Here is a 57,218-nt window from a genome sequence, read left to right as displayed (position 1 = left end):
CGAGATGCTGCACCTGTTCCGCCAGATCATGTCGGGCGAAATGTCGCCGACCATGATCGCCGCGCTCACGCTCGGCCTGCGCGTGAAGAAGGAAACCATCGGCGAAATCGCCGCCGCCGCGCAAGTGATGCGCGAATTTTCGACCAAGGTGCCGATGGCCGACACCACTCACCTGCTCGACATCGTCGGCACCGGTGGCGACGGCGCCCACACCTTCAATATTTCGACCACGGCGATGTTCGTGGCCGCCGCCGCCGGTGCGCGCGTGGCCAAGCACGGCGGGCGCAGCGTATCGTCGTCGTCCGGCAGCGCTGACGTGATCGAGTCGCTGGGCGCCAACATCAACCTCTCGCCCGAGCAGATCGCGCAGTCGATCGCGCAGACCGGCATCGGCTTCATGTTCGCTCCCAACCACCACGCCGCCATGAAGCATGCGGCGCCGGTGCGGCGCGAGCTGGGCGTGCGCACCATCTTCAACATCCTGGGTCCCCTGACCAATCCGGCCGGCGCGCCGAATATCCTGATGGGCGTGTTCCACCAGGATCTGGTGGGCATCCAGGTGCGCGTGCTGCAGCGCCTGGGCGCGCAGCACGCGGTGGTGGTGTATGGGCGCGACAATATGGATGAAGTCTCGCTCGGCGCGGCCACCATGGTCGGTGAACTGGTCAACGGCGAAATTCGCGAATACGAAATTCATCCGGAAGACTTCGGCCTGCCGATGATCGCCAGCCGCAATCTCAAGGTGGCGAATGCGGACGAGTCGAAGATCAAGATGATGGAAGCGCTCAACGGCGAGCCGGGAGCGGCCTACGACATCGTGGCGCTCAATGCCGGCACGGCGCTGTACGCGGCCGGCGTAGCCAGCTCGATTGAAGACGGCCTGAAAAAAGCACGCGCCGCAATCGAATCGGGCGCCGCGCGCGCCAAGGTCGACCAGTTCGTCCAGGTGACCCAGCGACTCGGTGTCTGATCGTCGAAGTATCGACTTGAAGGCGCCATATGCCTTAGAACTTAATGCCGTCATTGCCGCGCCAACGCGCGGCAATGACGGCTAGGACTTCTCCACCATGTTTGGCATCCACGACCTCCCCCTGTTCATCGTCTCCGGCCTGCTGCTCAACATCATGCCCGGACCCGACTCGCTCCTGATCATGACGCGCAGTGCCACGCAAGGCTGGCGCGCCGGCGTGGCCGCCACGCTCGGCATTGGCATCGGCACCATGATCCACGTGCTGGCCGCGGCGCTCGGCCTGTCGGCCATTCTGGCCACCTCGGCAACCGCCTTCATGGCCGTCAAATACGTCGGCGCGGCGTATATCATCTACATGGCGATCGGCCTGTTGCGCAGCAAGCGGACCGACCCCGCCGCAGTGGTAACCGTGCCCCCGCTGCCGTACGCAAAAATCTTCGCACAGGGTTTCCTGACGAATGTCCTGAACCCCAAGGTGGCGGTGTTCTTCCTGGCCTTCGTGCCGCAGTTTATCGCGCACGATGCGCCCAGCAAGGCACTCGCCTTTGTCGTCCTTGGCTGCATTTTCAACCTGAACGGCATGCTGTGGTGTACCTCGCTCGCGCTGTTCACCGCCCAGGCCAGTGCCCGCATCAAGGTCAGCCCGGGCGTGTCGCTGTGGCTAAACCGCGTGACCGGCGGCCTGTTCATGTGGCTCGGCGTCAAGCTCGCGCTTTCCAAACCCAACTGAAACTTCATCATGTCCGATATCCTCAATAAAATCCTGGCGGTCAAGGCTGACGAAGTCGCCGCCGCAAAAAAACACCGCGACCTCGCCAGCCTGCGCCGCGAAGTCGAAGCCGATGCCGAAGCGCGCCGCAGCCTGCGCGGCTTCGAAGCGAGCCTGCGCAAGCACATCGCCGCCGGCCACGCGGGCGTGATCGCCGAAATCAAAAAAGCGTCGCCGTCGAAAGGCGTGCTGCGCGCGGACTTCCGTCCGGCGAACATCGCCGAGAGCTACGCGCGCCACGGCGCGGCATGCCTGTCGGTGCTGACCGATGTGGAATTCTTCCAGGGCCAGGTCGAGTACCTGAAACAGGCGCGCGCGGCCTGCGAGATTCCGGTGATCCGCAAGGACTTCATGATCGACATGTACCAGGTATATGAAGCGCGCGCGATGGGCGCCGATGCGATTCTGCTGATTGTGTCGGCACTCGATCACGGCCTGATGGCCGAGCTGGAAGCCTGCGCGCACGAACTGGGCATGGACGTGCTGGTCGAAGTGCACGACGGCGACGAACTGACGGCGGCGCTCAAGCTCGATACGAAACTGGTTGGCATCAACAACCGCAACCTGCGCACCTTCGAGACATCGCTGCAGACCACCATCGACCTGCTGCCGCGCATCCCGGCCGAGAAGCTGGTGGTGACCGAATCGGGCATCATGGGACCGGCCGACGTCAAGCGCATGCGCGACGCGAACGTGCATGCCTTCCTGGTCGGCGAAGCCTTCATGCGCGCGCCGGAACCGGGTGTGGAGTTGCAGCGCATGTTCAGCTGAAAGCCCGCCTCTTAACACACCCGCACACCGTGCCTTTAATCCAATGAAAAAAACACTGATCATGGTCGCCGCCATCCTGGCGTTGAGCGCCTGCGCGTCGTCCGGCCCACCGCCACCGCCGACGTTCATCGACGCGACCACAACGACCCTGTCGGCGCCACCTGCCGACAAGGCGCAAATCATCTTCCTGCAGCCGAAAAACCTGATGTTGCCGCTCGCGGCCGTCGGCATATACGACGTCACCGACAACGACATGACCCTGCTGTCCATGCTCCCCACGCACAGCAAGTCGGTCCATCTGGTGACGCCCGGCGCACACCGCTTCATGGCCGGTTATGGCGCGCACAATTATCTGATGGATGCGAACGTGGAAGCGGGCAAACGCTACTACGTCGTCGCGCGCTTCATTTACGGCATGGGATTCCAGCTGCGTCCTATCCGCACCACCGGAAAGGCGGGCTTCTCGGTGGAGAATCCGGATTTCGCGACGTGGGTGTCGAAAACCCGCTTCGTCGAGAAGTCGCCTGAAGCAGACCTGCTCCATGCGAAGTACAAGGTGGGGAACGAGACCGCCAAGGCCGCCGCCATCGCGGACCTGCTCAAGAAAACACCCGAGCAGCGCGCCGAACTGACCCTGAACAAGGAAGACGCCATCGCGCAATAAGCCGTGACGGGCATCGACTGTTCATCACGATTCAAGCGCCCGGGCGACGGCTCTGTACACCGCCGGCACCGGGCACCACCTTCCTTACGCGGCTATCGCAGCCGCATCAACGCACCGCGCTTGGCCGCGCCGGCCCCGCGCCTTTCTTGCGCTCGTCAACCAGCGACAGTTTCACATCCGGCACCCGGTCGCCCTGCAGCTGCACGCTGAAGGTCATCAGCTCGTCGCGCCGGAACGCGTGCACGCCGACCGTGTCGCCCACCTTGTAGCGCGACAGCAGCGCATCCAGATTGGAGGGGTTGCCCGACACGCGCAAGCCCTCCACCGCCACCAGGATATCGCCCGCCGACAGACCGGCGCGATGCGCCGCGCCGCCTTCGTGCACCTGGGTCAGTTTGCAGTCGCCGCCATCGCGGCCGGTGCCCGCATCGAACGCCGGTTTGGCGTTCTTGCGCACGTCTTCCAGCTTGACGCCGAACGGCGCATACAGCTTGGCCAGCGGCAGGTCGGCCGTGCCACGCACGTATTTATCGAACAGGGGCTTGAGTTTCAGGCCGCTGATCTCGTCGAACAGCGCTTCGACGTCAGCCTCGGTCACACCGCGCCTCGCGGTCGGATAAAAATCGCGGCCGTAGCGCTGCCACAGCGCCAGCATCACATCGTCGAGCGACTTCTTGCCCTCGGTTTTGGTGCGGATGGTCAGGTCAAAGGCCAGTGCGATCAGCGAGCCCTTGCCGTAGTAGCTGACGATGGCGTTGGGCGCATTCTCGTCCTGGCGGTAGTATTTTCCCCAGGCGTCGAAGCTGGAATCGGCCACGCTTTGCTTGGTGCGCCCGCTGCCGCGCAGCACGCCGCTGACGGCTTTGCCGAGCAGCTTGAGGTAAGCCGCTTCGCCGATGATGCCGCTGCGCACCAGCATCAGGTCATCGTAGTAGCTGGTGAAGCCCTCGAACAGCCAAAGCAGCGGCGTGTAGGTTTCGTTCTGCAGGTCGTAGGGCGCAAATGCGGCCGGCTTGATGCGCTTGACGTTCCAGGTATGAAAATATTCGTGGCTGCACAGGCCCAGGAATTTGAGGTAGCCTTCGCCGATGTCGGCCGCGCGCGGCGCCGCGGTGCTCGGCAAATCGGCGCGCGCGCAAATGAGCGCGGTCGATGCGCGGTGTTCCAGGCCGCCGTAGCCGTCGCCCACGGCCAGCGTGAGAAAGACGTAGCGGTCCATCGGCGCGCGCCGGGTGCGCGGCTCGAAAAATGCAATCTGGGTTTCGCAGATGGCCTTCAGGTCGGCCTGCAGGCGCGCCATGTCGAGGTTGGGCACGCGGCCGGAGACGACGATGTCGTGGGCGATGCCGTGGGCCTTGAAGGTGGCCAGCGCGAAGTCGCCCATTTCGACCGGATGGTCGATCAGTTCATCGTAGTCGCCGGCGACATAGGTGCCGAAGCCGTAGCGCTTCGCGCCCAGTTCGGGCAGCGAGGTGGCCACGCGCCACGCTTTTGCGGCGGCGTCGGGAGGACGCTGGATGTCGACTTCGTGCGCCGTGTGTTCCTGCCCCAGCACGCGCAGGTACACGCTCGTGCCGTTGAAAAAGCCGTGGGTCTGGTCCAGGTGCGCGGCGCGTACCGACAGGTCCCAGGCGTAGACTTCGTACTGCACGGTCAGTGCGCCGGCCACCGGGTCGGCCTGCCAGCAATGCTTGTCGAGTTTTGTCAGCGCGACCGGCTTGCCGTTCGATTCGGCGCGGATCTGGACGATATTGCGCGAAAATTCACGGATCATATAACTGCCCGGGATCCACGCAGGAAGGGCGAATACCTGGCCATCCGGCGACGGTGCAGCCACGGTGACGGTCACGTCGAACAGGTGCGCACCCAGGTCTTTGGGAACAATGGCGTACTTGATAGCAGCCGGCTTCTTGGGTGTCGGTTTTTTCATGATCAATGGGTAGTTCGTGGAGATGGACCAGCGCAGGCTGTCAACCTTTACGCGAGTGTACTTGTTTTTAACAGGTCCGCGACGGTATCGATGTCCGAAAAAATGCCTGGATCGTCGACTGAAACAACACTCGCCGGATGCGCCTTGAGGATGGCGCGCGCGCCCTGGTCGCCCTGCAGCGCCAGCAGCGCGTCGAGGTGGACGCGGCCAAAGCCGACCGGGTTGCCGCGCTGGCCGGCATGCACCGGCACCGCGATCGGCGCGCCCTGCTCCAGCGCGGCGCGCAGCGCCAGCATGGTGGAGGGGCGTACATGGGGCATGTCGCCCAGCGCGATCAGCCACGATGGAGCCTCGGGCAGCGAATGGCGGAGCGCGTGCACCAGCGACGCGGCCATGCCGCTGTCGGCGTCCCGGCAAACAGTGACGATGCAGCCCAGCGCGCGCAGGCAGTCGCCCACGCCGCCGTCGTCAGGCCGCACGACGGCAATCACTTTGTCTACGGAGGAGAGCAGAACGCGGGCGCTGGCGGCGACAACCAGCTCGCCGCCAGGCAAAGGCTGGAGCAGCTTGCTCGCTGCGCCAGTCGGATCGAAACGACGCCCCCTGCCGGCGGCCAGCAGAATGCCGACAGGGGTCATGGCCGCATGCGCGCTCAAGCCGCCTTCAGGTCGAACGGCAGCTTGCGCAGCCGCTTGCCCGTGAGCGCGAAGAGCGCATTGGCAAACGCCGGCGCCAGTGGCGGCAGGCCGGGTTCCCCCATGCCGGTCGGCGCATCGCTTGACGCCACCGTATAGACGTCCACCTGCGGCATGTCGGTCATGCGCGCCACGGTGTAGTCGCCGAAGTTCTGCTGTTCGACCACGCCATCCTTGAGCGTGATCGCCGCGCCGGCTAAGGTGGTACCGAGCGCCATCAGCACCGCGCCCTGCACCTGCGCTTCGATCGTCAATGGATTGACGACCTGGTTGCAGTGGATGCCGGCTGTGACTTTATGCAGCTTGGGTACACCCTTCACGATGGACGCTTCGACCACATACGCGACCACGGAACCGAACGATTTGTGCAGCGCCACGCCCCATGCGCGGCCCTTGGGCAGCTTGCGCTTGCCGTAGCCGGACTTCTCGACCGCCAGGTCCAGCGCGGCCAGGTGACGCGTGTGCTTCTCGCCGATGAGCTTCTTGCGGTAGGCCACCGGGTCCATCTTCGCCACGTGCGCCGCTTCGTCGACCAGCGTCTCCATCACAAAAGCGGTGTGGGTCGAGCCCACGGAGCGCCACCACAGCACCGGCACGTTGGCCTTGGCATTGTGGACGGTCAGCTTCATGGCCACCTCGTACGGTGCGCCCATGCCTTCGACCATGGTGGCGTCCACGCCATCCTTGATCATGAACGGCTCGAACGGCGTGCCGCTGATGATCGACTGGCCGACGATGGCGTGATCCCAGGCGAGGATATTGCCCTTGGCGTCCAGGCCGATATCGGCGCGGTGCACGTGCGACGGACGGTAGTAGCCGCCCTTGATGTCGTCTTCGCGGCTCCAGATCACTTTCAGCGGGCCGCTTTTGCCGGCGGCCTTGTAAGCCTTGGCGACGTTGACCGCTTCGACCAGGTAGTCCGACGTCGGCACCGCACGGCGGCCAAAACCGCCGCCCGCCATCATGGTGTTGAGCGTTACCTGCTCAGCCTTCAGCCCCGCGGTGGCGGCAATCGCCGCATGGTCGACGGTCTGCATCTGGGTACCGGCCCACACGGTGCAGCTGTCGGCCCTGAGGTCGACGACGCAGTTGAGCGGCTCCATCGGTGCGTGCGCCAGGTATGGGAACTCGTAGATGGCCGAGATTTTCTTCGGCGCGCCCGCGAGCTTGCTCACGTCAGCCTGTCTGGCGACGGTGCCGGCCTTTTTGGCCAGCGCCTTGAACTCGGCCATCTGCTTGCTGGTCGTGACCTTCTCGACCGCGCTGGTATCCCAGTCGATCACCAGCGCTTCGCGGCCCTGCCTGGCCGGCCAGTAGCCGTCGGCGATCACCGCCACGCCGCGCCCGCCGCGGTCAAGCGCGATTTCGAGCACCTCGATCACGCCCTTGATCGCGCGCGCCTTGGCGGCATCAAGCTTGGCGACCCTGGCGCCGAACACGGGCGGGCGCGCCACCACGGCCACCTTGGCATCGGGCAGGGTGAAGTCGATGCCGAACTGCTGCTTGCCGCTCGACTTGGCCAGCGCATCGAGGCGCTTGACCGGCTTGCCGATAAAGCGGAAATCCTTGGCGTCCTTGAGCACCACCGTGGCCGGCATCGGCTGCTTCATCGCCGCATCGGCGAGCGAGCCATAGCTGGCCTTGCGGCCGTCCGGGTGGAGGACAAAACCGCTGGCGGTGGTGAGCTGGCCGGGTTCGGCCTTCCACTGCTGCGCGGCGGCGGCGATCAGCATGGCGCGCGCCTTGGCGCCGATTTCGCGGTACTGCATGAACGAGTGCGCGATGGTGCCGGAGCCGCCCGTGATCTGCATCCCGAACGCCGGGTCCTTGTAGGCGTCGCCGGCGGGCGCGAGTTCGCCGCGCATCTGCGACCAGTCGGCGTCGAGTTCCTCGGCGATCAGCATCGGCAGCGCGGTGTGCACGCCCTGGCCGAATTCGAGCCGGTTGACCATCACCGTGACGCTGTTGTCCGGCGCGATGCGCAGGAACGCGTTGGGCGCGTAGACCGGCTTGGCGGCGGCATCGGCCGCGCGCGCGAACTTGTTCGCACCCGGCATGAAAAAGCCCAGCACCAGGCCACTGGTGGCCACCGCGCCGGCTTTCATGAAGCTGCGGCGCGACATGCCGCCTTCCGGCGGGCGTGTCAACGCCGCCTGGTTAATCCATTCTGTACGCATGCGGCTCTCCTCAGGCTAACGTGGTCGCCGCGTCCTTGATGGCCGCGCGGATGCGTTGATAGGTACCGCAGCGGCAGATATTGCCGCTCATGGCGCCATCGATATCGGCATCGGTCGGCTTCTTGTTGGTGCGCAGCAGGGCCGTGGCGCTCATCACCTGGCCGCTCTGGCAGTAGCCGCATTGCGGCACGTCGTGGCGGACCCACGCATCCTGCACGGCCTTGCCGACCGGGTCAGCCTCCATCGCTTCGATGGTGGTGATCTTCTGGCCGGCGGCGGCCGAAATCGGCGTGATGCACGAACGGATCGCGTCGCCGTTCAGGTGCACGGTGCAGGCACCGCACAGGGCTGCGCCGCAGCCGAATTTGGTGCCCGTCATGTTCAGGTTATCGCGCAACGCCCACAAGATGGGCGTGGCCGGATCGGCGTCGACCTGCATCTCGCGGCCGTTGATATTCAAAGTGACCATCTGTGACTCCCTCTTGGTGGACTGCGCTTCAAACTGCTTTTTTTGTGTTTTATTTTTTCACGACGGCGGCGGGCGCCGCTGCCGCAACCGCGGGCGCCGGCTTGGCGGCCGGCTTGGCTGGCATGCCCAGGCTGGTGAATTTGGCTTCCAGGCCCTTGGTATCGATCGCGCCCGGAATGCGGCTGCCGTCGACGAAGAAGATCGCCGGCGTACCCTCGATGCGCAGCTTGCGGCCGAGTTCAAACACCTTCTCGTTCGGATTGACGCAGTTGGCGGCGGCGGCCGGAGCGGCCTTGTTATCGAGCATCCAGTCATCCCATGCCTTGTTACGGTCCGGCGAACACCAGATGTTCTTGGACTTGGCCGAGGAATCCTCGGACAGGATGTTGTACATGAAGGTGTACACCGTCACGTTGTCGATTTCCTTGAGCGTGGTCTGGCGGAAGCGCTTGCAGTAGCCGCAGTTCGGGTCTTCGAAGATGGCCATCATGCGCTTGCCGTCGCCCTTGACCAGCTTGAGCGCGTGTTCGAACGGCAGTTCGTTAAACTTGATCATGTTGATCTGCTCGACGCGTTCCTTGGTCAGGTTGCGCTGCGTTTTGGTATTGATCACCTGCCCGAAAAACAGGTACTTGCCTTGCTTGTCGGTGTAGAGGATGTCGCCGTGCGCGCGGATTTCATACAGGCCGCTGTAGGGCGTCTTCTTGATCGACTCGATTTTCACGTCCTTGCCCAGCTTGGGCTCGACGCGCTTGCGGATGGTTTCTTCCACGGTCGGCTTGGCGCTCGCGGCGCCGGCGAACAAGCCCGTCATGACGAGCAGCGCGAATTTTTTGTTTAACATGATGATCTCCGATTCATTAACAGCGCTACTTGCCCATGGCGTGCGACATCAGTCGACGCTTGAGAACAGGCAACTTATCCAGCAAGTTTAATCCCAAGTTGCGCGCGATGCGCACCGGTTCGAGGTTGGTGCCGAACAGGCGCGCCAGGCCGTCCGTGGCGACCTGCATCAGCAGGATGTCTTCCTTGCGCGCGCGGGCATAGCGCGCCAGCACGCGCTCGTCGCCGATGGCGCGCTGCGGCTCGCGCGCGGCGATGGTCTTGAGCAGGCCGGCGACGTCGGCAAAGCCGAGGTTCATGCCGTGGCCGGCCAGCGGATGGACCACGTGGGCGGCGTCGCCCACCAGCGCCACACGCGGCGCGACGATGGCGTGCGGGCGGATCAACGCCAGCGGCAGGTCCTTGACCGCCTCCGGCCGCAGCGGTTTGAGTTCGCCCAGCTTGTCGCCGGCCAGCACGGCCAGGCGCACGGCCAGTTCGCCCAGGCTTTCGTTCATCAGGGTGTCGGCCAGCGCATCGGGCGCGGACCAGACCAGCGAGACGCGCTTGCCGGGCAGCGGCAGCAGCGCCACGATGCCCTCTTCGCCGGTGAACCACTGGTGCGCCACGCCGTGGTGCGGCTTTTCGCAGGAAAAATTGGCCACCACCGCGCGCTGGTGGTAGGCGCGGTAGTCGACGCCGATATCGCACTGGCCGCGCACCCACGACTGGCCGCCGTCGGCGCCCACCACCAGGGCGCTGGCGATGGCGCTGCCGTCGTCGAGGCGCACGGTGGCGCCATCGGCCTCCAGGGCCAGGCTCACGGCGCGGCCTTTGACGATGGTGACGTTGGCGGCAAACCTGAGCGCGGCGTCGAGCGCCTGGTTCAGGTTGCGGTCCTCGACGATCCAGGCCAGCGCGCCGACATGGGCGCCGAAGGCGTCGAACGCCAGGTCGCCCGGCCGGGCACCGTCGCCATTGACGGCCATGGTGTCGACCGCGGCCACCCGGTCCATGTCGAGGGCGCCCCAGACCTTGAGCGAGGACAGCAGTCCGTGAGCGGTGTGGTTGAGCGCGTAGACGCGCACATCCCAGGGCTGCTCGCCGGCCGTTGCTGCGGGGGTCGATGAGACGGATGGCGGGACCAGCACGGTGACGCTGTGACCGGCCTGGGCAAACCCGAGGGCGGCGGTCTTGGCGATGGCGCCGTTGCCAACGATGCACACCGCGCTCTGATGACGCGCGGAAGAGGAATTTGGACTAGTCATATAGCGCATTATAGCGGCTGGCAACGAGACAGTTTTCGCCCCGATCAGAGCATTTGTCGAGAAAGTTGTCGGTCGGACTTGCAAAGCATGGATCGCTTGTCTATAATCATGCCTCTTGGCCTGGTAGCTCAGTCGGTAGAGCAGAGGATTGAAAATCCTTGTGTCGGTGGTTCGATTCCGCCCCGGGCCACCAAGAATTCAATTTCGCCACCTTCGGGTGGCGTTTTGCATTTCTGCTCGCCATTCTTTTCCTATCCCCTGAGCCTGAAAATCGCCGGTACGGCGAACAGCGCGCACTCCCCCACTCCTCTTCTCGTCCGCAGGTTGCATGGCCGTTCATGCGCTGAAGCACTGCCATCCGGCCGCATCCAACATACACGCGAACCCTGCCAAATGAACCGCTATTGAACCGTTTATTGGCAGATCTCCGGGCGCACACGATAGACTTGAGTAGATATCAGCGATAAATTACGCACATACCGGTTCAGTAACGGTGCAACACAGACACCGTGGCGCTTCAGCATATGTCAGCGCCATGCATATATCTTCCCGCCGGACGCCTTCGCATCCTGCAGTGGTTAATTTATCTAAAGGAAATCGCCATGAAAAAAGTACTGATCTCAACCGCATTTACCTTGGCATTCGGCGCTGCGAACGCAGCCGATATTGTCGATACCGCCAAATCGGCAGGCACCTTCAACACGCTGGTGACGGCGGTGCAGGCGGCAGGCCTGGTCGACACCTTGAAAGGCCCGGGCCCGTTCACGGTGTTCGCGCCGACCGACGAAGCCTTCGCAAAAATTCCGAAAGCGAAGCTTGATGCGCTGCTCAAGGACAAGGCCGCCCTGACCAAGGTGCTGACCTATCACGTGGTGCCAGGCAAGGTCATGGCGGCGGATGTAAAGCCGGGTGCCGTTAAATCGGTTCAAGGCAGCAACCTGACCGTGACTGCGGCAGGCGGCAAGGTCATGCTCGACAAGGCGCACGTGATCAAAACCGATATTGCCGCCGACAATGGCGTGATTCACGTGATCGATACGGTCGTGATGCCGAAATAAGCGGCAGGATCGGAAGCGCGGTGCGGGCCTGAAAACGCTCCCGAACGCGCCGCACTAGCCAGACCGGCCGAGGGCTGCTATGATAGCGACCCTTGGCCTGGTAGCTCAGTCGGTAGAGCAGAGGATTGAAAATCCTTGTGTCGGTGGTTCGATTCCGCCCCGGGCCACCAAGAATATATAAAACGCCACCTTCGGGTGGCGTTTTTGTTTCCGGGGATCCCTGGCCCCCTGGCGGCGCTTCCGGCTGCCGGTGACGTCCAGGACGGCCGGCGATATCGGCGCGCCGTCAATCGAGTGCTGTGCGCTGTGCTTCGGTCTCGTCGTCCCTGCACATCTTCTCGGCTTCGTTTTTAGATTGCTGCACCTGGCCGGTATGTCCCCTCCTGGCGCGCAACTGTTGCAGCGATTCTTGCCGTTTGGATCGCTCGTTCCAGTCATGCTTGCGCACTTCCTCCCGCGCATTCTGACGTTGCTGCTGCATATCCTGATGCTAGCCTTTGTGGCGCGACGCATATGGCTTTACGCCCGCGGGGATCACGTACCGCTGTCGTATGCCGGCCTGCCTCAATTCCTTGTCTACGTGGGTACCGTGTCCTTCATTATCGCGGCCATTGTGCTGGTGCCTGCCATCCTTTCGACAGCCGGCTCGGGCGTTCCCGCGGGCCTGGCGCTGTTGCCCGCATTGTTCTGCATACCGTGGGCATTTTTTCTTACGGAGCTATTCAGCTTTCGGAAGCGGACTACGTGAGAAACAGAAAAGAAGCAGCACGCCGGCGTCGGATGGCATTTTTACTTATCACGGGCTCGAAACTCTGGGCACCGTACGGTACGGGCGAGACGGCGAGGATGAAAATCCCCGTCCAAACCGACGATCCCGAGCCGGGCCGCGATTAGCGGCCCACCACTTTGAGCAGCGGACCGATTGCGCCGGCGGCGCCTGCACGCAGCATGGCCTCGAACTGCGCCGCGGGAAGCGGCTTGCTGCGCAGGTAACCCTGGTACTGGTCGCATCCGAGTTCACGCAGGTAGTCCAGCTGCTCGTCGGTTTCAACGCCTTCGGCGATGACCTGCAGGCGCAGGCTGTGGGCCAGCGCAATGACCGAACGCACGATCGCGGCATCGTCGGCGTCGGAACTGATGTCGCGCACAAAGGAACGGTCGATCTTGAGCGTATCGAGCCGGAACTGCTTCAGGTAGCTCAGGCTCGAATAGCCGGTCCCGAAATCGTCCACAGAAATATGAATCCCTTGCGCATGCAGGCGGTCGAGGATCTGCGCGGCCTCGGCGGGGTTGTGCATCACCACGCTTTCGGTCACCTCCAGCTCCAGGCAGGAGGCATCCATGCCGGTTTCAGCGAGCACGCCGGCGACGAACTCCGGCAGGTCTTTCTGGCGAAACTGGCAGGCCGACAAGTTGACGGCCATCCGCAGGTGCGCCATGCCGGCCAGTTGCCAGGCGCGGTTCTGGCGGCAGGCTTCGCGCAGTACCCAGGCGCCGAGCGGGATGATCAGGCCGATTTCCTCGGTCACGCTGATGAAATCGTTGGGCGGCACCAGGCCGCGCTGCGGGCAGCACCAGCGCAGCAGCGCCTCCATCGCCACCACGTCGCCGCTGGCGACATCGACCTTGGGCTGGTAGTGCAGCTCAAATTCCTGGTTTTCCAGCGCCTGGCGCAGCGCGTGCTCCAGCGCCAGCCGGGCACCGGCCGCGGCATTCATCTCGGGCGCGAAAAACTGGTGGTTGGCGCGCCCGACCTTCTTGGCGTGGTACATAGCGCTGTCGGCGTTGCTCATCAATTCGCGCAGGCTGGTGCCGTCGTCGGGATACATGCTGATACCGATGCTGGCCGACACGCTCTGGATCTGCCCGTCCACGTCGAGCGGCATGGCGATGGTGTCGAGCATTTTCTGCGCGACGCCGGCCACCACGGTCGGCGAGCCGGCCTCGCTCAGCAGCACCACGAATTCATCGCCGCCAAGGCGCGCCACCGTATCGTTGACGCGCAGGCATTGGGTCAGCCGCGCCGCCACCGCCTGCAGCAGCTTGTCGCCGTAATGATGACCGAGCGAATCGTTGATGGTCTTGAAGCGGTCGAGATCGAGGAACATCAGCGCGAAGCGCTTGCCCGAGCGTTCGGCGCCATGGATGGCCTGGCGAATGCGGTCTTCCAGCAGGCTGCGGTTGGGCAGGCGGGTCAGGCCGTCGTGCAGTGCCAGATGGTGCAGCTGCCGGTTGGCGTGGCGCAGGGAGTTGACCAGGGTCGCCGTGCGCGCCGCCAGCCGCGAATCGACCACCGACAGCAGCAAGGCGATCGTCATGAGCGACAGCGCGGCCACGGCGACCAGCACCGCCAGCCAGTTGCCGTTGACCCCGCCCGTGGACGTGCAGACGCTGCCGGCGTCGAAGCGCGCCGCCTCCATGCCGGTGTAATGCATGAGGACGATGGCAAGCCCCATGATCGCTGCCGCGCCCACTTTCTTGATGTGGGCGAGCAAGCTGTTGCCAGCGCGAAGGGTGAACGCCAGCCACAGCGCCACGGTGGCGGCCACGATGGCAATGAGCACCGACGCAGCCACTCCCACGGGGTCGTAAGCGATGGCCGGGGACACGTACATGGCATGCATGCCGATGTAGTGCATGCCGCAAATACCCAGGCCCATCAGCACGCCACCGATCAGGTAATGCACCCTGCCGACGGTGGCACGGGTGACGATGCACAGGGCAAATGCGGAAACGCCGATCGCCACCAGAAGGGACTGGAGCGTGACGCCAATGTCATAGTTCATGCGGATCGGCAGAGTGAAGGCCAGCATGCCGATGAAGTGCATGGACCAGATGCCGCAGCCCATGGCCAGCGCGCCGCCGGCAAGCCAGAGCACGCTGGCGCGGCCACGCGTTTCAGCCACGCGGCCGGTCAGGGTAATCGCCGTGTAGGACGCCATCATGGCGACGAAAACGGAGAGCAGAACCAAGCCCGAATGATAGGTGCCGTTAAAATTCTGCAAGGGATATCCTCTGGAAGTAGGGAGTGCCAGAGAGGATTGGCGGCATCTTTTCTATAAACCTGAGCCAGGTTTCCCGGATAAAGCCTGGATATTGATGAGTATCAATAAATTGACGGGCAAATTTCTCATGCCAAATGTTTCTACGCTAAGGCCAAGCGTGCGGCCATGGTTTCAGAGGGGCCAGCAAATGCCTGATAATCCGGCGCCTGGCCTGGTAGCTCAGTCGGTAGCGCAGCGGGTTGAACATCCTTGTGTCGGTGGCTCGGTTCCGCCCCGGGCCACCAAGAACATGCCTCGCCCCGACGCCCACGCATGCCAGTGGGGGTTGTTATCTCACGAACAGAAAACCCTTTCTGCGCGCCCTGTCCCCAGGCATTCACAACCTCGTCCTGGCTATACCGATAGCGCGCCGCATACTCTTTCCGCTGTACAATAATCATTTGCAGCCCCTATCAACAGGCCACGCCATGACGTTTGTATTTCAGCAGCCCGGCACGACAAAATTACTGGAAGCGATCGATGCAGCGGCAGCCAAGGCAAGCGCTGGCGGCGGCGTTTTCGCGTTTGCGTCACGAGGCGGGATTGAGGCATTCTTCGCCCAGCCTAATATCGCGCGCATGCTAGACCGGCGCCAGCAATTCCAGCTTATTGTCGGCGTTGACGCAATTACCAATGCTGAAGCGTTGCTGTTCCTCGGCGAAAAAGTAGTGCAGTACGATGGCATATTGTCGGCAAAGGTCTTTTTCCACGAACATCCCCGCAGTACGTTTCATCCTAAATTTTCGTGGTTCCGGCAAGGCGGGAATTTGCGCCTGGTAACAGGCTCGGGCAACCTGACAATGCGTGGCCTGGGGCAGTCGGCGATCGCATCAGGCGCTCAGCCCGGAAATTGGGAAGCGTTCAGCATTCAATCCATGCACGGCGATGAGGCGACTGCCGCGATGGCCGGCATCGACGAGTGGCTTACTGGCCAGCTAGCCGCCGGAACCCTTTGTGCGCTCGATGACGCGCGTGTCCGCGAACGCGCAATGGCAAACGGAAGGATGAGATTTGCCGCCGTAACGCCGCGTGCGCGCACGCCTGCGCGCACGGCCGGCGCCGCAGCCGACATCGAGGTAGCTCCGGTTGATGGCATCAGATTCAGTACGCCCGAGATCCTGGTGCGGGAGATTCCCCGCAACAGGACCGGGCAGGCCGACCTTGGAAGAAAAGCGCTGACCGACTTCTTCGGCTACGAGGGATCTGAGAAAAAAGTATTTGTCCAATATGTATCGCTGGACAACATCCCAAAACCAGTAGAGCCAATTTTACTTTTCGTTAACCAAAGCAAAAATTACCGGCTGGAGCTTCGTGAAATCGCAGGGTTGAATTATGACCTCGGCGACGACGACAGCAGGATGCTTGTTATCGCGACCAAACTCGATCTGCGGTCGTTTCGCTACACCATTGTTCCGGTAACCGCCCCCGAATATACCGCTGTAGCGCAACTCCTGGGCGCAGTTCCGCCAATGCGCGGACGCAGCCGGCCGATGCGCGAGGCGTTTGTCTCCTCAACCGACTTGCAAAGAGTCTGGCCCGGCGTACCGGACAATCTTTTACCGTTGGAGACGTTGACGCCGGAACCCTAGTCGACGCACCGGGCGCTCAACAAAAACATTTCAGCAAAATCTCCGCGTGCTCGCGCTTGGCGAGATTGAGGTTGTTATGATTGAGTTTGTTGTGCGACATCCCTTCAACCACGCTTATTTCCACCCGTTTGTAGTGCGCATTGGCCAGATCAATGACCTGCGCCATGGAGACGACGCGCGGGTGGGTGCCGTCGCCCGCCTCATGCGGCGAGTAGGAAAGTACTAGCGGCAAATCGTGCGCCCGGGCGGCGCCGAAGAGCAAATCGAACGCGCGCGGCGCTTCGGACCTGATGCAGAAGGGGGACTGGTGCCGCTCTTCGCGGTATATTCCCCGACTGAACGTCGTTTCCCCCTTCTTTTTGACGCGCGATATCTGCGGATTGTCACGAAGGCACATCGTTTCCAGCACGTGGTAAAAGCGGCTGTAATGATCGCGCGTATAGGGCGGGTCCGCATACACCACCGAGAAATCCTTGCCGTGCGCAGTCAACGCGTCGAGATAATCGCCGCGCAGCATGGTCGCAGCTCCGGCGGCAGGAATCAGATCCGCGTACTTCTGCAGCCAGGACCTATAACTGGCGGACATATCGATCGATCTGTCACGCTGAACGGTTTTGACCAGACCCGCTTTAATGTCGCCCGACTTCGATCGTGGCTGAATCGGTTGGGCAAATTGCTTTCCCACCGTATTTACCAAGGTACTGGCGGTACTGATTGCAACGGCAGTCAACCCGTCCTTCACGTCGTCGCCCGAACGCGCGGCAACATGGAGTGCAGCATCCAACAGCGCAGCCTGCTGATATGAAAAATACACGCCGCCGAAATTTCTGGCAACAGTCGTCTCCGGTGCATTCCACAATCCCTCGGCGCGCATCCGCCGGATCACTTCCGACGTAGCGTCGTTCAAGGGCGAGTCCGCGTCCAGGAACCCGAATTCTTCAGTCAGAACAAGCGATGGCGCCTCGAGTAGCTCGATCAGCCCGTCAACGTCTCCCTGCACGGCGCGAATCAAACTCTTGTGCTCGTGCTCCATGAGCGGAGCAAGACACCAGAGAAGGCGCGTCGTAAACTGCCCCTCGGCAACGTCAGTGGAGAGCCTGCGGGTGTCCGTCGCGGACAAGCGCGGCGGCCGCAGAACGGCGGAACAAATGACGCGCGAATACTCCTGCACATCGACCGTGGTAACGTCGCGGCTTGCCCCCATGGCGCTGGCGACAACGCCCGTACCGGCGAAGAGATCGACCATCCGCCCGCCGCTCGGATCAACCTCGTCGATAGCGGCGCGGATTGCGGATGTGAGACTTACCTTGCAACCGAGGTAGTAAATAGGACGAAATGCGTTCAGTTGCCCATTTGCCTGAACCTTAGATGCGGTAGAAATCAAAACCACCACCGCCTTTCCAGTCCATCAACCCGGAAATTCCGCCCGATTCGCCCGCAATGACCTGCTGCAACCGGTGAGTACAATGCGTCTTAATATGCTCTCCGATCTCGATTCCCAAATACGATCTGTTCATCTTGTGCGCGACTGCCGCGGTGGTTCCCGATCCGAGATAGGGATCGAGAATAAGGTCGCCCGGGTCGGTACTGATTTGCAGGATGCGCTGAATCAAATGCTCCGGCTTGGGCGTATCGAACAGCGAAATTTCTTTAAACAACGCCAGCAAGTGCTTCTTTGCCTGACTCGTCGTCCCCACATCGTCAGCTCGCCACAGCGTTTCAGGCGTGAGGCCGGCGGTACGATTTGCAATGAACTGTTTCAGACGCGGAACCGCATTGCCATCCCGGCCGAACCACACATTGTTTTTAGCGATCTCCTCGATCATCCGCTGTTCGGAAAATCCCCAGCAGCGTCCCTTTGGCGGCGAGTGCAATCTCCCGTTGGGCGCCTTCAGCGAATAATACTGCTGCGGCGTCGCGTGCCCCTCCTGGACATTAGCCGACACCGATTGCCACGGACCACGTGGATCTTCATCCAGGTTTTTGTAACGGCTCTTGACCTCGTCCGTCAAGGGCAGTGAATTCCGCGACTTGGACCAGGTAGCAATGTTCTTGGCGTATACCAGCAGATATTCATGGTTTCGCGACAAAACTTTCCGGTTTTCTCTCGTCGTTCTGCGTTCCCAAATGATCGTGCCGACGAAATTTCCCCTGCCAAACACGGCATCGGCAGCAACCTTGAGGTAGTGCAGCTCGGAGTCGTCGATCGATATCCAGACGCTTCCGTCCGTGCGTAAAAGCAGTTTGATTTGCTCAAGCCTGGCCGACACCGATTGCAACCATTCCGCATGGCCCATGCTGTCAAAATAGTGCTGATAACTTTCGCCGTTGTTATACGGCGGGTCGAGGTAGACGCACCGCACTTGCTCGGCATGCGTTTTGGCCAACATTTTGAGCACGGCCAGGTTGTCGCCATGAATCAGGGCATTACCGGTATCCGCCTGGCCGGAAGACCACTTGGCGACGCGCTGCATAGATTTGTTGAGTACGCTGCTCGAAGATTTCATGTCCGAAATTGCTTCCTTGCCAGCGGCGTCCCCATGCCCGTCGAGGGGGGCGCTGCCTAGGTCATCCATGACTATCTCCCTGAGTGAACAAATCCAACCCTTCCTGTTTATCGCCGCCAAACTTGCCTATGCCGGCACCACGCGGCTTCTTCGGTGCGATATCAATATTGGACAATACGCTGCGAAAATCCGTCTGCCCGTCGGCCATTGCCCCCAACAGAGACGCAATGACCGCCAGATGCGACGGCACGTCCCCCTGTTTGTAGTTCGAGAGGGAGATGCGGTTCATCTTCACTAAATCAGCGAACGCGTGCACGGTCAGCCCGGCTTTACCGATATGTCGGCGAAATTCATCGTAAGTCATGGCCGCGATCATATACTAATGAAAATAACTCATACAACAATTAATATTGATCATTAATCTATGAATGTTCGACATTAACCAGTGCAAGCGGGATGGCATTATACCTGATTCGTGCTAATAATTAAGATTGGGGAGCGGGCATCGCCGGCGCTTGAGCGCACGCTCGATCGCGTTAATGCTGTGCGTTTATACAGTATATTTCATCTCGGCGTCTCTCGCCCACATGGTCCTTGGTGCGGCGCAGGAGAAAGGGCTTGATGCGGCGCGTCAGGAAGGCGTTGGCCGGGTGCCGCCGTCGCGCCGACGCTCTTGCGGAAGGCGCTGTTGCATTGCTTTTCATCGCCCAGCAGGCCGGGCAGCAGGAAATGAAATTGCGGCCACCGTTCGCCCAGGTGGTTTTGCAGCGGCGTGCCCGTCAGGCACAGGCGATGCCGCGCGCACAGCAGGGGCGGCCATCGCGGCCGCCCTGGAGCGGCGGTTCTTGATGTATTGCGACTCATCGGGGATCAATCAATGAAAGTCCTGCCGCAGCAGTGCCGCCGCGTCGCGCGCCGGCAGCGCACAGGTGGTCAGGACCAGGTCGTGGCTGCCCATCGCGCCGAAGCGCCCGGCGCGCTCTGGCTCATGCAACAACAGCACGCGCAAGGTCGGCGCGAAACGGCGATCATTTTCGCACCGCGCAATTGAACCATCTTGCAGATACATAAAAAACGCCACCCGAAGGTGGCGCTTTCATTTGCGGCGACCGGGCCTCGTCGCGCCCGGTCCGACTTCCAGCCCGGATGCCGCCCCTTCAGTTGAAGATGAAATACAGAACCACCAGCACGACGGTCGGAATGCCCAGCATCCATCCAATGACATATTTACCCATGATCTCGCTCCTGTTGATGTTGTGTGATGTTGATGCATTCAGAATGCCATGAAAAGCCAGCCTCGTCCGTACGGTACGTCACGCAACGGCGGCATCGGCACGCGCGCGCCGTCGTGCCCCGATGATGAGCCCCTGCGCCGAAGCGTTCATTTCCGCGCCGCGCAGCCGGTCACCCTGGCTACAATAACGCCACTGAAAAATCCTCAGGATCGCACCATCCCGATGAAAATTCTTGAGTACAGCAATTTTTTCCCGCCCCGCAACAAAGCCCACTACGACAAGGTCCGGCGGGCCATCGAGCGCGACGACTTCCGTGCGGTCGATGTCAAGAAATTGACCAATCTGACCCACGCCAAGATCTACCGCGCCAAGCTCGACCACGCCGACCGCCTGCTGTTCTCCACCATCCGCTACCGCGGTGTCGTTCGACGATGCGCAGCAGGCGGTCTACGTGCAGAACGCGCCCCTGATCATCGTCGGCAGCGCCGGCAGCGGCAAGACCGCGCTCACGCTCGAGAAAATGAAGCAGGCCCAGGGCGACGTCCTGTACGTGACCCACTCGGCCTATCTGGCGCAGTCCGCGCGCGATCTGTATTACGCCGACGGTTTCGAGCAGGCCGGCCAGGAAGCCGCCTTCCTGTCCTACCGCGAGTTTCTCGAATCGGTCCGGGTCCCGCACGGCCGCGAGGCCACCTGGCGCGATTTTTCCGCCTGGTTCGCGCGCATGCGCCAGCAATTCAAGGGCATCGACGCCCACCAGGCATTCGAGGAAATCCGTGGCGTGCTCGCCGCCGACGCCGCCGGCGTGCTCGACCTGAACCTGGTGGCGCATGACTGGCGGCCCGAGGTGCAGCCGCGCTACGACTTCGTGGTGGTCGACGAGGTGCAGGACCTGACCGTGGCGCAACTGGCGCTGGTGCTCCAGGCGCTCAGGAAGCCGGGCCAGTTCCTGCTGTGCGGCGACTCGAACCAGATCGTGCACCCGAATTTTTTCTCCTGGAGCAAAGTCAAATCCCTCTTCTGGCGCGACCCCGAACTGGCCGAGCGGCAGCAGTTGCAGGTGTTGCGCGCCAATTTCAGGAACGGCACGCCGGTCACGCGTCCTGATGTGCGTGCCCGGCGGTCCCTTGCCCGGGCCGGGGGCACTGGAGCGCTCCACTCGTGTCATGCCAGTGCTGGCAACGTAGACGCCCTGTACTGGCGCGTCAATCAGCGCGCAGCAGACTTCAAACAGGTTTGCTCCGGACGATCAGCGGCGGCCCTGGCCGCTGCGTTGGCGTCGGCAGATGCAGCATCGACGACATTCACGACACACGCCGTGTCCTTGCCGATGTGTGCCACCACAAGGACCTGACGCCGCTTCGGGCGCTCCGGGTCGCTTTGATCCATCACATTCAGGCGCACGATCAGCGCGACCGGAACCGTTTTTCCACCGACATTGGCAACCCGCCATTCGGCCTTTTTCCCGAGCGAGGAAAAGCCGTGGGTGACGACCTCCCAGTAATTGAGCGCGAAGACCTGTGCATCCGGGGTCACGATGTCAATCGAACTTCGCTCATCGTCGTCATGAATATGCAGGCGGTACTTGCCCACGCCAGGGCATCTCAATGTATAAGCGCCGGTAACTTTATCAGCAACCGTTTTCTTGCAGGACTTGCCCGCGATATCGGTGTACATGCTGGTCGGATTCGTGTGCGCGGAAGCCCCGGCACTTAACCCGGTTGCCAGCGCGGCGATGAGCCCCATCAAGCGAATGTTCATGAAGTTCCTTTCGTTGAAGACTCAAATAGTAGGAGTCTACCTTCTCGCCACCTTGATCCCGGACAGCCCCGGTGGCAGCACAATCGCTTGCCACGATCTGTCCGGCGCCAGCTTGCCGAGTTGTAAGCAAATAGCGCGAGTTGTAAGCGCGTGTAAAGGCGGTCAACTCATCGATTGGGCGCGGCGTTTTCAGCTCAGTAACACGGCAAATGCGCACCGAACCTCAACCCAGAAAAAGGACTGACCATGAAAAAAGTAATCGCTACCCTGACCGCCGGATTGTTCGCCAGCGCCGCATTCGCGCAGTCCCCGACACCGGCTCCGGCACCAGCAGCACCGGTAGCGAAGGCTGAAGTAAAGGTTGAAACCAAAGCCGAAATCAAAGCACCATCCCAGGACATCAAGACCGCCGGGGAAGCCGCCAAGCCGGCTCCGCAGGCAAGCAAGTAAGCAAGACGCTTCACACAAATAAAATAAACCGTTTATACCAATCCAAGGAAACCACATCATGAAAAAAACTATCGCTACCCTGATCACCGGCCTGTTCGCTACCGCTGCTTTCGCTCAAACCCCTGCTCCTGCCGCCGCACCTGCGCCAGCGGCGAAGACCGAAGCGCACGTCGTCAAAACCGAATCGAAGGAAACCACGGTCGTGAAGACCGATGCCAAGGATGCGCACGTGGTCAAGACAGAAACCAAGGAAACCACGGTCACTCCCGGTGCCAAGGAAGAAGTCACCACCACCAAGACCGAAGTAAAAACCCACAAGAAGTCCGCCAAGGCCCGCGCCAAGGCAGCGAAAGAAGCCAAGGCAGCGGAAAAAAGCGCCAGCGCGCCAGCGCCGGCACCGGTCGTCACGGCAGCTGCGACCCCAGCCGCGACCCCAGCCGCCAAGTAATCACCCACCAGTCCCCGCTACGGCGGGGATGGTCTTGACCGCCTTTGCGGCAGCAAAACGCCAACCCATGCAGGTTGGCGTTTTCGTTTCCGGAGCAAATTTGGGACTAACCGCATCCGCGCATCCATGTCGATTTGGCGTGAATTGACTGTATTTTGTCATTTACGCCAAAACCACCTCCTCGTAAGATGGCCTGATACCCGGTGACGTTGACGTCCCCGCGACTTTACTTATGGCCTGACAGGAGTTTCAATCATGACTGGATTCACACGCCTCGTGCTTATCGCACTTGCCTCCCTTGCCTTTACAGGTACCTCGTCCGCCCAGGAGGTCGCGCCCGTCATGGCACCGGCCGCGGCCGCGGCCAGCATCCAGCCCACCGAAAAAATCGACACCTACGCGCCGCGCTTCGGGCGCACCCGCCCTGTCATCGCGGTTATTGGCGAAAATAGCGGCACGGTGATGTCGGACTTCGTGCTCCCCTACGGCGTGCTGGCCCAATCGGGCCTGGCCGATGTCGTCAGCGTGGCCACGCAGCCAGGTCTGCTGCAACTGCCGCCACTGCAAATCCAGCCGGACAATACCGTCGCCGAATTCGACCAGCGCTATCCCGACGGCGCCGATTACGTCGTCGTCCCGGCCTTGAAAAAGAACGATGACCCGACCCTGCTGGCTTGGGTCAGCGCCCAGGCAGCCAAAGGCGCGACCATGGTCAGCATTTGCAACGGCTCGATCGTGCTGGCCAAGGCCGGCCTGACGCGCGGCCACCGCGCGACCGGCCACTGGAGCACGCACCAGTCGCGCATGGCGGCCTATCCGGATACGGTCTGGCTGAAGAACACGCGCTATGTCGCCGATGGAAAAATCGTCTCGAGCGCCGGCATCAGCGCGGCGATACCGACGGCCCTGGCACTGGTCGAAGCCATTGGCGGCACCGAACGCGCGCGTGTCCTGGCCACGCAGCTCGGCGTCGGCGACTGGGGCAGCGCGCACAATAGCGACGCGTTTCGCATCACCTTCGGCGACCGCGTAACGGCCGTCACCTCGTATTTTCTGCGTCCAAGCCAGGATATCGGCATACCCGTGGCAGCCGGCGTGGACGAAATGGCGCTCTCGCTCGCCGCCGACGCCTACAGCGCCACCCTGCGCACGCGCGTCCACGCGCTCGCGCAGTCCGACGCGCCGGTCAGGACGCGCAACGGCTTGATGCTGGTTCCCGACATGGTCGCCGGCCAAGGCAAGCCGCTCGACTGGGTACTGCCCGAGTTCGACGCCACGCCCTCTGCCCGGGTGCTCGACAAAGCGCTCGACGACATCGCTACCCGCTACGGCACGGCTGCCGCCCGTTTCGTCGTGCTGGAAGCCGAGTATCCGTGGCAGGGGCGATAATGCGCTTTCGGTATTGGCTTACATAAGGAACACGCATGCCTGCTTCGACACCGCGGCGCATTGTCTTTCTCGCGTACGAGGACATGAACCTGCTCGACCTGGCCGGTCCGCTGCAGGCGTTCGCCACCGCCAACCGGCTTGGCCAGGGCGAGGGTGCGCAGCTGCTGTATGAAACGGTCGTGGCCTCCGTCAGCGGCGGCAGCGTCATGTCCAGCGCCGGCCTGGCGGTCGACACGCGGGCCCTGGCCACGCTTGACGGAGCAGATATCGATACGCTGATCGTCGCGGGCGGCTGCAAGGGCGAGGAATTTACCGTTTGTCCGGAACTGGTGGACTGGATCGGCCAGCACGCGGCCGGCGCGCGGCGACTGTGCTCGGTGTGCACCGGGGCGTTCGTGCTGGCCGCCGCCGGCCAATTGAACGCTCGCCGCGTGGCCACGCACTGGGCCTGGGTCGATCGCCTCCGGCAGCGCCACCCGGAAGTGCGGGTCGATGCGGATGCCCTGTTCATCCAGGATGGTGCCCTCTGGACCTCGGCCGGCGTCACCGCCGGCATCGACATGAGCCTGGCGCTGATCGAAGCGGACCATGGCCACCAGATCGCCATCCAGACCGCGCGCCAGCTGGTGATGTTCATCAAGCGCGCCGGCGGACAATCCCAGTTCAGCGTTCCCCTGGCCACGCAGGCGCGCGATGACGGCAATTTCGCCAGCCTGCATTCGTGGATCGCCAGCCACATCGACGAAGACCTCGGCGTGTCCCGCCTCGCCACCATGGCGAACATGTCGCTGCGCACCTTCGTGCGCGTCTACACCGCCACGGTGGGCCGCACGCCGGCCAAGACCGTCGAGGCGATGCGCATGGAAGCGGCCTGCCGGGCGCTGGAATCGAGCACCCTGCCCCTGAAAGCCATTTGCACGAAGATTGGCTACGCCGAAGAACAGACGCTGCGCCGGGTTTTTCTCCGCAATTTCGGCGTCAACCCGCTGCAGTACCGCGCCCGTTTTTCGGAACGCCCGGGACCTGCGCGCGCGACCTGACTGACGGACCGACCTGCGTTACCACATCAGGTCATCGGGAATCTGGAACGCTGCGTACGGATCGTCCGCATCGACTTCGGTACTGGCTTTATTCACGCGCACCACGATCGAGGCATTGCGCTCGGCGATTTTATCGGCAATCACGCGCGGCACCAGCTCGGTGGAATCGCCCTGGCGAATGATCACCAGACGTCCCGCCACCAAATGCGCCTGGACCGCGGCCGACACGTAAAAACGCTCGATCTTGTTATTGTGCGTGAAGTTGTACGCGATGTCGCCATTGCCCTTGCTCTGGCGATTTTTCTGCACCATCTGCGTGATCTGCGCGCCGATGGCTTTTTCGTTCGCGGCCGCATCGCGCTGGGCATTGAGTTCGCGCGCCCGCTCGGCGTTCTTGCGCTGCGTTTCGAGGGCGGCCAGGCGCGCTTCGTCGACGGTCTCGGTGCCGGTGCGGCGTTCGACCTTCTTCTGCTTGCTCTTGTCCTGATTGGCCTGTTTGACCTTGTTTTTGTCGACCAGGCCGGCTTTCAAAAACTGCTCTTGCAACGAGGCCATATGCACTACTCCGTAAATGAGGTTCGCCAGTCCGGACACACGCGCCGGCTGGTGGAAAAACGATAGCATAGCAAAAATGTCGCCCCCACTGCCCGGGACTTGCCTGAATCGACCTGTCCTGCGGCCGCTGTTAGAATCGCCGCCATGACGACCCTCTCTCCACACACCACCCCGACACACCGGTCCACCCGCACCCGGCTGCGATGGCTGGCCGCCAGCCTGCTCCTGGCCGCCCTGCCGGCGAGCGCCCAGCAGCGCACCACGCTTATCGAACTGATCAACGCCTATCGCGCCGCGCCGCACACCTGCCAGGGCCGTGCCATCGGGCCGGTCGCGCCGCTGGCGCCGCATCCGGCACTGTCCAGGGTTCAGACTCCTCCCGGCACCTTGCTGGACCAGGCGATTGCGCGAACCGGCTATGCGGTGGCGCAAGCCGATGCAATTTTCGTGGAAGGTGTATCCGATCCCGTGCGCGTCATGGCCAGCCTCGAACGCAGCTATTGCAAGACACTGCTGAGCACGCAATTTTCCGACGTGGGCGCAAGGCGCACCGGCGACAGCTGGATGATCGTGTTTGCCCAGCCGGCCCCGCCCTCGGCCGCCTCGCGCCTGCCGCCGCCGCGGGACGCCGGGCAGCGCATCCTGGAAGCGGTCAACCGCGCCCGCGCCAGCGCCCGCGACTGCGGCGCGCACGCGTTCGAGGCCGCCCCACCCCTGGCCTGGAACGAGGAACTCGCAAGCACGGCCCTGGGCCACAGCAGCGACATGGCCAAACAACGCTATTTCAGCCACGCCGGCAAGGATGGGCGCATGGTGGACGAACGCGCGCTCGAGACCGGTTATCGCTGGCGCCGCATCGGCGAAAACATCGCGGTCGGGCAAGACTCGGTCGACGAGGTGGTGGCCGGATGGCTCGACAGCCCGGGCCACTGCGCCAATGTGATGGATGCGCAATTTACCGACATGGGCGCGGGCTACGCCATCAACCAGGCGGGCGAGAGCGCACGCGTCTACTGGACCCAGGTGCTGGCCGCGCCGGGCGACACGGTCCCGCAAGCGCAGCCCGGTTCGCCCGAGGCAAGGTAGCGTATGTTTCATGGTTGCTCATACATACATCAGTTGGCGCACCCCAGAGCCGAGGCGGACCCACCCGTCGTTGACAGGAGCCAGCGTTGCGCCGTGTCCGCGCCTCATGCTACTCGCAAAAGGTCCCGTAACCTGCGAACCTCATTCACCAGGGCTGGTATGTCTTGACGCGCACCAGCAATAAAGTCTTGGTCGGCCACACTAGCCCCGGCCAACTCGATATCCTGGCCGCGCATTTCTTCAGGCCCTGTCATGATGAAACCTGAACCGCTGGTATGGTCGCGGCCTTCAACATATGAGCGCCATGGTCCCCTGGACGCTCGGTTAGCTCTACTTTCAATTTCAGTCAACTCTGCATCCGACAGAATGTCTTTCACGATTCCCCCTACTTTGCTCGATTCGGTATTGTTGGAGAAAATAGATTATTCTAAAGTAAGGTAGGTACTGTGGGGTGACCATAAATGGCCGCGAAAAACCGTGGCCAGCGTCGCAGGTTTCGTTCGAGAAGCGCAGCTATATGAAGGTACGATGAGCACACAGGACGAAAGTTGCGCGGCTCAGCAGGTTTTTCGGGGTCCCAAAAAAGGCCGGAGATCAGTTGGGTGGGGGAATAAGGGTGCTCGCAGTGTTCACGGTTCGGGTGCGGTGCCGCACGGTGGATTTTCTTCCGCTAATGCCGCAAAGTCGACGAGCTGCTCACTCACTCCCTGCGCAGCACCGAGCTGATGAGCTTGACATCGCGTTCCTTGTCATCAAACACGCTTGTTTTAACGACAATGGCACCACCATCTACGTGGCGACCGATATTGAAGGCCCGCTCGGTACCAGCGACAGCGGCGCGCCCACCAACAAGCTGGAAAATCCGGGAGCGATCCTGGCGTTCAAATTCAGCGGCGCCAAATAGGCCGCCGCTGCACTCCCACCGGCCGCTGTCACCAGCGCGCAGGCCGGCCCTGGTCGGCGAAGCGATAGTCGCATACGCCTTGCGGAAAAATCCGCTCCAGCCAGTCCTTGTCGCGCGCGCTGAAGCGGGCGGCCTGCGGATAGGTGCCGTCCGCGAGCGCCGCCGCCACCGGTTTCAGCTTGCACTTGAAGACATCGCCCTTGACCGACTCGCCGGCCACCATGCGCGAACTTGCATGCACCGCAAAGGCTGCGCTGCAGGCGCCTTTCGGCTGTTGATTCAATATGCCGTCCCAGACCGATGCGCCGGCCGCGATCGCGGCGCCGCTGGCGTCAAAACAGCTGTCGGTAAATTGCGCGGGCACGGTTCGCGTGCTCAGGTAGCTGTCCAGCACCCCCAGCGCATCGATGACATGCGCCGGCTGGTCCGCTGCCGCCGTCGTCAGCCAGATCACCTGGTTCTTTGCCGCCGCGCGATTGGCGTCGAACAGGCGCGCACGCACCGAAAAAGCCTGGCGCATATTGTGCATGTTGAGCACCGGTTCCAGGTACGGCCGCACATCGATCATCGGAATGTCCAGCCGCTGCCCGGTGAACACGTGGCCGGACGTATAGGCCGCGCGCACGGCCGACAGGTCTGCCGCGCGGCGCGGCGCTGGCTGGCCGGCCGGGTCGCGGCAGGTGGCGCTGCGCTGCATGTTGCGCGCGTCGAACGGGTCGGCGGCCGAATCCCACATGACGAACTGCGACGCCTCTTTCCAGCTGCCGACGCAGGCATTGATGCGCAAGAATTCATCCTTGCCGATCTGCCCCGCCGCCAGCGCGCCCAGCCCGTACTGCACGCCGACGTTGTCGATCGGGGATGGCGCAAAACCGGCGCTGTCGGTGCCGTAGATATTGGCCAGGTCGTTCCAGTGCGTCCATTTGACCTTGGCGAAGACGTCCGCCGGATAGCCGTAATTCTGCGCCACCAGGTCATAGCGCGGGTCTTTGTAGACGGGATTGACCACGGTCGGCACCGCGCCCTGCCAGCCGTTGATGCACTCGGTCGATCCCGGCTTGTCGGTGAGCGGATTGACCACCGTATCGCTGGCATTGCTGCCCTCGATCAGGGCGCGCCGGGTCCAGGACTTCCATGGCGAGGCCGGATCGAGCGCCACCTCGTCGCTGAAGTACTGCTCCAGCAGCGGACAGTCGGCCACGGGAATCGTTTGCGTGACCATGTCCGGATACGATTGCACCGGAATGCCCGCGTCCAGCAAACCCGGCCGGTTCTGCGCGAACAGATACTGCTGCACCGCCCCGCCCGAGCCGCCGATGCCGATCGTGAAAGCCGGCTGGCCGACCGCCTTGATGAAGCGTTCCTTGGTCATCGTGGCCGTTTCTTCCGCCAGGCGCATGTTGTAATGCACCCCCGCTTCATTGCCGGACGAATTGACCACCGCATACCCCTGCGCCAGCACCCGGGAAATGATCTGGCGCTCGATGCCGCGCATGCCGCTGCTGAACCAGATCGCGGTGCCCTGCTGATGGCCGATGCCCACGCCGCCGCGCAGCCAGTACACCAGCTTGCGGTTCCAGGCCGTGGTATCGAAGCGCGGCGTCGCATCCGCAGCTCCGGGAAACGGCGCCAGCATGGCGATGGTGTACGCAAAGCGGTTGATGGTGCCGGCTTCGACCCGCACCACGAACGGCACGCTGGCGCCATTGAGGGTGATCGTTTTCAGGTCGGCCGGCGGCGTGGCGTAGCCCTTGACGGCGTCGAACGGCTTGAACCCCTCGCCGGTATGGTAAAAGTAGTGAATCTGCGTTTTGATGGCGCAGTACCGGCTGTGCCCAAGCAGGCGCCCGCGCGGCGTAGCGACGTCCGACGTAGCGACGCCCGACGCCTCGAACACCGGATGGCCGATGCCGTCCGGGTTATCCACCAGCGGCTGGCCCAGGCCCGACTCCTGGGTGCGGCACACAAAAGGCTGCTGCTGCGGACCGCTGAACATGGGACCGGTCACCGGGTGATTGGTCAGCGCCAGCGCGGCCGACACCTCCCTGCCGCCATGATCGGTATAACTCACTTCCAGCGTATTGCGGCCGTCGGCCAGGCCCGATACCACGCCTTCCATGCGCGGGCCGGCGGCGGCCATCGGCGGATCGATGCGCTGGCCATTGAGCCTGAATCTCATCTGGCCGGGCATGTCGGCGGCCGCGCTGACGGCAATGCGGGCATCGCCGCCGGACACTTCGTCCGGCTTGCTCGACAACACGGTGAGCGAGATCTTCCTGTCCGGCAGGTGCACCGCGCCGCCGCATCCGGCCAGTACGATTGCCGCGAGCGCGCAAGCGGCTGTTGGGTTCCAAGCTGTCATGGCGATTGCCTCCGAGTGATTGAACGGGACCGACCAGTCTTCAATCTTGCTCTGCGATGCCTGAACAGTCTTGACCATAGTCAATTTCCGGGAGCATCAACCGACGCATTCGGAACGCTGAGCCAACACCATTGAAATTAGATGACGGATGGGCCCGTGTCAACACCTCGCGCGGCGCGAGCGGGCCCGCCGTGATGGTCACACGTTGGCTGGCCGGCCATGATCGGGTAGGCGGTAGTCGCATACGCCTTGCGGGAAGATCCGCTGCAGCCACGCCTTTTCCTCGGCAGTAAACACCATATGGGGCGGATACGTGCCATCCCTGAACGCCGCCGCCAGCGGCTTGGTCGTGCACTTGAAGATCAAGCCCTTGATCGATTCCCCGGCCTCCATGCGCGGGCTTGAGTAAATCGGAAACGCCCGGGTGCACGCGCCGGGCGGCCTGCGGTTCACTATGCCGTCCCACACATGCGCACCGGCGGCGATGACGGCGCCGCTGGCATCGATGCAGCGGTCGGTAAACTCCGCCGGCGCCACGCCGGTACCCAGATAGCGCTCCAGCACCGTCAGGGCGTCGCCCACCAGGGTGGTCATCGGCACTTGCGGCGCGTTGAACCAGATCACCTGGTTGCGCGCCGCCGCCGGATTGGCGTCGAGCAGGCGCGCCCGGATCGAGAACGACTGGCGCGCGTTGTGCATGTCGAGCACCGGCTCCAGGTAGGGACGCAGGTCGATCGCCGGAAAGGCCAGACGGCGCCCGGTAAACACGTGTCCCGAGACATAGGCGGCGCGCATGGCCTGTATATCTCCTTCGTGCCGCGGCGCCGGCGTGCCGTGCGGATCGCGGCAGGTCGCGCTGCGCCGCATGTTGCGCGCATCGAAAGGATCGGCGGCCCTGTCCCACGCAACGAATTGCGCTTGGCTTTTCCATCCGCCCACGCATGCGTTGATGCGCAAGAACTCATCCTTGCCGATCTGGCCGCGCGCCAGCGCGCCCAGGCCATATTGCACGCCGACGTTATCGATCGTGGTCGGCGCGAAACTGCGTTCGTCGGTGCCGTAGATATTGGCCAGGTCGTTCCAGTGCGTCCATTTGACATCGGCAAAGACATCGGCCGGGTAGCCATAGCGCCGGGCCGCTTCGTCGTATTCGGGATCCTTGAAGGCGGGATTGATCACGGTCGGCACGGTCTCCCACCAGCCCGTGATGCATTCGGTCGATCCCGGCGTCTTCGTGATGGGATTGATAACGGTATCGCTCGCGTTCATGCCTTCGACGAGGGCGCGCCGGCTCCACACCGTCCACGGCGAGGCCGGATTGAGGGCCACCTCGTCGGCGAAATACTGCTCCAGCAAGGGGCAATCGGAAATCGGAATCGACTGGGTGATCATGTCCGGATAGGACTGGATCGGAATGCCGGCGTCCAGCAATCCGGGCCGGTTTTGCGCCGGCAGGTACTGCTGCAGCGCGCCGCCGGACGCGCCAATTCCGATCGTATGGCGCGGCACGCCGTACGCCTCGATGAAATGCTCCTTCGTCATCATGGCCGTTTCTTCCGACAGCCGCATATTGAGCTGGACCCCGCTTTCATTGCCGGACGTGGTGATGACGGCATATCCCCGGCCCAGCAGCATCGGCATCAGCTGGCGCTCGGCGCTCCACAGGCCATCGTTGAACCACATGGCGGTGCCCTGCTGATGCCCGATGCCGGCGCCGCCGCGCATCCAGTACACCAGAGCGCGGTTCCACAACAAGCCGTCGGGCGCCTGCGCAGCGCCTGGCGCCTGCGCAAAGGGCGCCAGCATCGCGATCGTGTACAGGAAGCGGTTGATGCTGCCGCCCTCGACCCGCACCACGAACGGCACGCTGGCGCCATCGACCGTGATGGTTTTGAGGTCCGGCGGCGGCGTGGCGTAAGCGCTGGCCGGATCGAATGGCTTGAACGCGTCGCCGGTATAGTAAAAGTACTGAACCTGCGGCTTGATGCCGCAGTACCGGCTGTAGCCGAGCAAGCGCTTGCTGCCGGCTTCGAATACCGGATGACCGATGCCTTCCTGGTTGTCGACCAGCGGCTGGCCAAGGCCGGACTCCTCGGAACGGCAAACGAAGGGCATCTGCTGCCGGCCGCTGAACATCGGCCCGGTCAGGGGATGGTTGGTCAGCACCAGCGCATCCGACAGGGCCCTGCCGTGCGCATCGACATACGTCACTTCCAGCCGGTTGTCACCCTCGGCCAAACCGCTGACGATGCCTTCGGCGCGGTTTCCCGACCCCGCCATGGGCGGCTCGATGCGGCGCCCATTGAGCCGGAATGCCAGCTTGCCCTGCAGAGCGGCCGGACCGCTGACCTCGACGCGGGCATCGCCGCCGGACACCCAGGCCGGCTCGCTGGAGAGTACCCGCAGCGCAATACCCGGCTTCTGGATCGGGATGGCGCTGCCGCATCCGGCTATCGCGATGGCGGCAAGCGCGCCCACGCTCCAACGTTTACTATGATTCATGGCAATGGTCCTCCGGTCGATTGTCCAACACCCAGGCGTTGTCAATCTTGCTCTGCCATTCGCCCCCGGCATTGAGGACAGTCAGTCCGCGCGGCCGCCGCCCGCCCCCTGTGCGCACGCTAAAAACAACACCCTTGGCCCACCTCGCGCGCGCCGCATTTTTACGCATTCCGCATGGCGCGCCAGTCGCCCGTAGAGGAAACGCGAAAGCGTCCGCGCGCGCGGCCGGGCCGGCGCCAACGCGGGCCCGGCGCGCTGTCCTGGACGCTGCGGATTTTGTTTGCATGGGGCATTACTCATAGTAGACTGGATCATCAACGCAAGCCGGGGAAAACCGAAGCATGCCTGCCCAATGCCGCAATGCCATTGACCCATCGACGCGCCCGGCCCCCCCCCGGCGGCGGCGCCCTTGTCCTGTCCAAGCTATTCCGTTTGCCTCCCCGTTCACCACGCCGCGACTGACCTTCAAAGGAAGCACTATGTCCGAACTCTCCGCATTTTTTCAGAACGTCAAACTCCCGGTGATCTCCGAAGTGGCCCACTCCCTCATCAAGACGCTCGATGATGAAGATGCCTCGGCCAAGTTGATCAGTTCCATCATCGCGCGCGATCCGGCGCTCACCGCCAAGCTGATGCGCCTGGCCAACAGCGCCCGCTTCGGCGTCTCGCGCGGCGTCAATTCGCTCGACGACGCCATCGCCATGACCGGCATGTCGCACGTGCGCACCCTGGCGCTGGCAGCCTGCTTCGCAGAAACCTTTCCCGACCTGCCCGGCCTCGACAGCGATGAATTCTGGAAAAGTAGCATGGCGTGCGCCGGCTATGCCAAGTGGCTCTCGTCGAGCCTGGGCAGCGACGGCCAGGATGCCTGGCTGGCCGGGATGATGGTGCGCCTGGGCGAACTGCTGATTTACCAGGCCGAACCGACCGCCTTCGCGGAAATCGAACAGCAGCCGCACCTGCCGGGCGGGCGCTGGGAGCGCGAACAGCGTCTGCTGGGTTTTTGTGAAGGCGAAATCACGGCCGAGCTGGGCCGGCGCTGGAACTTCCCGGAGACGATCGTGCGCGCACTGGAATGCTCGTCGGACCCGATGGCGGCCCATCCGTTCAGTAAGCTCGGCGCCATCATCCACCTGGCCAGCCTGCTGGCCGATACCCCGAGCGACGACCCGGAAATCCTCGATTCGCTGCCGCAGGACATCGTCACAGCCTTGCAACTGAACCACGAGTGGATGAAAGCCAAGTTCCCTTCGCACAGTTCGTTCTCGGCAGCCCCGTAAGCGGCGCGCGGAACCATTGCGCGCTCCGGTACTCCAACATCTTTTATCGTGGGTTGAAAGGAGATGTCATGGAGGCGACCTGGATCGTGGTGGCCAATGCCGCACGGGCGCGCTTTTTTGCCGGGTCCGGCGACATTGACGACAATGGCGAGCTGGAAGAAATCAACGATATGGTCAATACGGCGGTGCGCCTGCGCACCACGGAGACCGAGCCGGACAGAATCGGCCCGACTTCCGCGACCAAGAGCATTCATAACACCGGCGGCGCCGCACCCAACAAACGCTACGAGCCGCCGCAAACGCCGACCGAGCACGAGACCGAACTGTTCGCCCGCAGCATTAACAGCTTCCTGCTGCAGGGCTTGCACGAAAACCGCTTCGGCCAGCTGGTGCTGGTTGCCTCGCCGCAGTTCCTGGGCGTGCTGCGCAAGCTGCTCGATCCGCAACTGACGCCGCTGCTCAAGTTTGACATCAACAAGGACTATACCCATATGAACTCGCGGCAACTGCGCGAGCAATTGCAGACGCGCGAGCAGGCGCCGTAGCGCCCACGCGGGCAGCTGCGGCATGTGCCGGCCAATCGACACTTACTTGCCGGCTAGTTGCCGATTCGTCGATTAATCGCCGGCCAGCGCCAGCCCGCCCATGGCCGGGTCGCTGATCGAATCCTTGCCCGTTTCCACGCGGCCCGCAAAGCGCCGCACGTAACCGGGCAGTTCCGTCACGCGCACGCTGAAGTCGTACCAGTTTCCGCAGTCGCACAGTGGCCAGGCCTGCTCCGACAGCGCGCCGGGCGCCACCGTCACGTTCCACGCCGGCGCATCGAGGTAGGCGTTGGCCTTGAGCACGAAGGTGGCTGCCACATTGCCGGTGTTGCGCAATTTGGCCGACACGCTGCCGTTGGCAATGTCGTAGCAGACCTGGATTTCCGGCTGCGGCCCCTGGCGCGACGCGGTGCCGCTGAAGTGGCGGTGAAAGCCGTTCGGCCCCAGCACCCACAGGTCGTACATGCCGTGCTGGTCGCCCAGCGCCCACACCCCGTTCAAGTCCTTGTTCGCTTCGACCGTGTACCGCCGCGGCGGCTGGGCCAGGCGATTCTGGTCGTACACATGGAACACCGCCGCCGCCGCGCCCGTATTGGAAAACAGCAGCTCGACCTCGACCTTCTCGGGATGGACCCGCGCACTCACATGCAGCTCGTACGGCAAGGCGCGCGATGGCCGCGTGCCCGTTGCCTGGGTCGGCAGTTCCGGCAACACCGGCAAGTCCGGAGTCTTGGTGCCCGGCAGCGCGCGGGCGCGGGCGGCCAGTGCCTTGGTGTCCGGCAAGGCACTGGCGAAGGCCGCCCCATCCGGGTCCTTGAAGTTGAATGCACTCGTCAGATCGCCGCAGACGGCCCGGCGCCACGGGGTGATGCTCGGTTCCATCACCCCGAAACGCGCTTCGATGAACCGGATGACCGAGGTGTGGTCAAACACTTGCGAGTTGACCCAGCCGCCCTTGCTCCACGGCGAAATCACATACATCGGCACGCGCGGGCCCAGGCCGTACGGGCGGTGCATGAGCGCAGGCGCCTCCATCGTTTCGGTGGTGGCGAACTCGTGATATTCACCCACGGTGCTGACGGTGGATGCGCCGGCCAGCACGGCTTGCTTCGCATCGCTGTTCCATTGCACGTACGATGGCGCGGCAGGCGGCGGCACGTGGTCGAAAAAGCCATCGTTTTCGTCGAACATCAGGAACAGCACGGTTTTGCTCCAGACCTCGGTGTTCGAGGTCAGCGCGTCCAGCACGGCCGCCGTGTACTCGGCGCCCTGCGCCGGGCTCGATGGCCCGGGATGCTCCGAGCCTTCGGCGGTGGCGACGATGAACGACACTTGCGGCAGACGGTTACTCTGCACGTCCAGTTTGAGCTGGTCGAGGTCGCGCGTGCTCATGCCCCGTTCGCGCAGCTGCGGATCGGACCCGGGCACATTGGCGAACGCATCGCGAAAGCGCTTGAAGCCGGCCAGCGGGTTGTCGGTGAAGTTGTCGGCCATGTTCTGGTACACCTGCCAGCGGATGCCGGCCGCCTGCAGCCGTTCCGGGTAGGTGAGCCAGGCATAGCCGCCGGTCGGATCGTGCTCGACGCTGTCGTAGCTGTTGCCGATCACGGGGCCGTTGCCCTGCTTGAGCGGGTCGTTGGCGCCGCTCCAGGCGAACACCCGGTTCGGATTGGTGCCGCCCTGGAACGCGCTGTGATAGGCGTCGCACACCGTAAACGCGTTGGCCAACGCGAACTGGAAAGGAATATCGGCTTCCTTGTAATAGCCCATCGAATGGTTTTGCTTGTGCGTCGGCCAGTTGGCGAGGATGCCGTGGTTCCACGCGTACTGCGCGTTCGGCCAGCTGTGCGGCGTGCCGGCCACCCGCATCGTATCGAAGCTTTGCTGGGTATTCAGATGGAAGGGCGCGATCACGCGCGGCGCCGCCGGCACGCTGTCGTTGAGCTGATACCAGACCCGGTGCTTGCCCATCGCGTTCGAGGCCGGCAGCGGGATCGGGAAGCGGTCGCCGAAACCGCGCACCCCTTTCAGGGTGCCGAAGTAATGGTCGAAGGAACGGTTTTCCTGCATCAGGATGACGATATGCTCGACATCCCTGATGGTGCCGGTGCGGTTATTGGCCGCCACCGCGAGGGCCCTGCTGATCGCCGGTGGAAACATGGAGAGCGCCGCGGCGCTGCCGCCGATACTGGCGGCCTTGCGCAAGAACGCGCGTCTGCTGTTGGGTGTCATCGTCATGGTCGGTCAAGCCTGTCGGGTGGTGCGGGGGGACGCCGCGCTCATGGGGCGCAGCGCATGCTGGCGGACTTGGCGCTGCAGGCGCGCGCGGGGTCGGCGGCGCCAGGCGCGGGTGCCGGTTGCTGCGCCACCGGCGCGGACGGGGGCGGGGCCGGGTCGTCGTTGCCGCAGGCGCCCAGGCTGGCGCCCATCAGCGCGGCAAACAGGACGCGCGCAGCCAGCGGCATCGAACGGGGTCTTGGCGTGTAGTACAACATGAGCATGTCTTTCCTGGAAAATCATCTGGGTCACAATCTGTCGGGCGAGCAAGAAAGATAATATTGCCGTAATGTTACGCCAGAGTGACCTCCGGATGACCTTGCAATTACACATTATTTCCAGATATCCATTCTGCCAGCATGCGGCTTGTTGCTTTTCGGGCAGTCCAGGCCAGTTTTGTCCGGCCTTCGGCAGTCAGTGTTTGACTCTCAAGTTTCCATAACGCAATCTTTCCTTTAAGAATTCACAATCCTGTCGGCGGCCCCATGGCGCTTCCAGGTCGAGCCCCTCATCCGGTGCCGCGCTTCCCGGCGCAGGCCTGGTCGGCGGCCCTGTAGCGATAGCGGGCAAGCAAGCGCAGTCTGTCGCCAACCAGCCTCGCTGGCGTTCCAAAAAGCACTGATCAACATCAACAAAGCGCGGCGCGTGTGCTATCTTTCAATAGACAGACGGGCTCGCAGACTGCACGCAAAGGAAGTCGCCATGAGTATTCCCTTTCTTGAATCGATGAGCATCGCCAAAAAGCTCGCCACCCTGATCCTCAGCAGCGTGGTCGGCATCGTGGTGCTGACCGCCCTGTTCCTGGTGTCCGAAAAGCGCCTCATCCTGGAGGAGCGCGAAAACAATGTGCGCCAGGCCGTCGAAACCGCGCACGGCATCATCGCCTACTATCACGGCCTGTCCGACAAGGGCGGCATGCCCAAGGCCGAGGCGCAGAAGCATGCGCTGGCCGCCATCAAGGTGCTGCGCTACAGCAAGACCGAATACTTCTGGGTGCAAGACCAGACGCCGGTGGTATTGATGCATCCGATCAAGCCCGCGCTCGACAATACCAATGTCAGCGCCACCAAGGACCCGACCGGCAAGCATCTCTTCGTCGAGTTCGTCGACACGGTCAAGGCCAGCGGCGCCGGCTTCGTGTTCTACATGTGGCCCAAGCCCGGCAGCGAACATCCGGTGCAGAAAGTGTCGTACGTGCAGGGCTTCGCGCCGTGGGGCTGGATCGTCGGCTCGGGCGTCTACATCGATACCGTCGACGCCACCATCCGCTCGCGCCTGATTTCCTTCTCGCTGGGCGCGCTGGTGCTGGCCGGGGTGCTGCTCGCTCTCGGACTGGTGATCGGGCGCGGCCTGCTGCGCCAGCTCGGCGGCGAGCCTGACTATGCGGCCGGGATCGCGCGCAGCATCGCCGAAGGCGACCTGAGCATCAACATCGACCTCAAGCACAATGACACCACCAGCCTGCTGCATGGCATCCGCACCATGCGCGACGACCTGGCCAAGATCGTGATGCAGGTGCGCATGGGCACCGATACCATCGCCACCGCATCGAGCCAGATCGCATCCGGCAACCTCGACCTGTCCTCGCGCACCGAGCAGCAAGCCAGTTCGCTGGAAGAAACAGCGGCGTCGATGGAAGAGCTGACCGGCACCGTCAAGCAAAACTCCGACAACGCGCGCCAGGCCAACCAGCTCGCCGCCACCGCGTCCGACGTGGCCATGCAGGGCGGCGCGGTCGTGGCCCAGGTGGTCGACACCATGGCCTCGATCAACGACTCGTCCAGGAAAATCGTCGACATCATCAGCGTCATCGACGGCATCGCCTTCCAGACCAATATCCTGGCGCTGAACGCGGCGGTGGAAGCGGCGCGCGCCGGCGAACAGGGACGCGGTTTCGCCGTGGTCGCCTCGGAAGTACGCAACCTGGCCCAGCGCAGCGCCGCGGCCGCCAAGGAAATCAAGGCCCTGATCGGCGACTCGGTCGAGAAGGTATCGGTCGGCAACAAGCTGGTGGCCGACGCCGGCGGCACCATGGACAATGTGGTGGCCAGCGTGCGCCGCGTGACCGACATCATGGCCGAGATTTCGGCCGCCAGCCACGAGCAGAGCGCCGGCATCGCCCAGGTCAACCAGGCCATCGCCCAGATGGATGCGGCGACCCAGCAGAACGCCGCGCTGGTCGAGGAAGCGGCTGCCGCGGCCGAGAGCATGCAGGACCAGGCCGCGCGCCTGTCGCAGGTGGTGGGCGTGTTCCGCCTCGACGGCATGGGGGGCCAGCGCGGCGCCCTGGCGGGACGCGCGCCGAGGCAGGAACGGCTGACGCAAGCGGCCGCGCACACGTTGTAAACACAGCGCGCCCGCGCTGTGGATTGCCTGACGACATGGGGACAAAACGCCTTTTAAACGGCGCACCCGTCCCCATGTGGGTAAGACTGCGCTGCACAATCAGAGGCCGCGCCAGCCCCCTTACCGTCCCAAGGCACTGATGATGATTCCCTTTTCCGTACTCGACCTGTCCCCCATCACCCAAGGCAGCACCGCGCGCGTGTCGTTCCAGAACACGCTCGACCTGGCGCAGCATGCCGAACGCTGGGGCTTCAACCGCTACTGGCTGGCCGAGCACCACGGCATGCCGGGCATCGCCAGCGCCGCCACCGCCGTGCTGCTGGGCTATGTGGCCGGCGGCACCTCGACCATCCGGGTCGGCGCCGGCGGCGTGATGCTGCCGAACCACTCGCCGCTGGTCATCGCCGAGCAGTTCGGCACGCTCGAGTCGCTCTATCCCGGCCGCATCGACCTGGGCCTGGGGCGCGCTCCCGGCTCGGACCAGGCCACCGCGCGCGCCATGCGCCGCAACCTGCAATCGGACGCCGACCAATTTCCGCAAGACGTGGTCGAGCTGATGGATTATTTTTCCGATGCCTCGCGCCGCCCGGTCATGGCCGTGCCCGGCGCCGGCCTGAACGTGCCGCTCTGGATCCTCGGTTCCAGCCTGTTCGGGGCCCAGCTGGCCGCCCAGCTGGGCTTGCCGTATGCCTTCGCCTCGCACTTCGCGCCGGCGCAGATGATGCAGGCTGTGGACTTGTACCGCGCCCGCTTCCGTCCGTCGGCCCAGCTCGACAAACCGTATGTGATGCTCGGCTTTAACGTGTTCGCCGCCGATACCGACGACCAGGCCGCGCTGCTGGCCACCTCGATGCAGCAAGCGTTCGTGAACCTGCGCAGCGGCCGTCCGGGACGCCTCCAGCCGCCCGTGTCCGCCTACCTCGACGCCCTCGGCCCGCAGGAACGCGCCATGCTCGACCAGGTGCTGTCGTGCTCGGCCATCGGATCGCCGCAAACGGTCGCGCGCCAGTTGCAGCAGTTCATCGAGCGCACCGGCGCCGACGAGCTGATGATCACCTCGCAAGTGTTCGATCACCAGGCGCGCCTGCACTCCTACGACATCGTCGGCCAGGTGCATGCCGCTGCCGGCTCGCACGCGTTTGCCTGAAATCGCCTATATTCTCAACCGCTTTCCAATCAACGCCTCATACAGGAGCATGTACCCATGAACAGCAACACCTCGCCCGCCCCCATGGTCGACCTCGGCATTGCCGACGACGGCCGCAAACAGATCGTCGAAGGCCTGTCACGCCTGCTCGCCGACAGCTACACGCTGTACCTGAAGACCCACCAGTACCACTGGAACGTCACCGGTCCCATGTTCCAGACCCTGCACACCATGTTCATGACCCTGTACAACGAGCAGTGGCTGGCGGTCGACCTGATCGCCGAGCGCATCCGCGCGCTGGGTGAGCTGGCGCCCGGTTCCTACCAGCAGTTCGCTTCGCTGACCTCGATCACGCCGACCAGCGGCACGCCCAACGCCAAGGAAATGATCCGCGACCTGATGGAAGGCCAGGCCACCGTGGTGCGCACCGCGCGCGCCCTGTTCACCGTGGCCGAGAAAGCCAACGACCAGCCTACCTGCGACCTGCTGACCCAGCGCATGCAGACGCACGAAAAGTACGCCTGGATGCTGCGCAGCCTGCTCGAAGACTGATCCCCCGGCGCCGGCCGCCTGTTGTGCCCGGCCGGCGCCTGCCTGCGACCAAACGTCGCATCAAGCTCACACTTCACCTCCCGCTTGCCCGATGCTGCATCGCAGCATGCTAGTATTGTAAATTAATCACTTTTCCCGGGCCGGCAGATGAAACGTGTGATTTTCAACCAGAAGGGTGGCGTCGGAAAGTCGACGATTGCGGTCAACCTGGCGGCCATCGCGGCCCATCAGGGCAAGAAAACCCTGCTGATCGACATCGATCCGCAGTGCAACGCCAGCCGCTACCTGCTCGGCGCGGCCATGAGCGAAGTGGCGCCGACCATGGGCGCCTACTTCGAGCAGATGCTCAACTTCATCGTCTTTCCCAAGCCGGCCAGCGAGTTCGTGCACCCGACGCCGTTCGAGAATCTGTCGATCATGGTGTCGCACCCGGAACTGGGCGACCTGCAAGCCAAGCTCGAATCGCGCCACAAGATCTACAAGCTGCGCGACACCCTGGCCGAACTGGCGAAAGACTTCGACGAAATTTTCGTCGACACGCCGCCCGCGTACAACTTCTTCACCCAGTCGGCCCTGATTGCCGCCGACCGCTGCCTGATTCCTTTCGACTGCGACGATTTTTCGCGCCAGGCGCTGTACACCCTGGTGGCCAACGTGGCCGAGATCAAGGCCGACCACAACCCCGCGCTGGAGATCGAAGGCATCGTCGTCAACCAGTTCCAGGCGCGCGCCCGGCTGCCGCAGCGCCTGGTGGACGAACTGGGCGCGGAAGGCTTGCCGGTGCTCGGCAACAAGCTGTCGAGTTCGATCCGCATCCGCGAATCGCACGACCGCAACCTGCCCATGATCCACCTCGACCCGCGCCACAAGCTGAGCCAGGAAATGCTGGCGCTGTACCACGAACTGCAAGCCGCATAAGGCCTGCTGGACGACGCCGCAACGGCATCTGTGCCAAACTGCCAGGATTGTTTCTTTCCCAACCCTGGAGTCCGCATGAATGTATTGATGGTATTGACCTCGCACGATCAACTGGGCGACACCGGTCACAAAACCGGCTTCTGGCTCGAGGAATTCGCTGCACCGTACTACGTGCTCAAAGACAAAGGCGTCAACGTGGTGCTGGCCTCGCCGGCGGGCGGCCAGCCGCCGCTCGACCCCAAGAGCGACGCCCCCGATGCGCAGACCGACGCCACACGCCGCTTCAAGCAAGACCCGGCCGCGCAGGCGCTCCTGGCCGCCACGCACAAGCTGGCGGATATGAAGGCCACCGAGTTCGACGCCGTGTTCTACCCGGGCGGCCACGGCCCCCTGTGGGACCTAGCCGAAGACAAGCATTCGATCAGCCTGATCGAAACCATGATCGCCGCCGGCAAGCCGGTAGCCGCTGTCTGCCACGCGCCGGGCGTGCTGCGCCATGTCAAGGGTGCGGACGGCAAGCCGCTGGTTGCCGGCAAGCGCGTCACCGGCTTCACCAACACCGAAGAAGAAGCGGTCGGCCTGACCAAGGTGGTCCCGTTCCTGGTGGAAGACATGCTCAAGGAACACGGCGGCATCTATTCCAAAGGGCCGGACTGGGCCTCGTACGTGCTCACCGACGGCTTGCTGATCACGGGCCAGAATCCGGCGTCGTCGGAAGCGGGCGCCGAAGCGCTGCTCAAACTGCTATAAAGTCATCGACCCTCCGCGTGGCGCGAACCGGTTTCACGCCACGCGGTCCGGCATGACCGACAACACAGGAGAGCACCATGGACGAACAGGACCCGAAACGCCGCGACATGCAACCCCCTATTCCCACCCATCCGCCCGACCCGGCTGCCGCCGGCGACGCCGATAAAGTCGCCGGCCCGGCTGGCGCTGTGCGCTCGGGGCCGGCGGCACCCGGCGGCACTGGCCTGGGCTCCGGTCCGGCGATCGACAATGCCGGTGGCGCCGGCCTGGGCACAGCCCCTGGCGAGACGTCCGGCGCGCACACGCCGGCCGGCCAGCGCGACCAGGATACCCGCGCCGACGACCTGCAGGACCGTCGCGGCAAAGGCTGAGGTAGCGAGCCGGCATCCCCGGGCGGCTATCGGCCGCCCTTCACCGCAACTGACCGCAACTGACCGCAACTACAGCGTCGGGCCACGCACAGGCGAGGCCTGCCGTTCCAGCTGGTCCTGGCAAGCGATGCAGGTCTGCGCGGCCGGGTTGGCCAGCAGCCGTGCCGGCGCGATCTCGTCGCCGCACACGCCGCACACATTCGCCACACCTTCTTCCACGCGGACCATCGCGGCATCGATGTCGCGCAGCTGAGCCTGTTCGTGCTCCAGCAGTGCCAGTTCAGTATCGCCAATCTCGCTGGCCTGCGCCATATCGTCGGGCTGGCCCAGATGCGCAACATGCGATGCCATCCCTGGCTCCTCCCCGCCGGACATGCGCACGCATACCTGCGCGGTCAACGCGGCGCGCGCCTGGTCGAGGCGCTGGCGCAGTTCCTTCTTTTGTTCCTTGGCAAGCGGCCTCATTCCCTGATCCCCTTCTCCGATAGCGCGCAATGCAGGCAGTGAGGCCGACGCTTCGCACGCATGTTTGATCGAGCGCAAACGCGCGCAGCGGGACCGCGCGCCGACGCCATGCGCGCGAACCTCGCCCGTGGCGCAAGGTCAAACTCGCATTACTTCAATGGGAGAGCACCATGATGATGTATCGATCCATGTTTCCTGGCGATGTATTCGCCGAGATGGACCGCCTTCAGCGGGAAATCCAGCAAGCCTTCGACCTGGGACCCAGCATCCGCGGCCTGGGCCGTGGCGGCTTCCCTGCGCTGAACGTCGGCAGCACGCCGCACAGCGTCGAAATGTACGCCTTCGTGCCGGGGCTCGACCCGTCATCGATCGAGGTGCAGCTCGAACACGGCGTGCTGACCATCGCCGGCGAGCGCGCCGACGATTTGTCGAGTGCGCAGCAACAAGCCACGATACAGATTAACGAGCGCTTCGCGGGCCGCTTCAAGCGTGTTGTCAGCCTGCCTGACGACATCGACCCCGAATCGGTATCGGCGCACTATCGCGACGGCGTCCTGCACGTCACCGTGGCCCGGCGCCAGGCAGCCCAGCCACGCCGCATTTCAGTTCATTGACCAGGAGAGCGCACCATGACGACCAACGAGAAAGAACAAAGCGGCGCGGCAGGTACTGCCGGTCAGGCAGGCAATCCACCAGCCACGGGTGATCCGGCCGACGCGGCGATCGCCGGCAGTGCGGGCAACATCGGCAATGTCGGAACTGGCGGCGCTGGCGGTAGCGGGAGCACGGGCCAAGCTGCTGAAGGCGGCGCCAGCGGGGCAGGAAGCGAGGCAGGCGGCGACATGACCGCATCCAGCGCAAGCAGCAGCGCCGATGCCGTCAGCGGGACCGGGGGTTCCGCCGGCGCTGGCATCGACCAGGACAGTGCTGGCATGGGCGGCGTTGCCGATGGCGGCCTCGGCACTGCTGGCCTGGACGTCGGAGCGGACGGCGGCCCGGACAGTGCTGGCATGGGCTCCAGCGCTGGCAGCGGCCACGGCAGTGCGGAGACGGGCGATAGCGCCGGCGCCGGCCAAGGCAGTGCGGCAGCGGACGGTGGCGCCGGCGCGATGACCCAAACCTCCTCCAGCGACCAGGCCGCCGGCACCTCCGTCGCCCGCACCGGTATTCTGATACCGCCAGTGGACGTGATCGAAGACGCCAACGGCATCACGCTGCTGGCTGACATGCCCGGCGTCTCCAGGGACAAGCTCGATCTGCGCCTCGAAACGAACAGCCTCACCATCAACGGCGCGGTATCGCTCGATGTTCCGCAAGGGATGGAATCGCGCTACGCCGAGGTCAAGCACCAGCAATACCAGCGCACCTTCGCCCTGTCCAGGGAACTCGATGGCGAGCAGGCGAGCGCGGAACTGACGCACGGGGTACTCAAAATCCGCATTCCCAAAACGGCGCACGCCCAGCCGCGCAGGGTGCAGATCAACGTCGCGTAGCGCACGCAGGCACAGCACCGGCGCTACGAAGCCTGCGATGCGCGCTGGCTCTTCGTAGCGCCATTGCCGCGGGCGCGGGCCGTTTGCTGTGCGGTTCACCTCATTGAGCGCCGTCAAAATGGCCGCCAATGAATCGACGCCGCATTCATGTATTTTCCGACCACAAACCGGCCCGCCGGTGCATGGCCGCAGCATCGGTGTAATCAAAAAATAACGAACAATCTCGTTTGTTGCGCGCTTGCATCGCCATGCAAAAGGAATTTCACATGCCGCAATTTGATACTCTTGAGCATGATAAATTTCAATTCAGATCGACACCCGGCACAGGCCAGCCCCCATCTGTCGGTGGCGCCCGCACAGTGGCGGGACGATCGGTCAAACCGAATTTATCGAAAGAGAAACTCATGAAAATCAAGATGCTCGTAATCGCAACTGCGTTCCTTGGCAATGCAGCTTTCGCCGGTGATGCCGACTTCACGCTGGTCAACAAGACCGGCTATCCGATCCGCTCGGTCCATATCGCGCCGGCCAAAAGCAAAACCTGGGGTAACGACCGCCTGGGCGAGGGTATTTTGTCCCCCAACAAAGCGCGCCTGATCAAGTTTTCGAACAAAGCCCAGTGCCTGCAAAGCCTGAACGTCACCTTCGACGACGATGGTTCGGAAGTCGAGTGGGACGACTTCAATCTGTGCGAGCTGAACAAGATCACGCTCAAATACAACCGCAAGACTGGCGACGTGTCCGCCGACGAAGAGTAAGCCCTGCTTTTCGCCAGCGGGGCCATTCTGCGCCACCGCTACCGGCGCGGCCAACTGGCCGCTGTGCCGGCCTGGCCCTACGGGTGGCCGACCACCGACGCGCTGGCCATCAGCTCGTCGATGAGCGCCAGCGAATTCTTTCCTGACATGGCATGCGGGTTCAGTCCCGGCAAGTCGGAAAAGCGCAGCAAGGTCGACGGATTGATGCGCGCCAGGTTCGCCTTGCCCATGGTCCAGCCGGCATACCGGCGCTCGTTGATTTCCTCATAGTGCAGCAGCACCACATCGGTGTGGCGCGTATCGCGCACGATCTTCGCGTACAGCGCGTTGATCGCCTCGCGCCCGCCTTCGAGCACTTGCATGTAGACGTGCTCGCTGTGGCACAGGATGCCGGTGATGCCCTGGGCGGGATTGTGCGCGTGCGACTGGCACATGATGTCGTGGATCGTATCGGGCTGCGGCGCTGCAATCGCGCGGCTGGCGTACAGGAGGCGGACGAGCATGGTGTGATTCTCCGGAAAATCAGCGTTTAATCAGGGACAAAAACTCGCGCCGCAGCGCCGGATCTTTTAAAAACGACCCGTGCATGACGCTGTTGATCATTTTCGCATCCATATCCTTCACGCCGCGCCACTGCATGCAGAAATGGTCCGCTTCCATGACCACGGCCAAACCGTCCGGCTGCATCTTTTCCTGCAACAGGTCGGCCAGCTGCACCACCGCTTCTTCCTGGATTTGCGGACGGCTCATGATCCAGTTGGCGATGCGCGCGTACTTCGACAAGCCGATCAGCGCCGAATGCTCGTTCGGCATCACGCCGATCCAGACCTTGCCGATCACCGGGCACAGGTGGTGCGAACAGGCGCTGCGCACCGTGATCGGGCCGATGATCATCAGCTCGTTCAGGTGCGATGCGTTGGGAAATTCGGTGACCGGCGGCATCGGCACATAACGGCCGCCGAAGACTTCGTTGATGAACATCTTGGCCACGCGGCGTCCGGTATCCTGGGTGTTGTGGTCGCTGACGGTATCGATCACCAGGCTTTCGAGCACGCCTTGCAGCTTGGCGCTGACTTCGTCGAGCAGCTCGTCGAGTTCGCCCGGCTCGATGAAACGCGCGATATTGTCGTTGGCGTGGAAGCGCGTCTTGCTGGCGACCAGGCGCTCGCGGATGCGCTCCGACACCGTCACGGTGCTCGGTTGATATTCGGTAGTCAATCCGTTCGACATGCTCAGTTCCTGTGAAAGATGATAAAAATGGCGGTCCGGCTCAGGCCAGGCCATCCGGCAGCGGCAAGCCTTCGGCCCGCGCCAGCCGTTCCAGTGCGTTTTCCAGCAGGGTGCGCGCCTGCGCCGCTGCCTGGCCCAACTCCTGGTGCAAGGCGGCGTCGCCCGGATTGCGCGATCCGCACTGTACGCTGTAGCGCTCAAAACTGCCGATCATCATCAGGATATCGGCAAGATGGCGCGGGCACTCGCACATCACGCTATTGCTGGCCGCCGCCAGGGCCGCGAGGGCCTGGTCGTCCAGCCGGCGCGGCGCCACCGTGTCGGCGGGACGCGGCGCCGGCGCACGGGCCGGTGCGGCCACCTGCGCGCGCCGCGCCGGAAACGCCACCTGGCACAGCAATGCCACCTCGGCCATGTCGGATGGCGCGCGCGCCACCAGGCAGCCGAGGGCGCGCAGATGGCGGATCGTGGCGCTGGCGCAAAAACGGTACAGCACCACCACCGCCGGCGTGCCGCACGCCAGGCGCGCGGCGGCCACCTGCGGCAGGGCCGAATCGTCCAGTTCGGATAATTCGATCAGCAGCACATCGGCCTCCACGCCGCGCAGGGCCGTGGCTGCCTCGTCGAGGCGGGCGCAGGACTGGCGCACGTCAAGCGCGAGGCGGTCGCGTCCACCGGCCGTCAGCTGGCGCGCCAGTCCCGCGCCCACCACCGCCACCCGGATCGGGCCGCTGGCGCCGGTGTCGGGTGCCAACGGCTCGGCCAGATGCTGGAGCTGGTCGAGCGGCAAGCGGGCCATGGCGCCGATGGGATGGCCCTGGTCGACCAGCTGCTTGATCAGACTCAGCCGGCGCACCTGGGCGCTCGAATACAAACGCTGCCCGCGCGCCGAGCGTTGCGGTTCGGACACGCCATAGCGGCGCTCCCACACCCGCAAGGTTTCGACGGGCAAGCCCGCCAGGCGCGCGGCCACGCCGCTGCGGTAAGCGCCCGTATCGTCGGAGCGCACCGTATCGGGATCGAGAGAAAGTTCATTCATGGCGTCATCCTTCGTATTGAACCGCTTATGAACCGTGAAAAATCAATTATACCGCTTCAAATCATGGACAGTTGGAAGTACCCCAAAAAGCGCAGGCGCCAGAAAAAAGGTGGTGACAACGGCATTATCTGACGTATATTTGTTCTGCTGCACGCCAGAACAATCCAACTACCGAGGACGAACCGATGAAAAACATGTTGATGACCTGCGCCATGCTGGCGTTCACCAGTGCCGCCTTCGCCGCGCCCGAGGCAGCGGCGCCGGCGGCCAAGTCGGCCCAGCAGAACAAGATGGTGACCTGCAACGCCGACGCCAGCGGCAAGAAAGGCGACGAGCGCAAAGCCTTCATGAAAGATTGCCTGAGCGCCAAACCGGCGGCCCCGACCGCCACGCCCCAGCAAAACAAGATGAAGACCTGCAACGCCGACGCCGCCGGCAAAAAAGGCGACGAGCGCAAAGCCTTCATGAAAGCCTGCCTCAGCGCCCCGAAATAACCCCCGCCCCACCCCGGTCCCCGGGCGCTCGCCTTCGTCCCTGCCCCCGGCACGATGACATTCACCTGGGGCCGCCAGCGCCGCCGGGGCAAAATAATTTGGCACAAGACCGCACTTTCTTGGAGCACCACTGTCTTACACGATTGGCGGATGCGGGACGAACTCCGCCTCCTCTGCTGCAAGGAGCCCGTGTGACAATGCTAGCCGCCTTACCCGACGCCATCCCCGAGGTCACGATCGATGCTTTACTGGAGCATATTGTCCTGATCGACCAGCGCGGCACGATTCTGTCGGCCAACAAGGCGTGGCGCGAATTTGCCCTTGCCAACGGCGGCGATCTATCCCGTGTCTGCGAGGGCACCAACTACCTCGACGTATGCGACCGCGCCGCCTCGTCCGGCTGCGGCGACGCCACCCAGGTCGGCATCCTGGTGCGCGATGTGCTGTCCGGGCGGCGCCGCAGCGCCACCTTCGACTATCCCTGCGACGCGCCGCACCAGCAGCGCTGGTTCTCGCTCAAGATCACCGCGCTCGACCATGCCGGCGTGCCGGCCGTGGCGCTGGTGCATGACAATATCACCGAGCTCAAGAACTGCGAGCGCCAGATCCAGTTCCAGGCCAGCCTGCTCGCCTCGGTCGAGCAAGCTGTCATCGCCACCGATGTGGGGGGCACCATCCTGTACTGGAACCCCTTTGCCGAAAAACTCTACGGCTGGTCGGCCGCCGAAGCGCTGGGACGCAACATCATCGAGCTGGTCCCGGCCGACAACTCCACCGAACGCGCGGCCCAGATCATGGCGCGGCTGCAGGCCGGCTGCAGCTGGTCGGGCGAATTCCTGGTACGCCACCGCAACGGCACCACCTTCCCCATGCACGTGACCGACTCGCCGATCCGCGACGAGCAGGGCCGCCTGGTCGGCGTGATCGGCATTTCCACCGACATCAGCGAATGGAAAAAGACCGAGCGCGCCCTGAACCTGTCGGCCATGGTGTACGAGGCGATTGGCGAAGCGATCATGATCACCGAGCCCAACGGCCGCATCGTCGCCGTCAATCCCGCTTTTATCCGCCTCAGCGGCTACACCGAACAGGAATTGATCGGCCAGCCGGCCGGCATGCTGCTGGCCGGCGCGCTGGGCCAGGCCCACAACTGCGAAGTGCTGCGGCGCCTGGAAAAGGCGGGCCATGCGCAGGGCAAGGTGTGGGCGCGCCACAAGAACGGCGACGAGTGCGCCGAATGGCTGCGCGTCGATACCATTTACGACGAACGGGGCCAGGTCAAGTTCCGCGTGAATATGTTTTCCGGCATCACCGACCAGAAACTGGCGGAAGACACCATCTGGCGCCAGGCCAATTTCGACTTCCTCACCGGCTTGCCCAACCGCAGCATGTTCCATGACCGCCTCGAACACGAGCTGCGCAAATCGCGCCGCTCCGGCCTGCCGCTGGCACTGATGTTCATCGACATCGACCACTTCAAGGAAGTGAACGATACCCTCGGCCACGATACCGGCGACAAGCTGCTGCGCGAGGTGGCCGCGCGCCTGTCGGCCTGCATCCGCCAGGCCGACACCGTGGCGCGCCTGGGCGGTGACGAATTCACCGTCATCCTCGGCGAGCTGGACGACCTCGACAGCGTCGAGCGGGTCGCCCACGCCATGCTCGCCGCGCTGGCCGAACCGTTCGCCATCAAGGCCGAAACGCTGTACCTGTCCGGCAGCATCGGCATCACCCTGTTCCCGCACGACGCCACCGACGTCGACACCCTGCTCAAGAACGCCGACCAGGCCATGTACGCCGCCAAGAACCGCGGACGCAACCAGTTCGGCTACTTCATGCAATCGATGCAGCGCGCCGCGCAGAGAAAGATGCGCACTCTCAACGATTTGCGCGCCGCGCTCGCGCTCGACCAGTTGCGCGTGCTGTACCAGCCCATCGTCGAGCTCTCCAGCGGCCGCATCCGCAAGGCCGAAGCCCTGCTGCGCTGGGAGCATCCGCAGCGCGGTCCGGTCAGCCCGGCCGAATTCATTCCGCTGGCAGAGGAATCGGGCTTGATTATCAGCATCGGCGACTGGGTGTTCCAGCAAGCGTTCCATCAGGCCATGCGCTGGCGCGGCAGCATCGACCCCGAATTCCAGATCAGCGTCAACATGTCGCCAGCCCAGTTCCGGCGCCACTCGCCCGGCACCAAGCACGCCTGCCATCCGCCGCACGTGCGCGCCCATCCGGTGCTGGGGCGCTACGTCGGCACCGAAATCGTGGTCGAAATCACCGAAGGCATGCTCATGGAATCGACCTACAACATTCGCGAACAGTTGCTCTCGTTTCGCGAAAGCGGCATCCAGATGTCGATCGACGACTTCGGGACCGGCTATTCCTCGCTGTCCTATCTGAAAAAATTCCACATCGATTACCTCAAGATCGACCAGTCGTTCGTTCTCAAGATGGTGGCCGGATCGGACGACCTGGCCTTGTGCGAAGCCATCGTCGTCATGGGCCACAAGCTCGGCATCAAGGTCATTGCCGAAGGCGTCGAAACGCAGGAGCAACGCGACCTGCTGACCGCCGCCGGCTGCGATTTCGGCCAGGGCTATCTGTTTTCGCGGCCGCTGACCGCGCCCCAGTTCGATCTTTTGTTGCGTACCCACAATCACTGCGCCTGAGCGCTGCACCAAACCGGATGCGCCGCCGTGGTGCGCGCGCGCCGGCGCCAGCCGCCGGGAGCGCGCATTTCTCCATTAAATCAAGCGCTTGCGCTACCGCACCAAAATGGAACGATTATTGCTTCTTTAAGGGCAGCAGCACTTCCATGCACCTTTATCGGGAATCGTCCAATGAACGGAACCAACCACGCCGCCGACGCACTTTTCATCTTGCTCGGCGCCATCATGATCCTGGCGATGCACGCCGGCTTTGCCTTCCTGGAACTGGGGACGGTCAGGAAAAAGAACCAGGTCAACGCCCTGGTCAAGATCCTGGCCGACTTCGCCGTCTCCACGATTGCCTATTTTTTCATCGGCTACGGCATTTCCTACGGCGTCGACTTCTTCGCCAGCGCCGACGTGCTCGCGGCGCGCAACGGCTACGAGCTGGTCAAATTCTTCTTTCTGCTGACCTTCGCCGCCGCCATTCCCGCCATCATCTCGGGCGGCATCGCCGAACGCGCCAAGTTTTATCCCCAGCTGATCGCCACCGCCTTGCTGGTCGGCTTCATCTATCCCCTGTTCGAAGGCATTGCCTGGAACCAGCGCTTCGGCATCCAGGCCTGGCTCAAGATGGCCTTCGGCGCCGAGTTCCACGACTTCGCCGGTTCGGTCGTGGTGCACGCCGTGGGCGGCTGGATCGCCCTGCCCGCCGTGCTGCTGCTCGGTGCGCGGCGCGGGCGTTACGGGCGCAACGGCGCCATTTCCGCCCATCCGCCTTCCTCGATTCCCTTCCTGGCACTCGGCGCCTGGATTCTGGCGGTGGGCTGGTTCGGCTTTAACGTCATGAGCGCGCAAACGCTCGACAAGATGAACGGCCTGGTCGCCGTCAACTCGCTCATGGCCATGGTCGGCGGCACCCTGGCCGCGCTGGTGCTCGGCAAGAACGATCCGGGCTTCACCTACAACGGCCCGCTGGCCGGACTGGTGGCCGTGTGCGCCGGCTCGGACCTGATGCATCCGCTCGGCGCGCTGGCCACCGGCGCCATCGCCGGGGCGATTTTCGTGGCCATGTTCACCCTCACCCAGAACCGCTGGAAGATCGACGACGTGCTCGGCGTGTGGCCGCTGCACGGCCTGTGCGGCACCTGGGGCGGCATTGCCGCCGGCATCTTCGGGCTCAAGAGCCTGGGCGGCATCGGCGGCGTGTCGTTCGCGTCGCAGCTGGTGGGCACGGTGCTGGGCGTGGCCATTGCGGTCGCCGGCGGCTACCTGGTGTATGGCGTGCTGAAAAAGGCCATGGGCTTGCGCCTCGACCCCGAGCAGGAATTCCAGGGCGCCGATTTGTCGATCCACCACATCTCATCGACCCCGGAGCGCGAATCGAGCTGGTAGCGCGCACGTGGGGGGGGAGCCTTGCAACATTAGCCATAGCAAACTAAAATCAGGCGAGCATGCGAACACCCTCCCTCACGCCTTACCCCGGACCCAGCAATCAATGAAGAAACCCTCTGCGCCGCAAGAATCGAACTCGGCTGAGCCGCGCCTGTACCGTGTGGTGGCCACCCGGATTCAAGAACTCATTCGCGACGAGAGTATCAAGGCCGGCGAACGCCTCCCGGCCGAGCGCGACCTCGCCGCCAAGCTGAGCGTGAGCCGGGCATCGCTGCGCGAAGCGCTGATCGTGCTCGAACTGAGCGGCATCGTGGAAGTGCGCGGCGGCTCCGGCGTGTATGTGAGCGAGCAGGCCACCGCGCAGTCCGATGTGCCCGAAGTGGGGCCGGGTCCATTCGAGGTGCTGGCCGCGCGCCGCATGATCGAGTCGGAAGTGGCGGCGCTGGCGGCCAAGATGGCCACCGATTCGGCCATCGACGCGATTCTGACGGCGGTGCTGGAGATGGAGCACCACCATGAAGATCGGGCCAGCAACGAGCAGGCCGACCGCAATTTCCATTTGGCGATTGCGCGCGCCACGGGAAACACGGCGCTGGTGGGCGTGGTCGATTACTTGTGGAACCAGCGCGGCAGTTTGTGGCACAAGCTCAAGGAACATTTCCAGACCGAGGATTTGCGCGTGACCACCTTGACCGATCACCGCAAGATTCTGGAAGCGATCGCTTCGCATGATGTGGCTGGCGCCCGCCAAGCCATGCGCGCGCACCTGGAGCGGGTGACGCGCACGTTCTCGCGCGGGTAGTAGCCCCGCCCTTCCGCTTCCCGGCAGTACCACCACACCTTATTTTCGACCACGCCCCGTCGTTCCCGGGCAGGTTCCAGTTTCTAAGAAACTCCTCGGATTCGGTGGAACAAGGCAAGTCCAGGGGTAAATGCCGGTAACGCAAGCTCCGTCATTGCTGCCATTGGCAGAAATGACTTCCCGCGCCAAGGCGGCACTCGGCGGGAATCCAGGTTCAATGAGTCGCCTGCAACTGCGCTACGGAATTGGATTCCCGCCGAGTGCCGCCTTGGCGCGGGAAAGACTGTTCTGAATTTTGTGGTGAGAAAGACGCTGAACCTAAGGCCATCGAGTCCAGAGACCAGTTCCTGGAGAGGCGAGAACCCAAGTTCGTACCGAAGTTACTGACGGCTCGACGAACTCGGGGGGGACGCATGCGCCCCCCCAGCGCCGCCTAGGCGCGGGAACAACAGCCCGGATAACGCGTCAACGCACAACTGGCAAGTCCACCTTGATTAATTGGTCAGGCCAAACTAGAATTGGTCTAACCATAAAAACAATCTGATCAGGAGACTCGCCGTGCAAACATCATCCCGGTTCCCGCAACCCAAGCTGCTGCTGTCCTCCATCGCCATCGCGGTCCCGACCCTGATGAACCAGGCCTCCGCCCAGCAGGCCGACGCCGCCATGGCCCGCGTCGAAGTCACCGGCTCGTCCATCAAGCGCCTGGCGAGCGAAAACGCCCTGCCGCTGACCACCATCAAATCCGAGGAACTGGTCAGCCGCGGCCTGACCACGATGTCCGAAGTGGCCACCTCGCTGACCGTCGGCGCCACCAACGAACCGGTCGGCGGCGGGGGTGGCGGCACCATGATCAATATGCGCGGCCTGAACACCAACCGCACCCTGGTCCTGCTCAACGGCCGCCGCCTGGCCAACGAAGCCATCGGCGACAGCTCGATCAACGTCGACGTCATCCCGATGAGCGCCATCGAACGGGTCGAAGTGCTGCGCGACGGCGCCTCGGCCATCTACGGCACCGACGCCATCGCCGGCGTGGTCAACTTCATCACCAAGCGTTCGATTTCCGACACCACCGTCAGCGCCAGCGTCATGGCGCCCGAGCGCAGCGGCGGCGGCGACCAGCGCCGCTTGAGCATCACCACCGGCACGGGCGAGCTGGCCAAGGATGGCTGGAACATCTACGCCGCCTTCGACACCCAGAAACGCACCTCGCTGATGCAGCGCGACCGTCCCAACATCAGCGACCCGGACGACATCGCCCGCCTGGGCGGTACGGCCTTCACCAGCAACACCTCCGGCTCCTCGTCCTCGCCGGCCAACTACACCGTCTACGCCAACGGCAAGCCGACCAGCGTGACCGGCAACCCGTATTTCGCCGCCGGCTGCGTCGCCCCCTACCCCGGTCAGTACAGCCTGCCCTCGACCAAGCCGAGCGGCGCCGGCAGCAAGACTTGCGTGCTCGACCCGACCCTGTATCCGCAACTGCTGGCCGACAACAAGCAAACCACGTTTCTTACCAAGGGCAGCCTGCGCCATGGCGACGGCAATCTGCTGACGGTCGAGCTGCTCAGTTCCGAGTCGTACATCGACGCTCTCAATCCGCCCCAGCCCTTCGGCGCCCAGACCGACTACGACAAGGTCAATCCCGGCCTGCGCAAGCCATTGATGATCACCAAGGCCAGCAAATGGTATCCGGGCGGCGCTGGCGGCGTGCCCGCCGTGGCCGGCCTGAACGGCGCCGATCTCGCCCTGACCTGGAGCCTGGACGAACTCGGCCCCGCCATTACCGACGACCGCCAGAACAGCCACCGCCTGGTGCTTACCGAAGAAGGCCAGTTCAAGGGATGGGACTACAAGGCCGGCTTCAACTACGCCTACAGCAAGCGCACGGTCAAGTTCCTGAGCGGCTTCCTGCGCACGCCCGGGCTGTACAAGGGCGTGGCCGACGGCGTGCTCAATCCTTTCGGCCCGCAGGACGACGCCGGCAAAGCCTACCTCGACAACATCTCCGCCGACGGACTGATCAACCGGCGCGCCGAAGTGCACTACTACGGCCCCGACCTGACCCTCAACCGCGAACTGATGCCGCTGGGCGGCGGCGCGCTGGCGCTGGCCGTCGGCGCCGACCTGCACCGCGAAACCTACCGCGACGCGTCCGGCGACATCGGCGACTCGGTGGTCTACAAAGTCTCCGGCACGCCCAACCGCTACCCGCACGGCGCGCGCACCGTGCTCGGCACCTACCTGGAGCTCGACGCCCCCCTCACCCGCCAGCTCAATGTGAACCTGGCCGTGCGCGCCGACCGCTTCAGCGACTTCGGCACCACCTTCAACCCCAAGGCCAGCGTGCGTTACGAGCCATCGAAAGCGTTGATGCTGCGCGCCACCGCCAGCACCGGCTTCCGCGCCCCCACCCTGCCCGAGCTGTACGGCACCCCGCAAACGCGCGTGCCCTCGACCTCGAAATGGGATGATCCCCTGCTGTGCCCGAGCGCCACGCCCGGCATCAGCGGCACCGGCACCCTCACCACCGACCCCAAGTACGCGGGCCTGAACCTGGACGCGGCCAAGGTCTGCGGCAGCACCCTGACCGTGCTCACTGGCGCCAATCCCGATCTGGAGCCGGAAACGTCCAAGACCTTCACCGCCGGCATCGTGATCGAACCGGTCAAGAACCTGGTCGCCTCGCTCGACTTCTGGAACGTCGAGATGAAAGGGACGATCGCGCAGATTTCCGAAGACACGATCTTTGGCGACGTCAACAAATACAACAATCTGTTCGTGCGCAACGCCGACGGCACCCTGGCCTACATCACCAAGACGCGCCTGAACATGGGCGGCCTGCGCACCCAGGGCATCGACGCCAGCCTGAACTACACCCTGCCGACCGCCACCATGGGGCGTTTCGGCCTGTCCTTCGACGGCACCTACGTCAACAAATACGAAGGCCAGAACGAAGAAGGCGGAGACTGGTTCGACAGTGTCGGCCAGCCCGGCGCGCTCTCGACCGGCGCCACCTCGGCCAACACCTACGTCTTCAAGTGGAAGCACAACCTGCGCCTGTCGTGGAGCCGCGGCGGCTTCGGCACCCAGCTGACCCAGTCCTACACGTCGAGCTACATCGACACCAACGCCCTGCCGAGCCAGAAGCCGGGCCAGCCGTTCTATAACGAGATCGAGTCGTACATTCTCTACAACCTGACGGCCAACTACGCGTGGAACAAGAAGCTCAAATTCACCGTGGGCGTAAACAACCTGCTTGATGTCGACCCGCCGCTGTCGAACCAGCGCCTCAGTTCGCGCGTGGTGTTCGCGCAAAACATCGCCAAGCCGATCGGCCGCGCCTACAACGTGCGCGTGAACTACACCTTCTGACGATGAAGCCGGTCCACACCCTCATTTCGCTGGCGTGCCTGGCGATGGCTGCCAGCCTGCCGGTGCCGGCGGCGGACGATGCGGCGCGGCCGGCGCGCATCATCCTCGTCGGCGACTCCACCATGGCGACGCGTTCGGGATACGGCGACGCCCTGTGCCAGCGCCTGCGCGCGCAAGTGGCCTGCATCAACCTCGCGCACGGCGGACGCAGCTCCGGCAGCTTTCGCGCCGAGGGGCGCTGGGACGAGGTGCAGGCGCTGCTGCGCGACGGCGCTGCCTACAGCGCCAGCTACGTGCTGATCCAGTTCGGCCACAACGACCAGCCGGGCAAACCGGGCCGCTCGACCGACTTCGTCACCCAGTTCCCGCAAAACATCGCGCGCTACGTCAGCGAGGCACGCGCGCTGGGCGGCGTCCCGGTCCTGATCACGCCGCTGACGCGGCGCAGCTTCAAGGGCCAGTATGTGCGCGACGACCTCGGCCCGTGGGCAGCGCAAGTGCGGCGCGTGGCGCGCCAGAGCGGCGCCACCCTGATCGACCTGAACAAGATCAGTGCCGACGCGGTGCAAGCGATGGGATCGGCCGAAGCCGACACCCTGGCGCAAGCGCCGCCGCCGGACCCGAATGCGGCGCCGGTGACAGCGGCGACAGCGGTGGCTGCGCTGCCAGGTGCAGCCGTCGAACCGCAAGGGCCCCCAAAAATCAGCTTCGACCGCACCCACGTTGGGGCGAAGGGTGCGGCGCTGTTTTCCGGCATGGTCGCGAGCGAGCTGCAGCGTCAAATCCCCGCGTTGCGTCCCGCCTTCCCCCCGAGCCCTAAGCCACGTCCTACAACCGGGGTCAGAGCTCCAATTAGAAATATTTCAGTTTA

54 protein-coding genes and 2 tRNA genes (1 of these 56 running past the window's edge) are annotated in these 57,218 nt (G+C 63.7%); 32 read left to right on the top strand and 24 right to left on the bottom strand.

The features are described 5' to 3' along the window. The 4 genes from trpD to RBA40_RS28970 all read left to right on the top strand — a co-directional run. Positions 1-970, top strand: partial view of an anthranilate phosphoribosyltransferase gene (gene trpD, locus RBA40_RS28985; RefSeq protein WP_099874111.1) — the 3' portion only. It extends 62 nt beyond the left edge of the window; 970 of the gene's 1,032 nt are visible here — the last part of the coding sequence; its start codon lies off the left edge, out of view; the stop codon is at positions 968-970. 97 nt (positions 971-1,067) lie between these two features. Next, positions 1,068-1,700, top strand: coding sequence for a LysE family translocator (locus RBA40_RS28980; RefSeq protein ID WP_306651987.1), 633 nt, complete (start codon positions 1,068-1,070; stop codon positions 1,698-1,700). A gap of 9 nt (positions 1,701-1,709) precedes the next feature. Further along, the gene (trpC, locus tag RBA40_RS28975; protein ID WP_306651985.1) at positions 1,710-2,510 is read left to right on the top strand and encodes an indole-3-glycerol phosphate synthase TrpC; all 801 of its coding nucleotides are present in this window, start codon (positions 1,710-1,712) and stop codon (positions 2,508-2,510) included. 43 nt (positions 2,511-2,553) lie between these two features. Then, positions 2,554-3,174 carry a hypothetical protein gene (locus tag RBA40_RS28970; RefSeq protein WP_306651983.1) on the top strand — a complete coding sequence of 207 codons (621 nt, stop codon included), beginning with the start codon at positions 2,554-2,556 and terminating at the stop codon, positions 3,172-3,174. Positions 3,175-3,280: 106 nt separating this feature from the next. Here RBA40_RS28970 and RBA40_RS28965 read toward each other — a convergent pair whose 3' ends face one another. Genes RBA40_RS28965 through RBA40_RS28940 form a run of 6 tightly spaced genes read right to left on the bottom strand, consistent with a single transcriptional unit; the run spans position 3,281 to position 10,535 of the window. Continuing rightward, complete coding sequence (locus RBA40_RS28965) at positions 3,281-5,104, bottom strand: M61 family metallopeptidase (protein WP_306651981.1); 1,824 nt, start codon at positions 5,102-5,104, stop codon at positions 3,281-3,283. A 47-nt stretch (positions 5,105-5,151) separates the two neighbouring features. Beyond that, positions 5,152-5,742, bottom strand: coding sequence for a nucleotidyltransferase family protein (locus RBA40_RS28960; RefSeq protein WP_306652024.1), 591 nt, complete (start codon positions 5,740-5,742; stop codon positions 5,152-5,154). A 14-nt stretch (positions 5,743-5,756) separates the two neighbouring features. Continuing rightward, on the bottom strand, positions 5,757-7,976 hold the full coding sequence (locus RBA40_RS28955; protein ID WP_306651979.1) for a xanthine dehydrogenase family protein molybdopterin-binding subunit: 2,220 nt from the start codon (positions 7,974-7,976) through the stop codon (positions 5,757-5,759). A 10-nt stretch (positions 7,977-7,986) separates the two neighbouring features. Next, positions 7,987-8,445: a (2Fe-2S)-binding protein gene (locus RBA40_RS28950; RefSeq protein WP_099874104.1), complete on the bottom strand. Its 459-nt coding sequence runs from the start codon at positions 8,443-8,445 to the stop codon at positions 7,987-7,989. 49 nt (positions 8,446-8,494) lie between these two features. Further along, positions 8,495-9,289 carry a DsbC family protein gene (locus tag RBA40_RS28945; RefSeq protein ID WP_306651977.1) on the bottom strand — a complete coding sequence of 265 codons (795 nt, stop codon included), beginning with the start codon at positions 9,287-9,289 and terminating at the stop codon, positions 8,495-8,497. A 25-nt stretch (positions 9,290-9,314) separates the two neighbouring features. Beyond that, positions 9,315-10,535, bottom strand: a complete 1,221-nt coding sequence (locus RBA40_RS28940) for an FAD-dependent monooxygenase (RefSeq protein ID WP_306651976.1) — start codon at positions 10,533-10,535, stop codon at positions 9,315-9,317. Positions 10,536-10,652: 117 nt separating this feature from the next. Between RBA40_RS28940 and RBA40_RS28935 the strand changes: the two genes are divergently transcribed. The 3 genes from RBA40_RS28935 (at position 10,653) to RBA40_RS28925 (ending at position 11,763) form a co-directional block, all read left to right on the top strand. Next, positions 10,653-10,728 (top strand) — tRNA-Phe (locus RBA40_RS28935). Positions 10,729-11,137: 409 nt separating this feature from the next. Beyond that, positions 11,138-11,593: a fasciclin domain-containing protein gene (locus RBA40_RS28930; protein ID WP_306651974.1), complete on the top strand. Its 456-nt coding sequence runs from the start codon at positions 11,138-11,140 to the stop codon at positions 11,591-11,593. 94 nt (positions 11,594-11,687) lie between these two features. After that, positions 11,688-11,763, top strand: a tRNA-Phe gene (locus RBA40_RS28925). 116 nt (positions 11,764-11,879) lie between these two features. On the opposite strand, the gene RBA40_RS28920 is transcribed toward RBA40_RS28925, so the two are convergent. Next, entirely contained in the window at positions 11,880-12,074 is a 195-nt protein-coding gene (locus tag RBA40_RS28920) for a hypothetical protein (protein WP_306651972.1), read from the bottom strand. 409 nt (positions 12,075-12,483) lie between these two features. Continuing rightward, a complete protein-coding gene (locus RBA40_RS28915; protein WP_306651970.1) occupies positions 12,484-14,598 on the bottom strand; it encodes a putative bifunctional diguanylate cyclase/phosphodiesterase in 2,115 nt (704 codons plus the stop codon). A gap of 467 nt (positions 14,599-15,065) precedes the next feature. On the opposite strand from RBA40_RS28915, the gene RBA40_RS28910 reads away from it, so the two are divergent. Beyond that, positions 15,066-16,226 (top strand): phospholipase D family protein, encoded by a 1,161-nt coding sequence (locus RBA40_RS28910; protein WP_306651967.1) that lies wholly within the window; start codon positions 15,066-15,068, stop codon positions 16,224-16,226. 16 nt (positions 16,227-16,242) lie between these two features. Here the strand turns inward: RBA40_RS28910 and RBA40_RS28905 are convergent, their stop codons facing one another. The 6 genes from RBA40_RS28905 to RBA40_RS28880 all read right to left on the bottom strand — a co-directional run bounded on the left by RBA40_RS28905 (position 16,243) and on the right by RBA40_RS28880 (position 20,349). Then, the gene (locus RBA40_RS28905) at positions 16,243-17,619 is read right to left on the bottom strand and encodes a DNA adenine methylase (RefSeq protein WP_306651966.1); all 1,377 of its coding nucleotides are present in this window, start codon (positions 17,617-17,619) and stop codon (positions 16,243-16,245) included. Beyond that, positions 17,591-18,802 (bottom strand): site-specific DNA-methyltransferase, encoded by a 1,212-nt coding sequence (locus RBA40_RS28900; RefSeq protein ID WP_306651964.1) that lies wholly within the window; start codon positions 18,800-18,802, stop codon positions 17,591-17,593. Before RBA40_RS28900 ends, RBA40_RS28905 begins: the two co-directional genes overlap by 29 nt. Beyond that, on the bottom strand, positions 18,795-19,097 hold the full coding sequence (locus RBA40_RS28895; RefSeq protein ID WP_208640081.1) for an XRE family transcriptional regulator: 303 nt from the start codon (positions 19,095-19,097) through the stop codon (positions 18,795-18,797). Before RBA40_RS28895 ends, RBA40_RS28900 begins: the two co-directional genes overlap by 8 nt. A 200-nt stretch (positions 19,098-19,297) precedes the next feature. Then, positions 19,298-19,597 (bottom strand): SNF2-related protein, encoded by a 300-nt coding sequence (locus RBA40_RS28890; protein ID WP_306651962.1) that lies wholly within the window; start codon positions 19,595-19,597, stop codon positions 19,298-19,300. A 10-nt stretch (positions 19,598-19,607) separates the two neighbouring features. Continuing rightward, entirely contained in the window at positions 19,608-19,736 is a 129-nt protein-coding gene (locus RBA40_RS28885) for a hypothetical protein (RefSeq protein ID WP_306651960.1), read from the bottom strand. A 310-nt stretch (positions 19,737-20,046) separates the two neighbouring features. Beyond that, entirely contained in the window at positions 20,047-20,349 is a 303-nt protein-coding gene (locus RBA40_RS28880) for a hypothetical protein (protein WP_306651958.1), read from the bottom strand. Positions 20,350-20,386: 37 nt separating this feature from the next. On the opposite strand from RBA40_RS28880, the gene RBA40_RS28875 reads away from it, so the two are divergent. The 5 genes from RBA40_RS28875 to RBA40_RS28855 all read left to right on the top strand — a co-directional run bounded on the left by RBA40_RS28875 (position 20,387) and on the right by RBA40_RS28855 (position 25,056). After that, entirely contained in the window at positions 20,387-21,322 is a 936-nt protein-coding gene (locus RBA40_RS28875; protein WP_306651956.1) for a UvrD-helicase domain-containing protein, read from the top strand. 653 nt (positions 21,323-21,975) lie between these two features. Next, on the top strand, positions 21,976-22,179 hold the full coding sequence (locus tag RBA40_RS28870; protein ID WP_306651954.1) for a hypothetical protein: 204 nt from the start codon (positions 21,976-21,978) through the stop codon (positions 22,177-22,179). A gap of 58 nt (positions 22,180-22,237) precedes the next feature. Further along, on the top strand, positions 22,238-22,627 hold the full coding sequence (locus RBA40_RS28865) for a hypothetical protein (protein WP_306651953.1): 390 nt from the start codon (positions 22,238-22,240) through the stop codon (positions 22,625-22,627). A gap of 255 nt (positions 22,628-22,882) precedes the next feature. Beyond that, complete coding sequence (locus tag RBA40_RS28860; protein WP_306651952.1) at positions 22,883-24,016, top strand: DJ-1/PfpI family protein; 1,134 nt, start codon at positions 22,883-22,885, stop codon at positions 24,014-24,016. Positions 24,017-24,051: 35 nt separating this feature from the next. Then, entirely contained in the window at positions 24,052-25,056 is a 1,005-nt protein-coding gene (locus RBA40_RS28855; RefSeq protein ID WP_306651950.1) for a GlxA family transcriptional regulator, read from the top strand. An 18-nt stretch (positions 25,057-25,074) separates the two neighbouring features. Here the strand turns inward: RBA40_RS28855 and RBA40_RS28850 are convergent, their stop codons facing one another. After that, on the bottom strand, positions 25,075-25,611 hold the full coding sequence (locus RBA40_RS28850) for a DUF2058 domain-containing protein (RefSeq protein WP_306627016.1): 537 nt from the start codon (positions 25,609-25,611) through the stop codon (positions 25,075-25,077). A 144-nt stretch (positions 25,612-25,755) separates the two neighbouring features. On the opposite strand from RBA40_RS28850, the gene RBA40_RS28845 reads away from it, so the two are divergent. Next, on the top strand, positions 25,756-26,697 hold the full coding sequence (locus RBA40_RS28845; RefSeq protein WP_306651948.1) for a CAP domain-containing protein: 942 nt from the start codon (positions 25,756-25,758) through the stop codon (positions 26,695-26,697). A 104-nt stretch (positions 26,698-26,801) separates the two neighbouring features. On the opposite strand, the gene RBA40_RS28840 is transcribed toward RBA40_RS28845, so the two are convergent. After that, entirely contained in the window at positions 26,802-27,074 is a 273-nt protein-coding gene (locus RBA40_RS28840; protein WP_306651947.1) for a hypothetical protein, read from the bottom strand. 239 nt (positions 27,075-27,313) lie between these two features. On the opposite strand from RBA40_RS28840, the gene RBA40_RS28835 reads away from it, so the two are divergent. Further along, positions 27,314-27,601, top strand: a complete 288-nt coding sequence (locus tag RBA40_RS28835; protein WP_306651945.1) for a hypothetical protein — start codon at positions 27,314-27,316, stop codon at positions 27,599-27,601. Positions 27,602-27,629: 28 nt separating this feature from the next. Here RBA40_RS28835 and RBA40_RS28830 read toward each other — a convergent pair whose 3' ends face one another. Both RBA40_RS28830 and RBA40_RS28825 read right to left on the bottom strand, forming a co-directional pair. Next, positions 27,630-30,041 (bottom strand): DUF6351 family protein, encoded by a 2,412-nt coding sequence (locus RBA40_RS28830; protein ID WP_306651943.1) that lies wholly within the window; start codon positions 30,039-30,041, stop codon positions 27,630-27,632. A 120-nt stretch (positions 30,042-30,161) separates the two neighbouring features. Continuing rightward, complete coding sequence (locus RBA40_RS28825; RefSeq protein ID WP_306651942.1) at positions 30,162-32,465, bottom strand: DUF6351 family protein; 2,304 nt, start codon at positions 32,463-32,465, stop codon at positions 30,162-30,164. Positions 32,466-32,944: 479 nt separating this feature from the next. Here RBA40_RS28825 and RBA40_RS28820 point away from each other — a divergent pair, with 479 nt between their 5' ends. Next, positions 32,945-33,745, top strand: coding sequence for an HDOD domain-containing protein (locus RBA40_RS28820; RefSeq protein ID WP_306651941.1), 801 nt, complete (start codon positions 32,945-32,947; stop codon positions 33,743-33,745). A 68-nt stretch (positions 33,746-33,813) separates the two neighbouring features. Next, positions 33,814-34,290 (top strand): host attachment protein, encoded by a 477-nt coding sequence (locus RBA40_RS28815; RefSeq protein WP_306651939.1) that lies wholly within the window; start codon positions 33,814-33,816, stop codon positions 34,288-34,290. 72 nt (positions 34,291-34,362) lie between these two features. Here RBA40_RS28815 and RBA40_RS28810 read toward each other — a convergent pair whose 3' ends face one another. Beyond that, positions 34,363-36,522 (bottom strand): phosphocholine-specific phospholipase C, encoded by a 2,160-nt coding sequence (locus RBA40_RS28810; protein WP_306652023.1) that lies wholly within the window; start codon positions 36,520-36,522, stop codon positions 34,363-34,365. 47 nt (positions 36,523-36,569) lie between these two features. Then, positions 36,570-36,791, bottom strand: a complete 222-nt coding sequence (locus tag RBA40_RS28805) for a hypothetical protein (RefSeq protein WP_306651937.1) — start codon at positions 36,789-36,791, stop codon at positions 36,570-36,572. Positions 36,792-37,269: 478 nt separating this feature from the next. On the opposite strand from RBA40_RS28805, the gene RBA40_RS28800 reads away from it, so the two are divergent. The 6 genes from RBA40_RS28800 (at position 37,270) to RBA40_RS28775 (ending at position 42,651) form a co-directional block, all read left to right on the top strand. Then, entirely contained in the window at positions 37,270-38,913 is a 1,644-nt protein-coding gene (locus RBA40_RS28800) for a methyl-accepting chemotaxis protein (protein WP_306651936.1), read from the top strand. A gap of 142 nt (positions 38,914-39,055) precedes the next feature. Continuing rightward, on the top strand, positions 39,056-40,060 hold the full coding sequence (locus tag RBA40_RS28795; RefSeq protein ID WP_306652021.1) for an LLM class flavin-dependent oxidoreductase: 1,005 nt from the start codon (positions 39,056-39,058) through the stop codon (positions 40,058-40,060). 57 nt (positions 40,061-40,117) lie between these two features. Beyond that, on the top strand, positions 40,118-40,612 hold the full coding sequence (locus RBA40_RS28790; protein WP_306651934.1) for a Dps family protein: 495 nt from the start codon (positions 40,118-40,120) through the stop codon (positions 40,610-40,612). A 147-nt stretch (positions 40,613-40,759) separates the two neighbouring features. Continuing rightward, entirely contained in the window at positions 40,760-41,530 is a 771-nt protein-coding gene (locus RBA40_RS28785) for a ParA family protein (protein ID WP_306651932.1), read from the top strand. A gap of 75 nt (positions 41,531-41,605) precedes the next feature. Further along, positions 41,606-42,280: a type 1 glutamine amidotransferase domain-containing protein gene (locus RBA40_RS28780; RefSeq protein ID WP_306651931.1), complete on the top strand. Its 675-nt coding sequence runs from the start codon at positions 41,606-41,608 to the stop codon at positions 42,278-42,280. A gap of 77 nt (positions 42,281-42,357) precedes the next feature. Next, positions 42,358-42,651: a hypothetical protein gene (locus tag RBA40_RS28775; RefSeq protein WP_306651930.1), complete on the top strand. Its 294-nt coding sequence runs from the start codon at positions 42,358-42,360 to the stop codon at positions 42,649-42,651. A 69-nt stretch (positions 42,652-42,720) separates the two neighbouring features. Here RBA40_RS28775 and RBA40_RS28770 read toward each other — a convergent pair whose 3' ends face one another. After that, a complete protein-coding gene (locus tag RBA40_RS28770; RefSeq protein WP_306651928.1) occupies positions 42,721-43,116 on the bottom strand; it encodes a TraR/DksA family transcriptional regulator in 396 nt (131 codons plus the stop codon). Positions 43,117-43,292: 176 nt separating this feature from the next. Between RBA40_RS28770 and RBA40_RS28765 the strand changes: the two genes are divergently transcribed. From RBA40_RS28765 to RBA40_RS28755, 3 genes are all read left to right on the top strand, one after another. Next, positions 43,293-43,730 (top strand): Hsp20/alpha crystallin family protein, encoded by a 438-nt coding sequence (locus RBA40_RS28765; protein ID WP_306652019.1) that lies wholly within the window; start codon positions 43,293-43,295, stop codon positions 43,728-43,730. Between the two features lie 15 nt (positions 43,731-43,745). Beyond that, positions 43,746-44,609 (top strand): Hsp20/alpha crystallin family protein, encoded by an 864-nt coding sequence (locus RBA40_RS28760; protein ID WP_306651927.1) that lies wholly within the window; start codon positions 43,746-43,748, stop codon positions 44,607-44,609. A gap of 404 nt (positions 44,610-45,013) precedes the next feature. Further along, positions 45,014-45,367 carry a hypothetical protein gene (locus tag RBA40_RS28755; RefSeq protein WP_306651925.1) on the top strand — a complete coding sequence of 118 codons (354 nt, stop codon included), beginning with the start codon at positions 45,014-45,016 and terminating at the stop codon, positions 45,365-45,367. Between the two features lie 77 nt (positions 45,368-45,444). Here the strand turns inward: RBA40_RS28755 and RBA40_RS28750 are convergent, their stop codons facing one another. Genes RBA40_RS28750 through RBA40_RS28740 form a run of 3 tightly spaced genes read right to left on the bottom strand, consistent with a single transcriptional unit; the run spans position 45,445 to position 47,636 of the window. Further along, complete coding sequence (locus tag RBA40_RS28750) at positions 45,445-45,870, bottom strand: BLUF domain-containing protein (RefSeq protein WP_099874076.1); 426 nt, start codon at positions 45,868-45,870, stop codon at positions 45,445-45,447. A 19-nt stretch (positions 45,871-45,889) separates the two neighbouring features. Then, the gene (gene folE, locus RBA40_RS28745; RefSeq protein ID WP_054266098.1) at positions 45,890-46,597 is read right to left on the bottom strand and encodes a GTP cyclohydrolase I; all 708 of its coding nucleotides are present in this window, start codon (positions 46,595-46,597) and stop codon (positions 45,890-45,892) included. A gap of 40 nt (positions 46,598-46,637) precedes the next feature. Beyond that, positions 46,638-47,636, bottom strand: a complete 999-nt coding sequence (locus RBA40_RS28740; RefSeq protein ID WP_306651923.1) for a MerR family transcriptional regulator — start codon at positions 47,634-47,636, stop codon at positions 46,638-46,640. A 185-nt stretch (positions 47,637-47,821) separates the two neighbouring features. Between RBA40_RS28740 and RBA40_RS28735 the strand changes: the two genes are divergently transcribed. The 6 genes from RBA40_RS28735 to RBA40_RS28710 all read left to right on the top strand — a co-directional run. After that, complete coding sequence (locus RBA40_RS28735) at positions 47,822-48,130, top strand: PsiF family protein (RefSeq protein WP_306651922.1); 309 nt, start codon at positions 47,822-47,824, stop codon at positions 48,128-48,130. 197 nt (positions 48,131-48,327) lie between these two features. Continuing rightward, a complete protein-coding gene (locus RBA40_RS28730; RefSeq protein WP_306651920.1) occupies positions 48,328-50,793 on the top strand; it encodes an EAL domain-containing protein in 2,466 nt (821 codons plus the stop codon). A 171-nt stretch (positions 50,794-50,964) separates the two neighbouring features. Continuing rightward, positions 50,965-52,167 carry an ammonium transporter gene (locus RBA40_RS28725; protein ID WP_306651919.1) on the top strand — a complete coding sequence of 401 codons (1,203 nt, stop codon included), beginning with the start codon at positions 50,965-50,967 and terminating at the stop codon, positions 52,165-52,167. Positions 52,168-52,270: 103 nt separating this feature from the next. Continuing rightward, positions 52,271-52,969, top strand: coding sequence for a FadR/GntR family transcriptional regulator (locus RBA40_RS28720; protein WP_306651917.1), 699 nt, complete (start codon positions 52,271-52,273; stop codon positions 52,967-52,969). Positions 52,970-53,527: 558 nt separating this feature from the next. Next, entirely contained in the window at positions 53,528-56,347 is a 2,820-nt protein-coding gene (locus RBA40_RS28715) for a TonB-dependent receptor domain-containing protein (protein WP_306651915.1), read from the top strand. 2 nt (positions 56,348-56,349) lie between these two features. Continuing rightward, on the top strand, positions 56,350-57,218 hold an 869-nt coding region (locus tag RBA40_RS28710), incomplete at its 3' end, for a rhamnogalacturonan acetylesterase (RefSeq protein WP_306651913.1).

The organism is Massilia pseudoviolaceinigra (assembly GCF_030846505.1).
Classification (GTDB): domain Bacteria; phylum Pseudomonadota; class Gammaproteobacteria; order Burkholderiales; family Burkholderiaceae_D; genus Telluria_A; species Telluria_A violaceinigra.
Note: the sequence above shows the minus strand (reverse complement) of the source record. Positions and strands in the feature narration are given on the sequence as shown.

Coding starts and splice junctions, on each gene's coding strand:
- RBA40_RS28980 (WP_306651987.1), top strand. CDS start 1,068: ATGTTTGGCATCCACGACCTCCCCCTGTTCATCGTCTCCGGCCTGCTG.
- trpC (WP_306651985.1), top strand. CDS start 1,710: ATGTCCGATATCCTCAATAAAATCCTGGCGGTCAAGGCTGACGAAGTC.
- RBA40_RS28970 (WP_306651983.1), top strand. CDS start 2,554: ATGAAAAAAACACTGATCATGGTCGCCGCCATCCTGGCGTTGAGCGCC.
- RBA40_RS28965 (WP_306651981.1), bottom strand. CDS start 5,104: ATGAAAAAACCGACACCCAAGAAGCCGGCTGCTATCAAGTACGCCATT.
- RBA40_RS28960 (WP_306652024.1), bottom strand. CDS start 5,742: ATGACCCCTGTCGGCATTCTGCTGGCCGCCGGCAGGGGGCGTCGTTTC.
- RBA40_RS28955 (WP_306651979.1), bottom strand. CDS start 7,976: ATGCGTACAGAATGGATTAACCAGGCGGCGTTGACACGCCCGCCGGAA.
- RBA40_RS28950 (WP_099874104.1), bottom strand. CDS start 8,445: ATGGTCACTTTGAATATCAACGGCCGCGAGATGCAGGTCGACGCCGAT.
- RBA40_RS28945 (WP_306651977.1), bottom strand. CDS start 9,289: ATGTTAAACAAAAAATTCGCGCTGCTCGTCATGACGGGCTTGTTCGCC.
- RBA40_RS28940 (WP_306651976.1), bottom strand. CDS start 10,535: ATGACTAGTCCAAATTCCTCTTCCGCGCGTCATCAGAGCGCGGTGTGC.
- RBA40_RS28930 (WP_306651974.1), top strand. CDS start 11,138: ATGAAAAAAGTACTGATCTCAACCGCATTTACCTTGGCATTCGGCGCT.
- RBA40_RS28920 (WP_306651972.1), bottom strand. CDS start 12,074: ATGCAGCAGCAACGTCAGAATGCGCGGGAGGAAGTGCGCAAGCATGAC.
- RBA40_RS28910 (WP_306651967.1), top strand. CDS start 15,066: ATGACGTTTGTATTTCAGCAGCCCGGCACGACAAAATTACTGGAAGCG.
- RBA40_RS28900 (WP_306651964.1), bottom strand. CDS start 18,802: ATGGATGACCTAGGCAGCGCCCCCCTCGACGGGCATGGGGACGCCGCT.
- RBA40_RS28895 (WP_208640081.1), bottom strand. CDS start 19,097: ATGACTTACGATGAATTTCGCCGACATATCGGTAAAGCCGGGCTGACC.
- RBA40_RS28890 (WP_306651962.1), bottom strand. CDS start 19,597: ATGAGTCGCAATACATCAAGAACCGCCGCTCCAGGGCGGCCGCGATGG.
- RBA40_RS28870 (WP_306651954.1), top strand. CDS start 21,976: ATGAAAAAAGTAATCGCTACCCTGACCGCCGGATTGTTCGCCAGCGCC.
- RBA40_RS28865 (WP_306651953.1), top strand. CDS start 22,238: ATGAAAAAAACTATCGCTACCCTGATCACCGGCCTGTTCGCTACCGCT.
- RBA40_RS28860 (WP_306651952.1), top strand. CDS start 22,883: ATGACTGGATTCACACGCCTCGTGCTTATCGCACTTGCCTCCCTTGCC.
- RBA40_RS28855 (WP_306651950.1), top strand. CDS start 24,052: ATGCCTGCTTCGACACCGCGGCGCATTGTCTTTCTCGCGTACGAGGAC.
- RBA40_RS28850 (WP_306627016.1), bottom strand. CDS start 25,611: ATGGCCTCGTTGCAAGAGCAGTTTTTGAAAGCCGGCCTGGTCGACAAA.
- RBA40_RS28845 (WP_306651948.1), top strand. CDS start 25,756: ATGACGACCCTCTCTCCACACACCACCCCGACACACCGGTCCACCCGC.
- RBA40_RS28830 (WP_306651943.1), bottom strand. CDS start 30,041: ATGGTCAAGACTGTTCAGGCATCGCAGAGCAAGATTGAAGACTGGTCG.
- RBA40_RS28825 (WP_306651942.1), bottom strand. CDS start 32,465: ATGAATCATAGTAAACGTTGGAGCGTGGGCGCGCTTGCCGCCATCGCG.
- RBA40_RS28820 (WP_306651941.1), top strand. CDS start 32,945: ATGTCCGAACTCTCCGCATTTTTTCAGAACGTCAAACTCCCGGTGATC.
- RBA40_RS28815 (WP_306651939.1), top strand. CDS start 33,814: ATGGAGGCGACCTGGATCGTGGTGGCCAATGCCGCACGGGCGCGCTTT.
- RBA40_RS28810 (WP_306652023.1), bottom strand. CDS start 36,522: ATGACACCCAACAGCAGACGCGCGTTCTTGCGCAAGGCCGCCAGTATC.
- RBA40_RS28805 (WP_306651937.1), bottom strand. CDS start 36,791: ATGCTCATGTTGTACTACACGCCAAGACCCCGTTCGATGCCGCTGGCT.
- RBA40_RS28800 (WP_306651936.1), top strand. CDS start 37,270: ATGAGTATTCCCTTTCTTGAATCGATGAGCATCGCCAAAAAGCTCGCC.
- RBA40_RS28795 (WP_306652021.1), top strand. CDS start 39,056: ATGATTCCCTTTTCCGTACTCGACCTGTCCCCCATCACCCAAGGCAGC.
- RBA40_RS28790 (WP_306651934.1), top strand. CDS start 40,118: ATGAACAGCAACACCTCGCCCGCCCCCATGGTCGACCTCGGCATTGCC.
- RBA40_RS28785 (WP_306651932.1), top strand. CDS start 40,760: ATGAAACGTGTGATTTTCAACCAGAAGGGTGGCGTCGGAAAGTCGACG.
- RBA40_RS28780 (WP_306651931.1), top strand. CDS start 41,606: ATGAATGTATTGATGGTATTGACCTCGCACGATCAACTGGGCGACACC.
- RBA40_RS28775 (WP_306651930.1), top strand. CDS start 42,358: ATGGACGAACAGGACCCGAAACGCCGCGACATGCAACCCCCTATTCCC.
- RBA40_RS28770 (WP_306651928.1), bottom strand. CDS start 43,116: ATGAGGCCGCTTGCCAAGGAACAAAAGAAGGAACTGCGCCAGCGCCTC.
- RBA40_RS28765 (WP_306652019.1), top strand. CDS start 43,293: ATGTATCGATCCATGTTTCCTGGCGATGTATTCGCCGAGATGGACCGC.
- RBA40_RS28760 (WP_306651927.1), top strand. CDS start 43,746: ATGACGACCAACGAGAAAGAACAAAGCGGCGCGGCAGGTACTGCCGGT.
- RBA40_RS28755 (WP_306651925.1), top strand. CDS start 45,014: ATGAAAATCAAGATGCTCGTAATCGCAACTGCGTTCCTTGGCAATGCA.
- RBA40_RS28750 (WP_099874076.1), bottom strand. CDS start 45,870: ATGCTCGTCCGCCTCCTGTACGCCAGCCGCGCGATTGCAGCGCCGCAG.
- folE (WP_054266098.1), bottom strand. CDS start 46,597: ATGTCGAACGGATTGACTACCGAATATCAACCGAGCACCGTGACGGTG.
- RBA40_RS28740 (WP_306651923.1), bottom strand. CDS start 47,636: ATGAATGAACTTTCTCTCGATCCCGATACGGTGCGCTCCGACGATACG.
- RBA40_RS28735 (WP_306651922.1), top strand. CDS start 47,822: ATGAAAAACATGTTGATGACCTGCGCCATGCTGGCGTTCACCAGTGCC.
- RBA40_RS28730 (WP_306651920.1), top strand. CDS start 48,328: ATGCTAGCCGCCTTACCCGACGCCATCCCCGAGGTCACGATCGATGCT.
- RBA40_RS28725 (WP_306651919.1), top strand. CDS start 50,965: ATGAACGGAACCAACCACGCCGCCGACGCACTTTTCATCTTGCTCGGC.
- RBA40_RS28720 (WP_306651917.1), top strand. CDS start 52,271: ATGAAGAAACCCTCTGCGCCGCAAGAATCGAACTCGGCTGAGCCGCGC.